At 68.8% G+C, this 56,832-nt stretch carries 55 protein-coding genes and 1 pseudogene (2 of these 56 only partly in view); 35 read left to right on the forward strand and 21 right to left on the reverse strand.

The annotated features are described in order from the left end of the window. Both ACFO60_RS15040 and ACFO60_RS15045 read left to right on the forward strand, forming a co-directional pair. A protein-coding gene (locus tag ACFO60_RS15040) for an RICIN domain-containing protein (RefSeq protein WP_380840809.1) crosses the window boundary here: on the forward strand, positions 1-759 show its 3' portion. It extends 1,245 nt beyond the left edge of the window; 759 of the gene's 2,004 nt are visible here — the last part of the coding sequence; its start codon lies beyond the left edge, outside the window; it ends in the stop codon at positions 757-759. A gap of 233 nt (positions 760-992) precedes the next feature. Further along, on the forward strand, positions 993-3,047 hold the full coding sequence (locus tag ACFO60_RS15045; protein WP_380840810.1) for a cellulose binding domain-containing protein: 2,055 nt from the start codon (positions 993-995) through the stop codon (positions 3,045-3,047). 280 nt (positions 3,048-3,327) lie between these two features. Here ACFO60_RS15045 and ACFO60_RS15050 read toward each other — a convergent pair whose 3' ends face one another. From ACFO60_RS15050 to ACFO60_RS15060, 3 genes are all read right to left on the reverse strand, one after another. Further along, on the reverse strand, positions 3,328-3,678 hold the full coding sequence (locus tag ACFO60_RS15050; RefSeq protein WP_380840811.1) for a hypothetical protein: 351 nt from the start codon (positions 3,676-3,678) through the stop codon (positions 3,328-3,330). A 177-nt stretch (positions 3,679-3,855) separates the two neighbouring features. Next, positions 3,856-4,182 (reverse strand): transposase, encoded by a 327-nt coding sequence (locus ACFO60_RS15055; protein WP_380840913.1) that lies wholly within the window; start codon positions 4,180-4,182, stop codon positions 3,856-3,858. A 187-nt stretch (positions 4,183-4,369) separates the two neighbouring features. Beyond that, complete coding sequence (locus ACFO60_RS15060) at positions 4,370-5,170, reverse strand: helix-turn-helix transcriptional regulator (RefSeq protein WP_380840812.1); 801 nt, start codon at positions 5,168-5,170, stop codon at positions 4,370-4,372. 120 nt (positions 5,171-5,290) lie between these two features. Between ACFO60_RS15060 and ACFO60_RS15065 the strand changes: the two genes are divergently transcribed. The 5 genes from ACFO60_RS15065 to ACFO60_RS15085 all read left to right on the forward strand — a co-directional run bounded on the left by ACFO60_RS15065 (position 5,291) and on the right by ACFO60_RS15085 (position 9,453). After that, positions 5,291-5,740 carry a VOC family protein gene (locus ACFO60_RS15065; protein ID WP_380840813.1) on the forward strand — a complete coding sequence of 150 codons (450 nt, stop codon included), beginning with the start codon at positions 5,291-5,293 and terminating at the stop codon, positions 5,738-5,740. A gap of 33 nt (positions 5,741-5,773) precedes the next feature. Continuing rightward, positions 5,774-6,067, forward strand: coding sequence for a hypothetical protein (locus ACFO60_RS15070; protein ID WP_380840814.1), 294 nt, complete (start codon positions 5,774-5,776; stop codon positions 6,065-6,067). Between the two features lie 202 nt (positions 6,068-6,269). Beyond that, positions 6,270-6,422 carry a hypothetical protein gene (locus tag ACFO60_RS15075; protein WP_380840815.1) on the forward strand — a complete coding sequence of 51 codons (153 nt, stop codon included), beginning with the start codon at positions 6,270-6,272 and terminating at the stop codon, positions 6,420-6,422. Then, positions 6,419-6,757, forward strand: coding sequence for a substrate-binding domain-containing protein (locus tag ACFO60_RS15080; protein ID WP_380840816.1), 339 nt, complete (start codon positions 6,419-6,421; stop codon positions 6,755-6,757). Before ACFO60_RS15075 ends, ACFO60_RS15080 begins: the two co-directional genes overlap by 4 nt. Beyond that, positions 6,757-9,453, forward strand: a complete 2,697-nt coding sequence (locus tag ACFO60_RS15085) for a helix-turn-helix transcriptional regulator (protein WP_380840817.1) — start codon at positions 6,757-6,759, stop codon at positions 9,451-9,453. The genes ACFO60_RS15080 and ACFO60_RS15085 overlap by 1 nt, the downstream gene beginning before the upstream one ends. 60 nt (positions 9,454-9,513) lie before the next feature. Here ACFO60_RS15085 and ACFO60_RS15090 read toward each other — a convergent pair whose 3' ends face one another. From ACFO60_RS15090 to ACFO60_RS15105, 4 genes and pseudogenes are all read right to left on the reverse strand, one after another. Beyond that, entirely contained in the window at positions 9,514-10,149 is a 636-nt protein-coding gene (locus tag ACFO60_RS15090) for an SRPBCC family protein (protein ID WP_380840819.1), read from the reverse strand. Between the two features lie 8 nt (positions 10,150-10,157). Then, positions 10,158-10,631 carry an SRPBCC family protein gene (locus tag ACFO60_RS15095; RefSeq protein ID WP_380840820.1) on the reverse strand — a complete coding sequence of 158 codons (474 nt, stop codon included), beginning with the start codon at positions 10,629-10,631 and terminating at the stop codon, positions 10,158-10,160. A 458-nt stretch (positions 10,632-11,089) separates the two neighbouring features. Then, a pseudogene (locus tag ACFO60_RS15100) lies at positions 11,090-11,293 on the reverse strand (transposase); the annotation flags it as partial. A gap of 319 nt (positions 11,294-11,612) precedes the next feature. Then, positions 11,613-12,542, reverse strand: coding sequence for an SDR family NAD(P)-dependent oxidoreductase (locus ACFO60_RS15105; RefSeq protein ID WP_380840821.1), 930 nt, complete (start codon positions 12,540-12,542; stop codon positions 11,613-11,615). A gap of 74 nt (positions 12,543-12,616) precedes the next feature. Between ACFO60_RS15105 and ACFO60_RS15110 the strand changes: the two genes are divergently transcribed. Continuing rightward, on the forward strand, positions 12,617-13,207 hold the full coding sequence (locus tag ACFO60_RS15110) for a TetR/AcrR family transcriptional regulator (RefSeq protein WP_380840823.1): 591 nt from the start codon (positions 12,617-12,619) through the stop codon (positions 13,205-13,207). A 188-nt stretch (positions 13,208-13,395) separates the two neighbouring features. Here the strand turns inward: ACFO60_RS15110 and asnB are convergent, their stop codons facing one another. The 5 genes from asnB to ACFO60_RS15135 all read right to left on the reverse strand — a co-directional run bounded on the left by asnB (position 13,396) and on the right by ACFO60_RS15135 (position 19,277). Further along, positions 13,396-15,222: an asparagine synthase (glutamine-hydrolyzing) gene (gene asnB / locus ACFO60_RS15115; RefSeq protein ID WP_380840825.1), complete on the reverse strand. Its 1,827-nt coding sequence runs from the start codon at positions 15,220-15,222 to the stop codon at positions 13,396-13,398. 81 nt (positions 15,223-15,303) lie between these two features. Next, positions 15,304-16,509 carry an aminotransferase class I/II-fold pyridoxal phosphate-dependent enzyme gene (locus ACFO60_RS15120; protein ID WP_380840826.1) on the reverse strand — a complete coding sequence of 402 codons (1,206 nt, stop codon included), beginning with the start codon at positions 16,507-16,509 and terminating at the stop codon, positions 15,304-15,306. A gap of 7 nt (positions 16,510-16,516) precedes the next feature. Next, positions 16,517-17,323, reverse strand: coding sequence for a 2,3,4,5-tetrahydropyridine-2,6-dicarboxylate N-succinyltransferase (locus tag ACFO60_RS15125; RefSeq protein WP_380840828.1), 807 nt, complete (start codon positions 17,321-17,323; stop codon positions 16,517-16,519). Between the two features lie 4 nt (positions 17,324-17,327). Further along, positions 17,328-18,464, reverse strand: coding sequence for a diaminopimelate decarboxylase (locus ACFO60_RS15130; protein WP_380840829.1), 1,137 nt, complete (start codon positions 18,462-18,464; stop codon positions 17,328-17,330). A 114-nt stretch (positions 18,465-18,578) separates the two neighbouring features. Then, on the reverse strand, positions 18,579-19,277 hold the full coding sequence (locus ACFO60_RS15135; protein ID WP_380840831.1) for a methyltransferase domain-containing protein: 699 nt from the start codon (positions 19,275-19,277) through the stop codon (positions 18,579-18,581). Positions 19,278-19,639: 362 nt separating this feature from the next. On the opposite strand from ACFO60_RS15135, the gene ACFO60_RS15140 reads away from it, so the two are divergent. From ACFO60_RS15140 to ACFO60_RS15210, 15 genes are all read left to right on the forward strand, one after another. After that, complete coding sequence (locus tag ACFO60_RS15140) at positions 19,640-20,476, forward strand: TauD/TfdA dioxygenase family protein (RefSeq protein WP_380840832.1); 837 nt, start codon at positions 19,640-19,642, stop codon at positions 20,474-20,476. Further along, positions 20,477-22,075 (forward strand): GMC family oxidoreductase, encoded by a 1,599-nt coding sequence (locus ACFO60_RS15145; protein WP_380840833.1) that lies wholly within the window; start codon positions 20,477-20,479, stop codon positions 22,073-22,075. Then, positions 22,072-23,409, forward strand: a complete 1,338-nt coding sequence (locus ACFO60_RS15150; protein ID WP_380840835.1) for a hypothetical protein — start codon at positions 22,072-22,074, stop codon at positions 23,407-23,409. Before ACFO60_RS15145 ends, ACFO60_RS15150 begins: the two co-directional genes overlap by 4 nt. Then, complete coding sequence (locus ACFO60_RS15155) at positions 23,399-24,901, forward strand: AMP-binding protein (protein WP_380840836.1); 1,503 nt, start codon at positions 23,399-23,401, stop codon at positions 24,899-24,901. Before ACFO60_RS15150 ends, ACFO60_RS15155 begins: the two co-directional genes overlap by 11 nt. After that, complete coding sequence (locus ACFO60_RS15160; protein WP_380840837.1) at positions 24,898-25,128, forward strand: acyl carrier protein; 231 nt, start codon at positions 24,898-24,900, stop codon at positions 25,126-25,128. Before ACFO60_RS15155 ends, ACFO60_RS15160 begins: the two co-directional genes overlap by 4 nt. Next, positions 25,125-26,048, forward strand: a complete 924-nt coding sequence (locus tag ACFO60_RS15165) for an amidohydrolase family protein (RefSeq protein ID WP_380840838.1) — start codon at positions 25,125-25,127, stop codon at positions 26,046-26,048. The genes ACFO60_RS15160 and ACFO60_RS15165 overlap by 4 nt, the downstream gene beginning before the upstream one ends. Further along, positions 26,045-26,953: a chlorinating enzyme gene (locus ACFO60_RS15170; RefSeq protein WP_380840839.1), complete on the forward strand. Its 909-nt coding sequence runs from the start codon at positions 26,045-26,047 to the stop codon at positions 26,951-26,953. The genes ACFO60_RS15165 and ACFO60_RS15170 overlap by 4 nt, the downstream gene beginning before the upstream one ends. Next, entirely contained in the window at positions 26,946-27,224 is a 279-nt protein-coding gene (locus tag ACFO60_RS15175) for a hypothetical protein (protein WP_380840840.1), read from the forward strand. The genes ACFO60_RS15170 and ACFO60_RS15175 overlap by 8 nt, the downstream gene beginning before the upstream one ends. Further along, the gene (locus tag ACFO60_RS15180) at positions 27,225-28,130 is read left to right on the forward strand and encodes a beta-ketoacyl-[acyl-carrier-protein] synthase family protein (protein ID WP_380840842.1); all 906 of its coding nucleotides are present in this window, start codon (positions 27,225-27,227) and stop codon (positions 28,128-28,130) included. It abuts the gene before it with no gap. Beyond that, positions 28,127-28,582, forward strand: a complete 456-nt coding sequence (locus tag ACFO60_RS15185) for a GNAT family N-acetyltransferase (protein ID WP_380840844.1) — start codon at positions 28,127-28,129, stop codon at positions 28,580-28,582. The genes ACFO60_RS15180 and ACFO60_RS15185 overlap by 4 nt, the downstream gene beginning before the upstream one ends. A 4-nt stretch (positions 28,583-28,586) precedes the next feature. Then, on the forward strand, positions 28,587-29,525 hold the full coding sequence (locus tag ACFO60_RS15190) for a hypothetical protein (protein WP_380840846.1): 939 nt from the start codon (positions 28,587-28,589) through the stop codon (positions 29,523-29,525). After that, entirely contained in the window at positions 29,525-30,076 is a 552-nt protein-coding gene (locus ACFO60_RS15195) for a cupin domain-containing protein (protein WP_380840848.1), read from the forward strand. The genes ACFO60_RS15190 and ACFO60_RS15195 overlap by 1 nt, the downstream gene beginning before the upstream one ends. After that, a complete protein-coding gene (locus ACFO60_RS15200; RefSeq protein WP_380840850.1) occupies positions 30,073-31,296 on the forward strand; it encodes an ATP-grasp domain-containing protein in 1,224 nt (407 codons plus the stop codon). The genes ACFO60_RS15195 and ACFO60_RS15200 overlap by 4 nt, the downstream gene beginning before the upstream one ends. 83 nt (positions 31,297-31,379) lie before the next feature. Then, a complete protein-coding gene (locus ACFO60_RS15205) occupies positions 31,380-32,639 on the forward strand; it encodes an MFS transporter (RefSeq protein WP_380840851.1) in 1,260 nt (419 codons plus the stop codon). 150 nt (positions 32,640-32,789) lie between these two features. After that, positions 32,790-33,695 carry a S41 family peptidase gene (locus tag ACFO60_RS15210; RefSeq protein ID WP_380840852.1) on the forward strand — a complete coding sequence of 302 codons (906 nt, stop codon included), beginning with the start codon at positions 32,790-32,792 and terminating at the stop codon, positions 33,693-33,695. A gap of 67 nt (positions 33,696-33,762) precedes the next feature. Here the strand turns inward: ACFO60_RS15210 and cobF are convergent, their stop codons facing one another. The 3 genes from cobF to ACFO60_RS15225 form a co-directional block, all read right to left on the reverse strand. Next, positions 33,763-34,590 carry a precorrin-6A synthase (deacetylating) gene (gene cobF, locus ACFO60_RS15215; RefSeq protein WP_380840853.1) on the reverse strand — a complete coding sequence of 276 codons (828 nt, stop codon included), beginning with the start codon at positions 34,588-34,590 and terminating at the stop codon, positions 33,763-33,765. A gap of 141 nt (positions 34,591-34,731) precedes the next feature. Beyond that, positions 34,732-36,207 (reverse strand): RICIN domain-containing protein, encoded by a 1,476-nt coding sequence (locus ACFO60_RS15220; RefSeq protein ID WP_380840854.1) that lies wholly within the window; start codon positions 36,205-36,207, stop codon positions 34,732-34,734. A 298-nt stretch (positions 36,208-36,505) separates the two neighbouring features. After that, the gene (locus ACFO60_RS15225) at positions 36,506-36,637 is read right to left on the reverse strand and encodes a hypothetical protein (protein WP_380840855.1); all 132 of its coding nucleotides are present in this window, start codon (positions 36,635-36,637) and stop codon (positions 36,506-36,508) included. A 1,213-nt stretch (positions 36,638-37,850) separates the two neighbouring features. Here ACFO60_RS15225 and ACFO60_RS15230 point away from each other — a divergent pair. Together ACFO60_RS15230 and ACFO60_RS15235 are read left to right on the forward strand one after the other, a co-directional pair. Continuing rightward, entirely contained in the window at positions 37,851-39,140 is a 1,290-nt protein-coding gene (locus ACFO60_RS15230; protein ID WP_380840856.1) for a poly(ethylene terephthalate) hydrolase family protein, read from the forward strand. A gap of 135 nt (positions 39,141-39,275) precedes the next feature. Then, positions 39,276-39,437: a hypothetical protein gene (locus tag ACFO60_RS15235; RefSeq protein WP_380840857.1), complete on the forward strand. Its 162-nt coding sequence runs from the start codon at positions 39,276-39,278 to the stop codon at positions 39,435-39,437. Positions 39,438-39,442: 5 nt separating this feature from the next. On the opposite strand, the gene ACFO60_RS15240 is transcribed toward ACFO60_RS15235, so the two are convergent. Further along, positions 39,443-39,613, reverse strand: coding sequence for a hypothetical protein (locus ACFO60_RS15240; RefSeq protein WP_380840859.1), 171 nt, complete (start codon positions 39,611-39,613; stop codon positions 39,443-39,445). Positions 39,614-39,804: 191 nt separating this feature from the next. On the opposite strand from ACFO60_RS15240, the gene ACFO60_RS15245 reads away from it, so the two are divergent. The 6 genes from ACFO60_RS15245 to ACFO60_RS15270 all read left to right on the forward strand — a co-directional run bounded on the left by ACFO60_RS15245 (position 39,805) and on the right by ACFO60_RS15270 (position 46,912). Next, positions 39,805-41,460 carry an ABC transporter substrate-binding protein gene (locus ACFO60_RS15245; protein ID WP_380840860.1) on the forward strand — a complete coding sequence of 552 codons (1,656 nt, stop codon included), beginning with the start codon at positions 39,805-39,807 and terminating at the stop codon, positions 41,458-41,460. A 71-nt stretch (positions 41,461-41,531) separates the two neighbouring features. Then, complete coding sequence (locus ACFO60_RS15250; RefSeq protein ID WP_380840861.1) at positions 41,532-42,392, forward strand: ABC transporter permease; 861 nt, start codon at positions 41,532-41,534, stop codon at positions 42,390-42,392. After that, a complete protein-coding gene (locus ACFO60_RS15255; RefSeq protein WP_380840862.1) occupies positions 42,389-43,348 on the forward strand; it encodes a carbohydrate ABC transporter permease in 960 nt (319 codons plus the stop codon). Before ACFO60_RS15250 ends, ACFO60_RS15255 begins: the two co-directional genes overlap by 4 nt. Then, entirely contained in the window at positions 43,345-43,557 is a 213-nt protein-coding gene (locus tag ACFO60_RS15260; protein WP_380840863.1) for a hypothetical protein, read from the forward strand. The genes ACFO60_RS15255 and ACFO60_RS15260 overlap by 4 nt, the downstream gene beginning before the upstream one ends. Next, positions 43,554-45,533 (forward strand): beta-galactosidase, encoded by a 1,980-nt coding sequence (locus ACFO60_RS15265; protein WP_380840864.1) that lies wholly within the window; start codon positions 43,554-43,556, stop codon positions 45,531-45,533. Before ACFO60_RS15260 ends, ACFO60_RS15265 begins: the two co-directional genes overlap by 4 nt. Positions 45,534-45,865: 332 nt before the next feature. Continuing rightward, positions 45,866-46,912, forward strand: coding sequence for a LacI family DNA-binding transcriptional regulator (locus tag ACFO60_RS15270; RefSeq protein WP_380840865.1), 1,047 nt, complete (start codon positions 45,866-45,868; stop codon positions 46,910-46,912). A gap of 58 nt (positions 46,913-46,970) precedes the next feature. Here ACFO60_RS15270 and ACFO60_RS15275 read toward each other — a convergent pair whose 3' ends face one another. Continuing rightward, positions 46,971-47,783: a helix-turn-helix transcriptional regulator gene (locus ACFO60_RS15275; RefSeq protein ID WP_380840866.1), complete on the reverse strand. Its 813-nt coding sequence runs from the start codon at positions 47,781-47,783 to the stop codon at positions 46,971-46,973. Positions 47,784-47,884: 101 nt separating this feature from the next. On the opposite strand from ACFO60_RS15275, the gene ACFO60_RS15280 reads away from it, so the two are divergent. After that, a complete protein-coding gene (locus ACFO60_RS15280) occupies positions 47,885-48,700 on the forward strand; it encodes a phytanoyl-CoA dioxygenase family protein (RefSeq protein ID WP_380840868.1) in 816 nt (271 codons plus the stop codon). Further along, a complete protein-coding gene (locus ACFO60_RS15285; RefSeq protein ID WP_380840869.1) occupies positions 48,697-49,002 on the forward strand; it encodes a hypothetical protein in 306 nt (101 codons plus the stop codon). Before ACFO60_RS15280 ends, ACFO60_RS15285 begins: the two co-directional genes overlap by 4 nt. A 367-nt stretch (positions 49,003-49,369) precedes the next feature. Here ACFO60_RS15285 and ACFO60_RS15290 read toward each other — a convergent pair whose 3' ends face one another. From ACFO60_RS15290 to ACFO60_RS15305, 4 genes are all read right to left on the reverse strand, one after another. Next, positions 49,370-51,007, reverse strand: a complete 1,638-nt coding sequence (locus ACFO60_RS15290) for a GH39 family glycosyl hydrolase (RefSeq protein WP_380840870.1) — start codon at positions 51,005-51,007, stop codon at positions 49,370-49,372. A gap of 141 nt (positions 51,008-51,148) precedes the next feature. After that, positions 51,149-52,090: a carbohydrate ABC transporter permease gene (locus tag ACFO60_RS15295; RefSeq protein WP_380840871.1), complete on the reverse strand. Its 942-nt coding sequence runs from the start codon at positions 52,088-52,090 to the stop codon at positions 51,149-51,151. Then, positions 52,074-53,027: a carbohydrate ABC transporter permease gene (locus ACFO60_RS15300; RefSeq protein WP_380840872.1), complete on the reverse strand. Its 954-nt coding sequence runs from the start codon at positions 53,025-53,027 to the stop codon at positions 52,074-52,076. Before ACFO60_RS15300 ends, ACFO60_RS15295 begins: the two co-directional genes overlap by 17 nt. A gap of 107 nt (positions 53,028-53,134) precedes the next feature. Further along, positions 53,135-54,454 carry an ABC transporter substrate-binding protein gene (locus tag ACFO60_RS15305; RefSeq protein ID WP_380840873.1) on the reverse strand — a complete coding sequence of 440 codons (1,320 nt, stop codon included), beginning with the start codon at positions 54,452-54,454 and terminating at the stop codon, positions 53,135-53,137. Between the two features lie 192 nt (positions 54,455-54,646). On the opposite strand from ACFO60_RS15305, the gene ACFO60_RS15310 reads away from it, so the two are divergent. Together ACFO60_RS15310 and ACFO60_RS15315 are read left to right on the forward strand one after the other, a co-directional pair. Then, positions 54,647-55,690 (forward strand): LacI family DNA-binding transcriptional regulator, encoded by a 1,044-nt coding sequence (locus tag ACFO60_RS15310; protein WP_380840874.1) that lies wholly within the window; start codon positions 54,647-54,649, stop codon positions 55,688-55,690. Between the two features lie 289 nt (positions 55,691-55,979). After that, positions 55,980-56,832 carry the 5' portion of an alpha-N-arabinofuranosidase gene (locus ACFO60_RS15315; RefSeq protein ID WP_380840875.1) on the forward strand. 677 nt of this gene lie beyond the right edge of the window, so the window shows 853 of its 1,530 coding nt (coding positions 1-853); the start codon lies at positions 55,980-55,982; its stop codon lies beyond the right edge, outside the window.

Raw genomic sequence — 56,832 nt, forward strand, 5'->3', positions numbered from 1 at the left:
GACAGCGGCACCTCCAACAGCACCGGCCATACCCCGGACCTGGCGGTGGACGGCAACCTCGACAGCTCCTGGCAGCCGACCGGGACCACCGGCGCGCTGGCGCTGACCCTGCCCTCCTCGCGGACCTTCGATGTCATCTCCGCCCAGGAGGACCTGCGCATCGGCCAGCGCGCGAGGTCGTTCGCCGTCGACTCCTGGAACGGCACCGCCTGGACCCAGATAGCGGCCGATACCACGATCGGCCACAAGAAGCTGATCCGCCTGGCGTCCCCCGTCACCACCAGCCGGGTGCGGCTGCGCATCACCAGCTCCCGGGGCGCCCCGGCCATCGCCGAGTTCGGCCTGCATCTTCGGCCCGCCGGCGGCACATCGCCCAGTTCCACGATCCGGGGCGTGGCCTCGGGCCGATGCCTGGACGTCAACGGCAACTCCCAGACCAACGGCGTCCAGCTGCAGATCTGGGACTGCAACAGCGGCGCCAACCAGCAGTGGGCGGCCACCAACGCGAACGAGTTGCGGGTCTACGGCAACAAGTGCCTGGACGTCAACGGCGCCGGCGCCGCCGATGGCACGCCCGTGATCATCTGGGACTGCAACGGGCAGAACAACCAGAAGTGGCGTCTCAACTCCGACGGCACCATCACCGCCATCGGCGCCGGTAAATGCCTGGACGTCTCCGGCGCCAGTACCGCCAACGGCACCAAGGTACAGATCTGGTCGTGCACCGGCCAGAACAACCAGAAGTGGACACGACCCTGATCAGGTGACCGGCGGCTCTACCCGGTCACCGCGGCCGGGTAGGTTTCGCCGGTCATCGGCGGCACGCAGTCGCCGTCATCAACGTCTCCTGCGACGCGACGCCGGCCACCCACCTCGGGCGATGCCGCGTGTCACCGGACGCCCGGCATCGCCGGCACTCTCCCAACTCCAGGAAGCGAGAACCCGTGAGCCAGTCATCACTCCGCAGACACCGACGAGGGCGCGGAATCGCCGTGGGCGTCGCCGTGGCCCTCGCCGGCGCCGTCCTCGCGGTCCCCGGTACGGCGGCTCAGGCGGAGACCCCGGCCGTCAACGTCACCGTCAACGCCCGTGAAGGGCTCGGCACCGTGCCCGACACCGCGTACGGCCTCAACCAGGCCGTATGGGACGGGAACATGAACACCGAGGCATCAGCGGACCTCCTCGGCGCGGCCGGTGTGCAGATGATGCGCTATCCCGGTGGCTCCTACGGGGACGGCTTCCACTGGAAGACCAGCACCGTCTCGGGTGGCGGATACGTGGCGCCGGGAACCGACTTCGACTCCTTCATGGGCACGGTCAACGCCATCGGCGCGCAGGCGATACTCATCGCGAACTACGGTTCCGGCACGCCGCAGGAGGCCGCCGACTGGGTGAGGTACGCCAACCTCACCAAGGGCTACGGCGTGAAGTACTGGGAGATCGGCAACGAGGTCTTCGGCAACGGCTACTACGGCGCCGAATGGGAGCTCGACTACCACGACAGCAAAGGGCCGGCCGCCTACGCGAACAACCTCGTGCAGTACGCCCAGGCGATGAAGGCGGTCGATCCCACGATCAAGATCGGCGCGGTGGTCACCGACCCGGGCAACTGGCCCGACGGGGTCGTCCAGACCGGGGACAGCGCGGCGTGGAACCAGACGGTGCTGTCGATCGCGGGACCGTACATCGACTTCGCGATCGTGCACTACTACCCGAACCACACCACCGCCGCGGACGTCCTCCAGCAGGTGCGGCTGCTTCCCGGTGAGCTGGACCAGATCCGGCGGCAGATCAACCAGTACGCCGGCCCGAAGGGCCCGGACATCGGGATCGCGCTGACCGAGACCTCCTCCAACTACCAGTCGGACACGCAGGTGGGCGGGCTGTTCACCGCCGACGTCTACTTCACCGCGCTGGAGAACGGCGTCTTCACGGTGGACTACTGGGACACCCGCAACGGCATGGGCGAGATCAGCACCGCGCCCGACGGGACGACGTCGTACGGCGACGGGGGCCTGATATCGAGCGGCAACTGCAACAGCGACAACGTCTGCGAGCCGCCGCTGAACACGCCGTTCGCGCCCTACTACGCGTTGCAGATGCTCAGCAAGGTGGCGCTGCCCGGCGACACGCTGGTCAAGGCCGGCTCGGACAACGGGCTCATCTCCGTGCACGCGGCCCGCAACGCCGACGGCGGCCTCAGCGTCGAGCTGGTCAACCAGGACCCCGGCAACGCCTACACCGTGCACCTCGACTACGACGGCTGGACGCCGAGCGGCGCCACACCCACCGTCCACACCCTGGGCTCCGGGTACACCGCGATCGCCACCTCCAAGCAGGGCACCGCGAACACGCAGCTCATCCCGCCGTACTCGATCGTGACGCTCAAACTCACGCCGTCGTCCACCAACCCGGTCGACACCGCGCTGACGGCGCCCGGCGATCCGACCGCCGGCGACGTCACCGCGAACACCGCGACGATCTCCTGGCAGCGCTCCACCGGCGGCGAGGTCACCCGTTACGCCGTTTACCGGCAGTTCGGCACCAACAGTGTCCTGCTGGGCGAATCGACCTCGACCTCGTTCACCGCGCGGAACCTGGTCCCGGGCACGTCGTACACGCTCAACGTCCTCGCCACCGGCCAGAAGGGCCATCTCTCGATGCCCTCCAAGCCGGTCACCTTCGTGACGGGGACGCCGCGGAACAGCACCTGCGCCGTCACCTACAACGTCGCCACAGGCTGGGGCAGCGGTTTCGTGGCGAACATCAGCGTCACCAACACCGGGCCCGCCCCCATCACGGGATGGACACTGGCCTTCACCTTCCCAGCCACCACCGAGTCCCTCTCCGACAGCACATGGAACGCCGTCTTCGCCAAGAACGGCCAGAACGTGGTCGTCACCCCCGCCGGCTCGAACACCTATCTCGCCCCGAACGGCGGCAACACGGCCAGCTTCGGATTCGTCGGCAACCAGACCGGCGCCAACCCACCGCCCGCCTCGTTCACCCTGAACGGGACCGTCTGCACGACGACCTACTCCTCCTGAGGCGCACCGGGGGCGCGGCCGGACGGCGGCGCCCCCGACCGGACCGTGAGAGGGCGGAGGAAGACTCCGGCCGCGGTCGAGATGCGGCCTTCACCGAACCGGAGATCTTCACGCAGCTCTTTGCCCGTGGGGCTCTTTCGCGGGATTGGTCTGTGCGCGGTTCGTCGGCAGGACGTTATCCGCATTCTGGGTGACAACCGGGTGACAACGGGGGTGGGCGAGCCTGGAAAACGCCCCGCTCCTGATCACAGAAGCGGGGCGAGAGTGACAAACTGAGTGACTAAGGGTTCTCGGGCCTCGGGAAGATGCCATCCATGCCTGTCGCACCCTCCTGAAGGTTGTGTCCAGCTAACAGTGACCGTACAGACCCGATGGTCGCCGGCGTAGATGCCCACGTGTGACGGCGCTTGCCTTCCCTCGTCGGGTGCTCGGTGATGTCGGTGACCCACGGCTGGTTCGGACTGGATCGGGTGAACAGCCGGTCGACCATGTCGGTGGCGGTGGGCACCTGCGGGGTGGGACGACGGCGGCGATGGCCGGATAGCCCCTTGATGCCGGCACGGTGCATCAGCACGGCGACCGCGCCGTGCCCGACTGCGATGCCGCGGCCGAGGGTAAGTTCGGCGTACACCCGAACGACCGCCGTAGACGCCTCGGGAGGCGGCGTGAATCTCGTGGATCACCTCGGTCAGCCATGCATGGCGCACAGCGCGATCCGATAGTGGGCGGCTGCGCCAGGCATGGTAGCCCGACTCTGAGACACCCATCACCCGGCAGCAGACCTGGACAGGGAAGCCTTCGACGGCCATCATCGCGATGGCCTCGAACCGCCTTTTGGGGACACCGCCTCTCGCAGAAGCTCACTGGCCCGCCGGATCACCGCCAGCTCGGTCTCCAACTCGGCGATCCGTCGTCGAGCGGCGACCAACTCGACCTGGTCGGTGGACGTGATGCCCGGCTCCAGGCCTGCATCGATACGGTCTTGTCTGCGCCAGTTGTAGATCGCCTGGTCGCTGATCTGCAAGTCGGCGGCTACCTGCTGCACAGTCCGTCCGGCCTTGAGCAGGTCCAGGACCTTACGACGGAACTCGGGGGGGATAGCTCCTCGGCATGCTGACCTCTTCTGGGAGTCCAGGCATGCAAGTCAACCAAAGTGACTCCACGAAAGCCGGGGAACATCATTCAGAATCCCCGAAATCTCATCAGCTCTCGAAGAAGCCGGAGCGCCAGCCGATAAGCCCAGGTCATGGGGCTACGCAGGCCACAACAGCCCAACGAACTCAAGGGTTATTTCTTATTTGTCCAGTGCTGGCCTGGCCTCGTCAACCCAGGCGGTCCAGCTTTTCACGAGCGCCGGTGCCGGGCCGAGGCGTCAGGACCACGACGCGGAGATCGGCGTTCTGTGTGGTCAAGACGTTGGCGTCCAGGGGGATGGCGCCCACTACCGGATGTACGGCCGTCTTGTGGGCGCTCTCGTGGACGGCCACCGCGCGCAGCGCCCACAGGTGACGGAACCGATCGTTCCCGGCCAAGCGGGAGACCAGCGCCGCCACGTCGGGGTCGTTCGGATAGCGGGCGCTGGTGCTGCGCAGGTCGGCGACCAATGACTGCTCAAAGTACGCACGCTCGGTGTCGGTCTGGCGGACCCGGAGGTTTCGGGATTCGAACTGGATGATCAGGGCGTTGCGATCGTCGACGGTCGCGTCAGCGGGATCGCCGAAGACGGCCGCGAACAGCCGGTTCCAGTGCAGGAGCCGCCAGGCGGCGTCGTAGACGGCCACCGGGATGTCGCCGAGTTCGTCGATGACGCGGTGCAGGCTACCGGGGATCAGGCAGGGAATCCGGTCCGGGGCAGGGGCGAAGCCGGCAAGGCGCATCAGGTGCGCTTCCTCGTCGTCGGAGAGTCGTAACGCGCGAGCCAGGGAGGCGCAGACCTGCGCCGAGGGCGTGGCGGCCCGGCCCTGTTCAAGGCGCGCCACGTATTCGGGGGAGATGCCGGCCAGTGTCGCCAGCTCGCCGCGTCGCAGCCCTGCGACGCGGCGGTGGGATGCGGTCGTCAGACCGACGGCGGCCGGGTCTACGCGGTCCCGCCAGGCCCGCAGCGCGGCACCGAAGTCATTCATTACCACAGGATCCTCTACTGGTCAGCCGAATTGGGTGGTACAGGTCGTACGCGGCAGATCTGTGCCTTCCACCGTGCGGCCCTGCCTTTCATGATGGGGATCATGAGCAGAGTGACCAGAGTGAACCACATCGGGGTGCCGGTCAGCGATCTCGCGCGGTCGGTGAAATGGTACGAGGACGTTCTCGGCATCGCGCCGCACGGCGTGACGATCTCGGCCACGAACCCGGCGATCGGTGCGGTCGTCGAGCTGGAGAATCCGTCGATGCGGGCATCGTTCGCACTGGCCGGTGACAACGTCCTCCTGGAACTCATCCAGTACGACAACCCGCGGCCAAAGCCCTTCACCGGGCGCAACTGCGACGTCGGGGTCATGCACTTGTGTTTCGAGGTCGACGACCTCGACGCGGCGCACCGTGACCTGGTGGAGCGAGGCGTACACGTCAACGCCGATCCGGTCGTGCTACAGGACGGCGATGGCGTCGACGCGGGGACGCTGGCCGGAACGAAGATTCTTTACCTACGGGACCCCGACGGCATCCAGCTGGAACTGTTCGAGCTGCCCGACTAGAAACGTCGGGCGTTGATGAACGGGATCCTCATCGTGAACAGCGTAGCCGACGACCGCGTCATCACCGAGGCCTGGCGGACGCTGGCCTATGTCGTCTTCGCGGGAATCTGGATGATACTCTCCGTCGCGCCGCGCGGGCAGTGGGGCCTGTGGGAGCTGCTGCTCTTCCACAAGGGCGCAATCACCGTCTACTGCTTCGTCATGTGGGACAAGCCCGACGCGATGCGGACCGCGTTCATCGACCTCTTCGTCGTGGTGACGACCGCGGTGGCGTACGTGCTCTGCCGCAGCTGGACCAGCTGGCGGACCGCGGCCTCGGCCGGGTGAGGTGAGCCGATCGCATCACCGGTCGCGGGCTGAGCTTAAACTCCGTTTGTGGTCGAACCAGTCCGAACACCGCCACATGGGAAGGCATGCCGTGGTGACGTACCGATCACGACGATCGCCGAGTTCGCCGGCGTGTCGTCCCCCTGCGGTGTCCGAGGTGCTCGACGGCCGCGGCGGCGTAGGCCCATGGACCCGCCGGCGGGTGGCAGCCCTGCTCCGCGACCTCTCTGCGCGGGCGCGGCTCGACGGCTTCCGTGCTGCCATCGACAACGCCGGCGTTCCGTACGACGACGGTATGGAGCGCCGCTGCGTTCTCACCGTTGAGCAGGGCGTGAAACGGGGACCGACCTGTTGAGCCTGCCTGACCGTCTCACGGCGGCAGTGTGCAGCGACGATCTCCAGTCCCTCGGGGTAGGCGAAGCCGCTCGCCGGGCCGGTCTACGGATTCCGGACGCCCTGAGCGTGGTCGGATTCGACGATGTCGACCGGGCCGCATGGGGCGCGCCACTCCTGATCACGGTGCGACGGCAGTCCTCGGAGGCGGGCGCGACCGCCGCACAGCTCGCGCCTGCACTCGCCGCGGGCCGGCAACCGGCACAAGACCGGCACGAGCTCGAAACCACTCTCGTGGTGCGTGCGAGCACCACCCCGCCTCCGACGACCGTTCGTCCGGACACGCGCGGAAGCTGATGGCCGATATCAGGTCGGGGTGTTTCGTCGCCCGGAAGATGGAGCTGAGCGAGATCGCGGCGGTGACGGTGGCCGCGGCGGAAGGCCGTGGCGGCGCGCTGCTCGTCCTCGGCGAGGCGGGGATCGGCAAGTCGACGCTCATCGACGAGGCCGCTGCGCCGCTCGACGACTGGCAGGTGCTGCGCGCCGGTGGTGTCGAGTTCGAGAGCGAACTGCCCTATTCGGCCCTGCACCATCTGTGTATGCCGATCCTTGAACACCGCGCCTGCCTGCCCGCACCGCAGTGGCGCGCGCTCGACACGGTGTTCGGCCTCTATGCCGGGGTCACGCCGAGCCCGATGCTGGTCGGCCTGGCCGTCCTGGGCCTCCTGGGCGCCGCGGGCCAAGACCGGCCGGTGTTCTGCGCGATCGACGACGTGCAGTGGATCGACGCCGGATCGAGGCAGGTGCTGGCCTTCGTCGCGGCGCGCATCGCGTCGGAGCGGATCGCCATGGTGTTCGCCGCCCGTGACGTCGCTTCGGTCCCCGAGCTTGTCCGCGTGCCCGCACGCACTCTCGCCGGACTCACCGACTCCGAAGCCCTCACACTGCTGCGGTACCTGGCCCCGTTCGGCCATGACGCCTGGATCGTGCAACGGATCCTCGCCGAGGCGGCCGGCAACCCCCTCGCACTGATCGAGTTCGCCCGCGACGCCGGGCCTCTCGGCCTACCAGGGGATACGAAGCACCGTGCTGTGGAACAACGGTTCGCGCATCGATTCCTCCGGCTTCCCGCATCGACGCGCTCGGTGCTGGCGCTGGCCGCGGCGGAGCCGACGGGCGACCTCGCTCTGCTGCGGCGTGCCATGACACTTGAAGGGCTGAGCGGCGCGGATCTGGCCGCGGCCGAGGACAGCGGCCTGTTGCTGACAGGTCCACGGGTGCACTTCCGGCATCCGCTGGCGCGTTCCGCGGTGTACCGATCGACCGGTGCCGAGGCGCGACGGCAGGCGCACGCGGCGCTGGCCGCATGCACCGACGCCGACATCGATCCCGACCGCCGCGCATGGCACCGGGCGAACGCCATCGCCGGTCCTGACGAGAGGACCGCGACGGAACTGGAGCGTTCAGCGGACCGGGCGCAGCGACGCGGCGGGTTCGCGGCCGCGGCCGCGTTCTTCGAGCGCGCCGCACGGCTGACGCCGAGCGGTTCGCGGCAGGCACACCGGTTGTTGTCCGCGGCCCAGGCGCGGTTGAAATCGGGAGCACCCTCCGGCGCGCGGGAACTGGCGGATCGGGCTGAGCGTCATGGGCTGGATCCGGCCGGCCGTTCCGCGGCACGTCTGCTGCGCGCCATGATCGACTATCACGTCGAACGGAGTATTCCAGCGACGATCGCGCTCATCGACGCGGCCGACGGCATGGGGCCCGATGAAGCCGGCGAGACCTACCTGGAGGCGTTCGCGTCGCTGATGTTCAGCATCGACGAGCCTGGCAGACTGCGGCGGCTGGCCCTGCACATCCGCGAACGGGTACACCGGCGCAGGCCGCCACGTCCGGTCGACCTGCTGCTGGAGGCGTTGGTCGACCAAAACCTCCGCGCGGTGGACGAGGCGGTGCCCACGATGCGCCGTGCGGTCGACGCCTTTCAAGATCATGCCCGCATGCCCGATGCGGATCCGTGGTGGATGGAACGCGCCTGCGTGTTGAGCATCGACCTCTGTGACCGCGCCGCCATGGAGCAGATCGCCGATCGTCAGGTCGAACTGGCCCGGACGCAGGGCGCCTACGCGATACTGCCGCACGCACTGCGCTTCCAGGCGGTTGCCCGGACGATCGTGGGCCGCTTCGCCGACGCGCACGTCTGCATCGTCGAGGCGCGTGCGGTCGACGAGGCCGCGGGGACGTCCAATCTCGTCGGCTCCGACCTGATGCTCGCCGCGTTGAGCGGCGACGCCGAACGGTTCCGCGAGATACGAGAGATGCTGCACGGCCGGGTCGGAGTGGAGTTCACCCCGCTGCATTACGCGAGCGGTGTGCTGCACAACGGGAACGGCGACCATGAGGCCGCGCTTGAGGCGTTGCTGGTCGCGCAGGACCAGCACCGGCGCGGTTCTTACGTCGTCACCGCTTTCCACGGCGAACTGGTCGAAGCCGCCGCAGCCACCGGACGTCTCGAAGAAGCCAGAGACTCCGCCGAATGGATCGAGAGTCTCGCACGGGTCAATCCGAACGCCTGGACGACAGGTGCGCATCTGTTGGCCTGTGCGCTGCTCGACCCGGGGCTGGGCGCGCAGGACCTTTACCGTGAAGCGATCAGCCGGTTGGCCGGAAGTGGAATGCGGGTCCACTACGCGCGTGCCCGCCTGCTCCATGGGGAGTGGCTGCGACGGGTCGGCCGCCGTAGCGAAGCGCGGGTGGAACTCCGTGCCGCACACGATCTGCTGTCCACCATCGGCGCGCGTGGGTTCGTCGCCCGCGCCGCCCGCGAACTGGATGCCGTCGGCGAGCAGGTCCTGGCCGGCGACGCGGATTCGCCGGCTGGGCTGACCGCTCGGGAACTACTCGTCGCTCGCAAGGTCGCCTCCGGCGCGGGCACCAAGGAGGTCGCGGCCCTGCTGTTCGTCAGCCCGCGAACGATCGACGCCCATCTGCGCAACATCTACCGCAAGCTGGGCATCACCTCACGCCGCCAGTTGCGTGAGCTTTTCCGATGACGGTGCCGTTCCGATGGGGCCGGAAAGGCCCCGCCGGAGGAGACCGGCGGGGCCGCCGGGTTACATCGGTGCTGGATGACGGGTGCGCTTACCCTCCCGCTCGGCCACGGTCTTCAGCTCTGTCAGCCATGTTTCGAGACCCGCGCCGAGGGCCGTGGTGGAGAGACCGACGTCCTGCTCCACCTGGTCACCGCGCCACGTCTCCTCGGTCCGCACGACGACCCGGCCGCCTACCTCGGTGAAGGTCCACACGTGGACCCCCTTGTCGATTCTCAGCCCGGCACCGATCGCCGGTCCGTCCCACCGAAGACACTTCTGATGCCGCAGCTGCCGGACGGTGGAGGTGACCTCGAGGGTCGTGGCGGGGTTCACCTCGGTCTCGGGTACCGGCGTCGTCCATCGAAACGACGAACCGGGACGTAATGGGCCACGATCGAGTCGCTTGCTGGAGAGGACCGGCTTCTGCCACGACGGCCAGCGTTCCACGTCGGTCTGAAGCCTCCAGACGGTACGCAGCGGAGCGGCGATCACCGTCTCCGTCCGGTAGCGGATCTTCGCCGAGGTGTCGACGGTCTTTCCCGCGCATCGCACCACCGTGCGGTCGAAGCCGCCGACGCGCGTGGCCTCGGCCCGAGCCGGTGCGCCCGTAACGCCCATCAGACCGCCGACGACGACTATCGCCGTGACGGCGCCCACACGGTTCTTCATGAGGCGGTCGCCGCCTCAGCCGTGGTCTTGAGCCGACGCAGCCACATGGCGAGCGTCGTGTCGAGACCTGCCTGGAAGGTTGCGGGGTCGGCATCGACAGGCGGCCCGGCGAAGGACTCCTCGGTGGACACCTCGACGCCGTCGCCGGCCGGGGTGAGAGCCCAGACGTGAACGCCGAGGACGCCGTCCGGCCCGCCACCGTATCCCCGCCACACCAGGCGTTCCTGCGGCCACACCTGTACGAACGTCGACTCGATCTCCATTCCCGCGGCGGACCAGCGGAACACCGAGCCCGACGCAAGCGGACCGGGCGTTTCGATACGCGCGTACGGAATCTCCGGCAGCCACGTCGTCCACGTGTCGATGTCGGTGAGAATGCGCCAGACGGTGTCTGCCGACGCGGCCACCGTGACGCTGTGGCGGCTGACCACCGGGGCCGACTCGTCGATGCCGGCCTCGTCGGCGTCCATAACGTTCTCCATCGTGATGTTCTCTTTTCGGTCAGTGACGATCAGAAACACCGGACATGAGCGAGCCGTTACAACCACACCCGGCAGATGCGATTGTGCCAAGGTGCCAATGTCCGCACATCGGCGAGAATTACCTACTCCGCGGTCGGTGCGGTCGGCGATCGCACTCATGCGGCAGCGGCCGCCGACCGGATGTGCCGGCTCGCCGCGGCCCGCCGTCTCCTGAAAGAAGACCAGGTTCCACTGTCACCTGCCGTCATGCAGTCGCCGGCCGAACTCGTCCGGCCGGACCCCGGCGCCGAGTCGTTTCCCGCCCTGGCTAGGACAGTTTCACTTGGCCCCACTTGACGGCTTAGGTTCTAGAGCTCGTCGCAACACCCGGACCCTGGAATGTCGCAATGACCAGGCCGTCTCGTCGGGGCGGATTCCAGCGATCTTCGCAACAGGGGTCCTTCGACTGTTGCGACGGGCTCAGCGAAGAGTTCGGCAGGGGTCTGCCAGCCGAGGATCTTGCGGGGACGAGTGTTGAGTCCGGCCGCGACGGCGTCGAGTTGTTCGGCGGTGTATGCGGACAGGTCGGTGTACTTCGGGAAGTACTGGCGGAGCAGGCCGTTCGTGTTCTCGTTCGAGCCGCGTTGCCAGAGGCTGGCCGGTTCGCAGAAGGTGGTAAATGCCTCGAACACGCTGATCTCGAACAGCGACAGCGCGCTGTCGGTCCTGTCATCCGACTGGGCGGAGTACAACGTCTCGGCGATCGCGCCGACCAGCGCGGCCACCGCGCAGGTCTCGCTGGTCACTCCGGCCGGCCAGTCCTTTGTGTATGTCTCCGACAGCCTGCAGTTCACCACGTTGGACAACACCCAGACGGCCGACGGATGCCGACTGGTCGGCGGCCTGCCCATCTCCTGACCGCCATGCCCGCCCGCCACAGACGCCTCCCGCGGGCGGGCGAGTCAGCCTGGATCGGATCGCCCCGTTCGGTCAGGCGAAGATGGTGTCGGACTCGCGCAGGCCGGTCATGTCCATGCTGGCCTGCCAGAGTTCCCGGGCGTTGTCGCGGTCGCGCGAGAGGGGAGAGGACGGCGCCTGCGCTCCTCGGTCGATGTAAGTGCCGGTCGTGGTGGTCAGGGCGGGGTCGGTGATGAGCTTGGCGAGCGCGGCGCCGGATGCCGTGGAGGTGCTCTGCTTCCCGATGAGCTTGCCCATGATCGTGCCGATGACGTGCGTCGCGCCGCGCACCAGGGCGTTTCCGGTGGGCGCGGCGAATCCGGTGTCGGGCATGGCGCCGGGGTTGAAGGCGTTGACGGTGATGTGCCGGTCGGTCTGGTCGGCCAGCAGCCTGGCCATCTCGTATGTGCAGTAGAGGTTGCACAGCTTCGACGTGCAGTACGCCTGCATTCCCGGGCCTCGGCCGGCGGCGATCGCTGCCGCGTCGCGGTAGGTCACCTTCACGGGGAAGAAGGCCGGCGGGTCGTGCAGGTCGCTGGTGACGAAGACGATGCGGCCGCTGTCGCCCATCTGGTTCAGCAGGAGGTTGGTCAGCAGGAAGTGCCCCAGGTGGTTGACGGCGAAGATCGTCTCGAAGCCGTCGGCGGTGCGTGGCATGCCGGGCGTGCCGCCTGCGCTGATGCCGGCGTTGCAGACCACACCGTGCAGTGGCGGCAAGGCCGCGTGCGAGTAGGTGACGTGGAAGGCGCGCACCGAGGCCAATGAGGCCAGGTCCAGTTCCATGACCGAGATGTTCGAGTTGTTGGTCTCCACCCGCAGCGCCTTGGCCGCCGCCTCGCCTCGCGCCAGGCTCCGGCAGGCGAGCACCACGTGGTAGCCCGGATCGCTGAGGGCGACGTTCTTCGCGCATTGGTATCCCAGACCGGCGTTGCCGCCGGTGATGATGACGGTCTTGTCGCCCATGACGTCTCCTGACCTACGATGGACGAAACGGATCGCATTCCGTTTCATTCCAGCATAAGAGGAGTGCGTTCCACTTGTCTACTGAGTCCCATCCGGACCGCCGCGAGCGGGCCGACCGCAGGCGCAATCGTGAGCTGATCGTTGCTGCGGCCAGAGAGGCTTTCGCCCGTGCCGACATCGAGGGCGAGACCCTTTCGATGAACCAGGTCGCCCGTGAGGCCGGTGTCGGCGTCGCCACGCTCTACCGGCACTTCCCCACCCGAGACGAGCTTGCGCTGGCCGTCTACCAGAGCAAACTCGACGAGGTCACCGCGCGCGTGCGCTCGCGCACCCAGGACCGGAACGCCCATGCGTCGTTCCGGTTCTGGGTGGCGGAGTTCGCCTCGTTCATGCTCGCCACTCGCGGGATGATGGACACGCTGCGCGCCGCCGGCCAGTCCGCGACCCCGTTCGCCTCGCCGGGCTCCGATGGTGTCGCCGAGGTGGTCGCCGCATTCCTCGCGGCCGGCGCGGCAGACGGCAGCATGCGCGAGGACCTCGACGCCATGGACACGACCGTCGCGATCTGCGCCCTCCTCGCCACCACCGGGGCAGACGACTCCGGAGCACGGGCCAGGAGACTCCTGGACCTGTTCATCGACAGCCTCGCAGCCCGAGCCGAGTGAAACGAGGTCAACCACCCGCCCCGGACCGCTCGCCATGATGGACCGCGCCGCTGTCCTCCAGGCCGGCCCGCCATCCAACCGCCCTCCCACCTCCGGCGTTCATAGGGGGTTGATCTGACGGCTCTGCGGCGTCAGGGGCCTGGTTCGACGTCGCTCGATCGACGCGTCAGGTCTCGCGCGGTAGCGGGTCAGGACAGGGTCACCTGGTGGTCGCGCATCCAGGCGTCGAGTTCGACGAGCTGGACGAGGAGTTGTGCGGCGCTGGCGCCGCCGGGGAGTTGTGCGTTCAGCTGGTCGGTGTCGATCTGGCGGAGGAGGTCGTTGAGGCGGGGGGTGTCGAACATTCCGTGCAGGGGGGAGTCGCCTGCGTTCGTTATGCGCATCGCCTCGTGCACCAGGGCCTTTTCGTGGGACGGGTTCTGGACGTGGGGGTAGGCGCTCTTCTGGCGGTTCAGTGTGGTGGGCGGGAGGATGTCGGCCATCGCCTGCTTGAGGAGGCTTTTCAGGCCGTTGGCGCATTTCATGGACCAGGGGACGTTCCATACGTACTGGACCAGGCGGTGGTCGCAGAACGGCAGGCGCACGTGGAGGCCTTGTGCGGCGCTCATGCGTTCCTTGCGGTCCAGGACCACGGCCAGTGGGCCGGCCATTCCCAGGTACAGGACTTCGCGCATGCGCGCGTCCAGGCCCTGTTCGCCCGGCAGGCTCGGCACTTCGCTGAGGAGCTGTGCGTAGCGGGCCTTCTCGTCGCCGTCCTGGCTGAGGTCCGGGGTCAGGTAGTCGGCGAGTCTGGGGCCGTCGCCGAGCCAGGGGAAGGTGTCGCGGCGGATCAGGTCGGGTTTGAAGAGGTAGGGGTATCCGCCGAAGAACTCGTCGGCGGCCTCACCGGACATGGCCACTGTGGTGTCCTGGCGCATTCGCTGGAACAGCAGGTACATCGACGCGTCGAACTGGCCCCAGCCGGGGAGGTCACGTGCGCGGCGGGTCGCCGGGATCACGTCGAGCAGGTCCCGCATCGTCGCGGTGAGAGTGGTGTGCCTGCTTCCCATGTGTTCCGCGGCGGCGGCGGCGTACGGGCTGTCCACGTCGGGTCGTAGTTCGGTCGGCGCGAAGTGGGCCTTGTCGCTGTCGAAGTCGACGCAGTACGTGTCGAGGGGGTACGGCAGGGAGCGGGCCGCCAGTGCGGCGACCGAGGTCGAGTCGACGCCGCCGGACAGCATCGCGGCGCAGGGGCCGGAGGCGGGGAGCTGCGTCGCCACGGCTTCGTGGAGAAGTTCCCTTACGTGTTCGGCGGTCTCGGCGGGGGTGTGGGGGTGTGGTTCGCTCGTCAGGCGCCAGTAGGCGCGCGAGACCGGGCCGTGGCCGGGGGTGGAGGTGATGACGTGCGCGGGTTTCACCTCGTGTACGCCGGCGAGCGGTGTCTCACCGGCGAGTGTGAGGCGCGGCTGGAGCACGATCGTCATCAGGGAGCGGTCGAGGCGCGGGGTGAAGAGCGGGTTCGCCATGATCGCTTTGGGGAGGGAGGCGAACAGGATCCCGCCGGGGTAGGGGTGGTAGTACAGCGGCTTCAGGCCCATGTGGTCCCGTGCCAGCAGCAGTCGCCGGTCGCGCGCGTCCCAGACGGCGATCGCGAACGCGCCGACGAGGCGGGTGACGAAGTCCGCGCCGTGCGTCAGGTAGGCCCGCAGCAGCACGTCGGTGTCGGTGGCGGCGGGGGACAGGTTCAGGGACCGGCGGACGGCGGCCAGGTTGTAGATCGCGCCGTCGTACACGAGCGCGACGGGCCCCTCGTCCGAGGACGGGCCGCCGCGCGCGGGGAACAGCGCCGGTTGAGGGCCTTCGGTGGTGCCGGGGGTGGTGAGCTTGCGGTGGCCGAGCGCCGCGTGCCGGGTGATGTGGACCGCGCCCGCGTCGGGGCCGCGGTCGCGCATCGTGTCCGTCATGGCGTGCACGATGTGCGCCTGCTCCGTCAGGTCGCGTCCGAAGTCGATCCATCCGATGAGACCGCCGCTCATCTGGTCAGCTCCCCTGTGGTCGTTGGTGGTCAAGGCTTCATGGGAATCCGGCGTACGCGGGTCAGTGCCGGAGACCGCCGTTCATCTGGCCGTCTTCTCTGGAGGCGTGAGGGGTCCGAGCCTGGTGAGCACCCGGCGCACGCGGGTCAGTGCCTCGCGGGTGCGGTCCTGCGGGTGGACGAGCGCGATGCGCAGGTGGCCCGCGCCGGGGTTGGTGCCGCAGTCGGTGGCCGTGCCGAGGTAGCGGCCCGGCATCACCGTCACGGCCTCTTCGCGCCACAGCCGGCGCGCGGCCTCCTCGTCGTCGGGTACGGGGAACCAGAGGAAGAATCCCGCCTCGGCCCGCTGGTAACCGGGCAGATCGCCGAGCAGTTCGTCCGCGGTGTCCCAGTTGGCGCTCACCGCGGACCGCAGGTGTGCGACGTGCGCGTCGTCGGCCCACAGGCGTGTCGCCACCGCGCACACCGGCGCCGCCTGGGAGACGCCGCAGGCGCGGTTGCGGTTCGCGTACGCCGCCACGCTCGCCGGGTCACCGATCACGAAACCGGACCGCAGGCCCGGCATCCCGGACCGTTTGGACAGGGTGTGCAGGACCAGGAAGCGTCCCGTTTCACTGATCGTGCCGGACGTCAGGAACCCGTCGTGCGCGGACGCGGCGTGGACGAGGTCGATGTAGCACTCGTCGACGACGAGCAGCGCGCCGGCCGCGCGCGCCGCCGCGCTGATGGCGCGCACTGTGGCAGGGGTGTGCGTCTCACCGCGGGGGTTTCCCGGTGAGCAGACGACGACCGCGGCGACACCGCGGTGAGCGGCCACGGCGGCGGGGACCTCCGGCGCGTGGCCGTAGAGGATCGCGCGGCCTCCCGCGGCCTCCACCGCCGCGTGGTACGTGGGATAGAAGGGGTTCGGCAGGACGACCGCCGGAGCGCGCGGGTGGACGGCGAGGGTGATGGCGGCCGTGACGGCTTGCTTCGTGCCGGGGGTCGGCTCGATGGCGAGCGATCCTTCGTCAACGGCGGCGCGCAGGTGGGGGCCGAAGCGGCGTTCCAGCCAGCCCGTGTAGGCGGCGCGGAGCTCAGGTGTGCCGCCGAGCGGCGGGTAGCGCGTCCAGCCGTCCACCTCACCGAGGAGACGGCCGTCCACCGGCGGCGTGACGAGGCGGGCCTCGCCGAGCTGGAGGGGGATCGTGGCGACGCCAGGGGGTGCGGGGATTCCCGCCAGGAGCGCGCGCAGCCGGTCGAACGCGCTCGGTGCCGGCGTCGGTCGCGTTGGTCGCGTCGATGGCATCGACGGGTCAGTCGCGAACGAGGTCGTTCAGGGCCGTCTTGCCGCGGGTGCGTTCGTCGGCGTACTTGACGATGATCGCCGCGGAGATCGAGATGTCGGGATTGTTCGCGTCGACACGGGAGCCCGGGACGACGACGGCGTTCTCGGGGACCTCGCCGTAGGCGACCTTTCCTGTGGCGCGGTCGACGATGGGGGTGGACCTGCCGAGGAACACCCCCATGCCGAGCACGGCGCCACGCCTCACGACCACTCCTTCGGCGATCTCCGAGCGCGCGCCGACGAAGACGTCGTCCTCGACGATCACCGGCTGCTCACCGAGGGGTTCCAGGACGCCGCCGATGCCGGCCCCGCCGGAGATGTGGCAGCGCGCACCGACCTGCGCGCAGGAGCCGACGGTGGCCCAGGTGTCGATCATCGTGCCGGGGCCGATGTAGGCGCCGACGTTGACGAAGCACGGCATCAGCACGACTCCGGGCGCCACGTACGCGCCGTGGCGGACGACGCCGCCGGGGACCACACGCAGGCGCGCCTCGCGGAAGGCGGCGTCGTCCCAGTCCTCGAACTTGAGCGCGATCTTGTCGAAGCTCTTCGGCCGTCGCGGGCCGCCGGCGCCGACCTCGTTCCGGCGGGTCAGGAACGACAGCAGGATGACCTTCTTCACGAAGGTGTCGACCACCCACTCCGGCCCCTCCGGCCGCGCCGCGCGCAGCTCTCCGCGGTCGAGGGCCTCAAGGCCGGCGGTGACGTGAGGTGCGAGGGCCGCGAGGTCGTCCTCGGACAACGACTCCCGGCGCTCGAAGGCGGTCTCGACCATGCTCCTATCCAAGATCGAACTCCCAGCGGACGGTCGCCATGTAGTCCTCGTAGGTCTCGGCACGCCGGATCTCCACCACGTCGCCGGCGTCGGTGAGCATCAGCTCGGCGGGTCGCAGGCGGCCGTTGTAGGTGAAGCCCATGGCGTGGCCGTGGGCTCCGGTGTCATGGATGAGCGCGATGTCGCCGTCGCGTGGCTCCGGCAGCTCCCGGTCGACGGCGAACTTGTCCATGTTCTCGCAGAGCGCGCCGACGACGTCGAACCTGCCGACGGGCCGTCCCTCGGCGTAGGGGAGGGAGACGTGGTGGTACGCGCCGTACATGGCGGGCCGCATCAGCGACGACATCGACGCGTCCACGCCGGCGATCTCGTGGCCTTTGCGGCAGCGGTTGATGACGCGTGTGACGAGGACGCCGTGCGGGCCGGTCACGTACCGGCCGATCTCGGTGATGACGCGCGGCCCGTCGACGCCGAAGAACTTCTCCCGCGCCGCGAGGATCTCGTCCGCGTAGGCGGTGATGTCGATGGGTTTGTCGTCCAGGCGGTAAGGGATGCCGAGACCGCCGCCGACGTTCACGTACTCCAGCTCGATCCCGGCCTCCTCGGCGACACGCGCGCCGAGCCGGATGACGTCGGCGGCGGCCTGCGCGGCGCGGCCGGTGTCGAGCTCGTTGGCGCACGTCATGCCGTGGATGCCGAACCGCCGCGCGCCTCGGGCCGCCGCGTCCGCGTACGCGCCGGCGAGCTCGCCGGCGGGGACGCCGAACTTGCTGTGCGCCGCGTCACCCATGAGCGTGGAACCGGCGGCGAGACCGTTGGGGGAGACGCGAAAGGCGACGACCTCGGGAAGCTCGTCGACTTTCTCCGCGAACGACCTGTCGTCGAACGTTATCAGCGCGCCGGCGTCGCGTGCCGCCCGGTATTCGGACAGCGCGGTGTTGTTGGAGGTGAAAACGACGTCGCCGCTCCGCGCGCCGACCGCCTCCGCGAGACGCAGTTCCACCGGAGAAGAACAGTCGAAACCGCTTCCCGCGGCGCGCAGCAACGCGAGGACGGCCGGGTTGGGCAAGGCCTTCACCGCGAAATACTGCCGGTAGGGGATTTCACTGAACGCGCGGGCCAGCGCCTTGTGCGTTGACACGATTCCGCGCGCGTCGTAAATGTGGAACGGTGTGCCGTGATTCGCGACCATCTCGGGAAGCCGCGGCAGCAGTCGCTCCGCGAATTCAGCCGGCATTGGCAAGGCGGGATCCGATCATCCTGGTACGAGCGCGACGCATATCGTGCGGTTGCGCATGCCGCTCACCGGCCGCTGGTAAGGAAAGTAGTAGCTTTCTTCCGGTTCGAACCCGAAAGACGCCAGGCTCTTGTGCAGATAGTCCCTCGCGATGAACCAGAACCCGTCCACGTGCTCGTGCGGCGCGAAGTCGGCCTTGCCGTCGCGCGGAGCGTCGTTGGACAGGATCAGGTGGGTCCCCGGCCGCAGGGCCAGGTCGCGGAGTTTGCCGAGCGCGGGGGCCAGTTCCTCGGTGGCGTCGAAGAGGTGGCCGAGCAGGCCGTCGGCGTAGACGGCCGACACGTCCGCGGCGTCCTCCGGACGCAGCTCGAAGAAGTCGACGGTGCGCGCGTCGACGCCCTTCTTCCTGGTCAGCTCGACGGCTTCGGCGTTGCAGTCGATGGCGCGCATGTCGCGGCCGTGCGAGACCAGGTCGGCTTCGACGAAGCCGTTGCCGCAGCCGAGCGACAGCACCGTCGCCTCAGGCGCGGTCAGCATGCGGATCTTGAGAGTGATGTGCGATCGGTACTCGGGGACGTAGGTCGACGGGGTGACGGAGTCGTTGAAGGCGTCGCCGTTCTCCCAGATGTCGTAGATGCTCTTCGGAGCGGAGCCGACGGAGCGTGGCAGACAATAATAGTCGCGAATGCGAGCGAGCTCCGGTTTGGATCGCGGCACCCTGTCCCTCCCTGGTCTAACCGGTGTCTAAACCATGCCAGTGGGATGGATTTCTCGCCTTTGAGTTTTCCAGCCATCGAACACGCGGCAAGAGCGTAACACGCGGCCCGCGGCCGGCAAAGGGTCGAGTCAATTGCTGGACCGACCGAAATCGCAGTATGGGTCGCTCGTATAGGAGTGAGGAGTTCGTAACATGTAAACCACCTAGTCGGTGCTGGTGTGCGAGTTTCGGTGCGCCACTTATCGCGGTCGGATGTGGGGCCGATTCCGGTTGGTGAAAGTTTCCCGCTGTCTTGCGTGCCGCTGTGACGGTGTCATATGCTCCGGCCGTCGCCGCTACGGGTTCTATGCGAGGTTCAGCCATGCCCGAGTTGATTCCCATTACGGAAACCATTGGCACTGAAGTCCGCGGAATCGATGTCACAGGTCGTATTTCAGATCACGACTTCGAGCGCATCTATCGGGCCTGGATCGACACCACGATTTTGCTGATCAGAGGCCAGAAGATGACCCCTGATCAGCAGGTGGAGTTCACCCGCAGATTCGGTGAGGTGCTCACCTACACGCGATCCCAGTTCAACGCCGACGACCATCCCGAGATACTCGTGCTGTCGAATCTGACCCGCGACGGCAAGCCGATCGGCTCGGCGTACAGCGGCCGCGTGTGGCACAGCGACGGAGCGTACCTGACCGACCCGCCGACGGGATCGATGCTGTACGCGCGCGAGATCCCGCCGGTCGGCGGGGACACGTGGTACGGCAACATGTACGCCGCCTACGACGCGCTCCCGGTCAAGGTCAAGGACCGGATCGCCGACCTCAAGGTCGTCATCAGCCGCGTCCAGTCCCGGCCCTACAACTACCCCGACCGGCCGCCTCCCACCGCCAAGGAACGCGAGGAGTGGGTGGACGTCGCGCACCCCATCGTCAAGGTGCACGACGTGCGCGGACGCAAGGCCCTGTACGTCGGCGGCAACGTGCCGTGGCGCATCGAGGGGATGGACGAGGAAGAGAGCCGGCCGCTCATCACGTTCCTGCAGGAGTTCGCCACGATGCCGCGATTCACCTACCGGCACCGATGGCAGGTCGGCGACATCATCCTGTGGGACAACCGCAGCGCCATGCACATGGCCACCTACTACGACGACGTCAACCACCGGCGCCTGATGCACCGGACCACTCTCGCGGCGGCCCGTTAGATGCGGGCCGACTACATCATCGTGGGGGCCGGCGCGGCGGGGTGCGTGCTGGCGTCGCGGTTGTCGGAGGACCCCGGCACACGGGTGCTCCTGCTTGAGTCGGGGTCGCGGCGGCGCAGCCCGCTGCTGTCGATCCCGGCCGCGGAGACCATCCTCATGGGAAACCCCAGGTACGACTGGTGCTTCGAGACCGACGCCGATCCGACGATCGGCGGCCGGAGCGTGAGCATTCCACGCGGACGCCTGCTCGGGGGGTCCAACCAGATCAACGGCATGATCTTCGTCCGCGGTCAGCGCGAGGACTACGACGAGTGGGAACGCCTCGGCAACCCCGGCTGGTCGTGGGCCGGCGTCCTGCCGTACTTCAAGAGCCTGGAGCGTACGGGGATCGGCGGGCCGAGCCGGGGCGGCGAAGGGCTGATCAGCGTCGGACTGCCGCGTGAGCGCGACGAGCTGTGCGACGCGTTCCTGCTGGCCGCGCAGAAGGCCGGATACCCGGAGAACCCCGACTACAACTCCGGTGACCAGGAAGGATTCGGCTACTACCAGGTCAACCACGACGGCGGCCGCCGCTCGTCGGTCGCCGGGACGTATCTCCGCCGTGCGCTGCGCCGCCCCAACCTGACCGTGCTCACCGACGCGCACGTCACCCGCCTCAGGTTCGAGGGCAAACGCTGCGTCGGCGTCACCTACCGCCACCAGGGCCGCAGCCGGCAGGCCGACTGCGGCCGCGAGGTGATCGTCAGCGCCGGGACCGTCCAGTCGCCGCAGCTGCTCGAACTGTCGGGGGTCGGCTCCGCCGGCGTGCTCGCCGCGGCCGGGGTGCCGGTCGTGCACCACCTGCCAGGGGTGGGCGAGCATTTCCGCGACCACTACGCGACCCGGCTGCGCTGGCGGGTCACCCGTCCCATCACGTTCAACGAGCGCTCGCGCGGCCTGCGCCTGGCCCGCGAGGTCGCGACGTACCTGACGCGCCGCCGCGGCCTGCTCAGTCTTCCCATCGCGCTCGGCCACGGCTTCGTCCGCTCGTCCGACGCCGAGCCGCGGCCCGACGTCCAGTTCCACTTCGCTCCGGCCAGCTACGGCGCGGGAGCGACCCGGCGGCTCGACACCGCTCCCGGCATGACCGTCGGCGTCTATCCGCTGCGGCCGGAGTCCGCCGGGTCCATCCACATCAGGTCCGCCGACGCGACGGCCCCTCCGGCGATCCGGCCGCGTTTCCTCGCCGACGAGGCCGACCGTGCGCGGCTGGTCGCCGGGATGCGCATCGCGCGCCGCGTCGTCGAGGATCCGGCGCTCGACGCGTTCCGCGCGTTCGAGCTGATCCCGGGGAAGGACGTCCAGACCGACGACGAACTGGTCGCCTACGCGCGGGAGAACGGCGACACGTCCTACCACCCGGTGGGGACGTGCCGGATGGGCGCCGACCCGATGTCCGTCGTCGACCACAGGCTGCGCGTCCACGGCCTGTCCGGGCTGCGCGTGATCGACGCGTCGGTGATGCCGGCCATGGTCTCCGGCAACACGAACGCCGCGAGCATGATGATCGGCGAAAAAGGCGCGGCCCTGGTTACCGCCGACTCGAGGGAGAACGCGTGAGGTTCGACTACGTGCGCAACAAGGCCGCCGCCGGGACGTACCGCCACTGGCGTGGCGCCTTCTGGCCGCCGTCCGGGGCCTACCAGGTGGCGTGCCTCGACCTCGCGACCGAGACCCCGGACCTCGGCGGAGGTTTCCTCACCGGGCTGGCCGCGCTGAAGACGGTCGTCGACGCCGACTGGCAGCACGTCAAGGAGACGGCGGGGGAGGACACGCGGCGGTTCCACGCTCCGGCGCTGGCCGCCTCCGCCATGCGTGACATCGCCAAGCACCTGCCGGACGACGCCGGTCGGCGCGCGCTCGCGCTGCGCGCCGACGCCGTCGAGCACGGCTACACGACCGAGGCGTTGTGCGAGCTCGCGGAGCTGCGTGAGGACGTGACGCTCGTCGCCAACCACCTCGGCACCTGGTCGGGGAAGGACCCCGGCGGGTTGCCGACGGCGTTCGCCTGCCGGAGCGACGAGACGGGACAGGGGTTCGTGGACGCCGCGCTCGCCGAGCGCGACCGGGTCGAGCCGTACCTGCGCACGCTCATGGTCGACCTCCGGCTCGGCGACCTGCCGGCGTTCGGCGCGACCCGGTTGTTCTTCATGGCGGGCGAGGGGAACCTGCACCCCAAGCACATCGCGTACTTCCTGCCGGAGGACGAAGGCGTCGGCCGGTCGCCGTACATGAAGACCTACTACTTCCGCAACACCCACCGTGCCATCCTCGACACGGTGTCCGGGCCGCTCTCCGCGCGGTACGTGCGCGGGGGGAACACGTTCGACCCGGCGGACGAGCGGTTCGCCGGCATTCCGACGCTCGGTGTGCTCAGCCACGAGTTCGGCCACTTCGTGCGCCGGCCCGCGACCGACTTCGGCCCGCTGCGGACCGCCGACAAATGGGCCGTCGGGGTGCTCCAGGAGACGGCCGCCGACGTGTTCGGCGTCCTGGTCCTCGCCGAGGTGTGGGCCGGGCCGCTCGGGCTGGACAGGGCCGACGTCATCGCGTACTACCTGGCCGAATGCCTGCGCTACGTGGACCGCGGCCTCGGCACGTTCCCCGACAGCGACGGCATGTTCCTCCAGCTGTCCTACCTGGCACAGGTCGGCGCGCTCGCGCTCGACGGCCCCGTTCTCGTCGTCGATCCGGACGTGGTGATCGCCGGGCTGCGGTCGCTGGCCCGCTGCCTCGCCGAGGTCCTGCTGCTCCCCGGCCCCGGCCCCGCGCTCACCTTCCACGCCACGTACGGCCCGGCGGAGCCCGGCCCGCTGAAGCCACTGGTCGAGGAGTTACGCCTCGGGCCCATGCGGTCCGTCGAGTACGTCCAGGAACACATCCATGTTCGCTGACTCCTTGGTGGACAAGCTCGCCGAGCATCCCGCGCAACGGATGCGGTTCGTGGCGCGCGACAGGACCACGCTGGTCAAGACGTACGGCGAGATCCACGACGACGCCGTCCAGCTCATGTCCGAGCTGCGCGACAGCGGCCTTCGCCCGGGTGACCTCGTCGGCGTGCTCGGCCCGAACTCCTACGAGTGGATCCTCGCCGACCTCGCGCTGCTCGCGCTCGGCTGCGTCCCCGTCGCCATCCCCGCGGAGAACCGTCACGAACCGGCGGAGATCGGCGCGTTCGTCGAGCGCTACCGTCTGGCCGCGCTGCTGGTGACCGAGCCGCTCCCCGGCGAGGCCGGCCTGCCGGCGGCCACCGCGGTCCTGTCCGAACGACCGGTCAAGCTCGACCCGGCGCGGCACGACGACGTCCCGGCGCTGCCGCCTGGAGTGCGCACGATCGCGTTCTCCTCGGGGACCGCCGGGACGCAGAAGGGCCTGATGCTCACCGACGACGGCATCGCCAACACCGTCGAGCTGTCGGCCCGCGCGTGGCGGGTCACGACGGACGACGACATCTTGATCGTGATGCCGTACTCGAACTTCCAGCAGCGCTACCTCACCTACCTGGCGATCTGGACGGGCTGCGCGGCCACCGTCGTCCCGCCGGAGATCATGTTCCACGCGCTCAAGGTCGTGGAACCCACGATCATCCTCGGCCCGCCGTCCTTCTTCGAAGTGCTCTACAACCGTGTCATGGCCGCCGGCCCGGCCGAGCGCATGGACAAGGGCCGCGCATGGCTGTCGATGTACGGGTCGCGGGTGCGGCTCATGTACACCGGGTCCGCGCCGGTGCCGCCGGCCATGGTCACCCTGTTCCAGGAGCTCGGCGCGCCGCTGTACGAGATCTACGGCAGCACCGAGATCGGCTGGATCGCCATGAACGTGCCGGGTGCGGCCAGGGCCGGCACGGCGGGACGGCCCGTGGACGGCGTCACCGTCGAACTCGGCGACGGCGGCGAGGTCGTCGTGCGCGCCGAACGGCCGCAGGTCGCCGGGTACGTGTACGAAGGCGTCGAGACGCAGGACGCCGTCTTCCTCCCCGACGGCAGGATCGTCACCGGCGACCTCGGGGTCCTCGAGGACGGCTTCCTGCGGCTCACCGGCCGCAAGAACAACGTGATCATCACCAGGAGCGGTGTGAAGATCAACCCGGCCGAGCTCGAGGCCGGCATCGAACGCGCCTTTCCCGGCGTCCGCGCCATGGTGGCCCTGCCGGACGGCGCCGCGCTGCTCGCCTGCGTCGTCTGGCTGGACGACCCGGGCAAGGCGGCCGAGGTCGAGGCGCACATCACACGGATGAACGCGGACCACGAGCCGTCGCACCGCATCGCGGCGACTCTCGTCCGCCCGGCGGAGGAGCTCACCGTGGAGAGCGGTCTGCTGACCAGGAACTTCAAGATCGACCGTGGCGCGGTCAGGCGCACCGTCTGGACGAGTGAAGACCGGTGACCGAGGACGAGCTCTGCCAGATCATCGCCGGCGTCCTGCCGGGCAAGGACGTCGCGCCGCACATGAGCCTCAGGAACGACCTCGGCGTCGACTCGATCGGGCTCATGAGCATCGTGTTCGTCCTTGAGGAGCAGACCGGCATCGACACCATGAGCCACGTCATGGAGTTCATCGAGGCCGAATACGTGCACGACATCGTCGGCATCTGCCTGAAGGCGGGCTCATGAAGATCATCGACTTTCACTGCCACGTCGCGGCCGAGATGTGCTTCCCGCCGTCGTTCCGCGACGGGGTCATCGACAACATGGCCGTGTCCATGCACGCGCGCGGCCTGCCGGCGCGCAAGGAACACCTGCGCCGCGTGCACGACGCGACCCTCCAGGATCCGCTGTGCGACCAGCTCGTCAAGGAGATGGACGAGGCGGGGATCGACGAGGCCGTGCTGCTGATGCCGGACTTCACCTACGCGCTGAAGGACGGCACGCACACCATCGAGGAGATCGTCGACCACCACAAGGTGGTGACCGACCGGCACCCCGGCCGCTTCCGCGTCCTGGTCGGCGTCGACCCGCGGTGGGGAGCCGACGGGATCGCGCTGTTCGAACGGGCCATCGTCGAGTACGGCTTCGACGGGATGAAGCTCTACCCGCCGTGCGGCTACCGCCTCGACGACAAGGCGCTCTACCCGTTCTACGAGATCTGCGCGCAGCACCGGCTGCCGGTGCTGTCGCACATCGGCGCGACCTCCCCGGCCCTCGACTTCGAGATCGCGCTGCCGATCTACGTGGACCGGCCCGCGCGGGACTTCCCCGGCGTGGACTTCGTGCTCGCGCACGGCAGCGTCCACTACCCCGACGAGTGCGCGATGCTCTGCAACAACCGGCCGAACGTCTACATCGACGCCAGCGGTTACGAGGCCCCCGACGGGGTGGCCGGGCTCAACCGGTTCTTCCGCCGCAACATCAACCACAAGGTGCTGTTCGGAACCGACTGGCCGATCTTCCGGTTGCAGGGCAGGCAGACCAACTTCGTGGAACGACTCACAGCCGAAGGAGCCTTCCCGGCTGAGATGCCCCAGGCCGACCGCGACCTGTTCATGTGGAAAAACGCACAACGGCTCCTCGACAAGAAGGGTACGGGCAGATGACATCGCTGACCGACGGTCTCACCGCCGAGCAGGTCCAGTTCTTCAAGGACAACGGCTACGTTGGCCCCTTCGATCTGTACGAGCCCGGCGAGGCTCAGAAGATCTGGAGCAAGGCCATGATCGAGATGGCGTTGTCGAAGAACAAGCCGCACAACTCGACGATCATCAACTATGACCGGCACCTGGACTGCGACACGCTCTCCGAGCACATCTCACGGCCCGAGATCGTGAACAAGCTGCGCTCACTCCTCGGCGAGGACATCATCTGCTGGAAGTCCAACATCTTCCAGAAGCAGCCGGGTGACGCCGGCACCGGCTGGCACCAGGTCGAGAAGTACATCGTGGGCGAGACCACGACCGCCGCCACGCCTTCACTGAACTTCGCCTACAGCCGCGACGACGACACGGTCCTCCAGGACGTCAGCGTCTGGACCGCCTTCTCCCCGGCCAGGCGCGAGAACGGCTGCCTGCGCTTCATCCGCGGCAGCCAGAAGCGCTGGTTCTACGACGAGAACCGGCGGCTCCACAAGAGCCCGGAGCGCAAGACCGACTTCTTCGGCTACGACTACTCCGAGCTCCAGATCGACCCGAGCTGGGACCCGGAGAAGGACGACGTCGTCGACATGGAGATGGAACCCGGTCAGTTCGTCCTGTTCGTCGAGAAGTGCGTCCACGGGTCCCTGCCGAACATCAGCGACCAGACCCGCCTCGGTTACGCCTCCAGGTACGTGATCCCGCAGACCAAGGTGTACGAGCACGTGGACAGGCTGGTCGAGTTCGGCGACGAGATCAGCCTCGACTACCACGGCTGCGTCCTGGTCTCCGGCGAGGACAGGTACGGCTACAACCGGATCTACACCGAGAACCTCAACGGCTACGAGTTCAGGCGGGTGGCCAATGCCTGAGATCGACGACCGGCTGAGGCACTTCGTCGACTTCCTCGGCACGCAGCCGATGGCCCCGGACCTCACCTACGACGAGGTCGCGCAGAGCACGTCACGCGCCGAACTCGGCATCAGCTCGCTCAACATCCTCATCCTCGTCAACAACTACATCGAGGAGAAGGCAGGCGGGAAGATCGCGCTGCGTCCCGAGTGGGTGCCGATGCTCGACGAGGTCGAAGGCATCCTGTCGGTGATCGAGGAGATCGACGCCGGCGCGCCGGTCGAGGTCTGAGTGGCGGCCATCGGGTCCTTCGCCTGCGTCGCCGGTCACGCCGAAGGCCGTCCTGAGGACATCCCCGGGTTCGAGGAACTGTGGCGCGCGGTGTCGCCGGACACCGCGTTCGCCGCGATGGGGACGGGCACGTACCGGAAGATGACCGGGCCGGTCACCCCGTACATCGTGGACTGTGTGGCGAAGGTGCTGAGCGAGCACGGCGTCCGCGCGGCCGAGGTGGACCGGCTCGTGCTCGCGACCTCCGACGGCGTGCTCGGCCTGCTCGGCAGGGACGTCGCCGTCGACGTCATGCGCGCCGCCGGGCTCACCGCGTGCGTTCCCGCGATCGTGTCGCTCCAGCAGTGCTGCAGCTCCATCGAGGCTCTGCGGTACGCCTGGGGCCTGGCCGGCGCGGACGCGCGCAACGTCGTACTGGTGGCGCTGGACTTCACACCGGACGACCGCGACCGGGTGAAGTCCTTCGCGGTCTTCGGTGACGCCGTGGCCGGCTGCCTCATCGGCCGTGACCACGCCGGCCTCACGCTCGCGGGGACCGGTGTCGCCGCCGACTTCTCCGGCATGGTCGGCGAGGACACGTTCGCGACCCGGCAGTCGGTGGCGCGGGCCGCGCTCGGCCAGGCGTTCGGCCAGGCCGGACGCACGCCGGAGGACGTCGCGAAGATCTTCACTTCGAGCCTGTTCGCACCCATCGCGACCTTCAACGCGATGGCCGCCGGACAGGCCCGCGGGAAGCTCTACTTCCAGGAGCCGATGACCCGGTACGGTCATTGCGGCAACGCCGACTGGCTGATCAATCTGATGGACTACGACCACAAGGCCGGCCTGGAGCCAGGAGCTCTCTACCTCGCGCAGGCCTCCGCGCCGGGCTTCTTCGCGTGCGCACTACTGGAGGCAAGTACATGAAGATCGTGCTCGACGATCTCCGCGGCCCGGAGATCGCCGCGTTCCTGGAGGACCACCTGCGGGAGATGCACGCCATCACCCCCTCCGAGAGCGTGTACGCACTCGACCTCGACAGGCTGCGGGTCCCGGAGGTCACGTTCTGGTCGGTGTACGACGGCGACCAGCTCGTCGGCTGCGGCGCGATCAAGCGCATCGACGGCACGCACGCCGAGATCAAGTCCATGCGCACCGCCCCCGAGCGCCGGCGTGACGGCATCGCGAGCCTGCTCCTCACCCACATGCTGGAGGAGGCCAAGGCGATGGGCATCGAACGGCTCAGCCTGGAGACCGGCGCGACCGAGCACTTCGAGCAGGCCAGGAAGCTGTACGAGAAGTTCGGCTTCGAAGCCTGCGGCCCGTTCGAAGGCTACGGCCCCGACCCGCACAGCTACTTCATGACCCGGACGATCTGACGACATGAAGGACGTCGTCCACGACTACGACCAGCAGTTATACGACCGGTCGTTCCTCAACTGCTACCAGCGGCAGGCCATGGTCATGCTCGCCGAGCGTGTCCCCGACCTGCCGCTGACCTTCTACAACTGCCTGGTCGCCGGCGACGACATCGCCGACCAGGTCATCCGCCTCGGCCGCCCGAAGTACGACTTCCAGAGCGACCTCCTCGACCCCGCCGCGCTCGCACGCGTCGGGATCACCCGCGAGTACGTGCCGTTCGACACCTACGCGCAGGCACGCGAGCTCATCCTCGACACCGTCGAGCGCACCGGTCACGTGATCCTGTTCATCGACGTCTACTACCTCCCGCACACCCCCGAGTACCGCACCGAGCACATCGTCCACACGATCACCCTCACCTCCCGCGCCGACGGCCTCTGGTCGATCCTCGACGACAACCAGGCCAGTGTGCTGTGCCGGTACGCCTATCCCGAGGACGTCGTCGCCGCGGCGTACGACAACGGCAAACTGCGGCACGTCAGCTGGTTCCCCGCCGGCCCGTACGACGCCGCCGCCGCGGCGGCCGGGTCGGCGGCGGCGTTCACCGAGGTCCTGCGGACCTACGACGACACCTACGCGCTGCTCGACGGGGTCGCGGACCTGCTGGGGACACCGTGGATCACCCCGGCCCGCACCATCGCCCTGCTGTACGACGCCTTCTCGGTGTACGAGGGGTCACGGGCCTGCCTGCGGGAGTTCGCGAAGCGGCAACCGGCGTACGCGGACGCCGATCCGGCGCTCGCCGACCTCGTCGGCCGGTGCAGGGACATCAGGAACCAGCTGATGATCGGCAAGGCGATCGGCCGGGTGGACGCGTCCCGCGTGGCCGCCGCGTGCGCGGAACTCCGCGCGGCCGAGGAGGACACGCTGAAGCGGCTGCGGGGACTGGGGGGACTCTGATGACGATCGATCCACGCCTGGTCGTGACCGGCTACGGCCCGGACGGCAAAGCGGTCATCGCAGGCGACACGCTCGTCCCGCCGATCACGGCACGCGCGCTCCTCGGCCAGGAGATGTACCTGATGTGGGGCAGCCCCGACGGCGGAGCGACCGTCGGCCCGAAGGCCCCCGGCCCGATCACGCTGCCGTTCTTCGCCGGAGTCGGCGGCACGCGGCTCCTGCTCGTACGCTTCCCACCCGCGTCCGCGCTCACCGGACCACCGTCCCCCGATGACCAGGCCGAGATCGACGCGGAGGTCCGGGAACGCCTCCCCGGCCTGATCGACGCCTTCGACCCCGGCGACACCTCAGGGATGCACGCCACCGACACCCTCGACTACGGCATCTGCCTCGAAGGCGAGCTGTGGCTCGAACTCGACTCCGGTGACGAGGTGCGGCTCACCCCCGGCTCCTGCGTCGTCCAGCAGGGGACCCCGCACGCCTGGCACAACCGCTGCGAGACCCCGGCACTGATGGCGTTCGTCGGCATCGGCGCGAAGCGGCCGGCATGACGAGGCTGGTCGTCGTCGGGACAGGGCCCCGCCTGTACCGCGAGTTCATGCTGCGTGGCATCGGTGAGCGCCACGACGTCCACATCGTCATCGGCAGACCGGCCGAATGGGAGACGCCGTACGTCACCGGCGTCAGCGTCGTCCCCGGCATGACGCCGGACGGCATCGCCGCCGCCGTCCAAGAGATCGTCGCACGAGGCGGCGTCGACGGCATCATGACGTGGGCCGAGGACCACGTCGTCGACACCGCGCTGGCCGCGGCCGCCGCGGGCCTGCCAGGCCCCGGTCCCGGCGCCGCGCGCGCCTGCCGCGACAAACACCTCACCCGCTCGGCCCTCGCCGCGCGCGGCGTCCCGCAGCCCCAGTCCGTCCTGGTGGCCGACCTCACCGAGGCGCGCGCCGTGGCCGACAAGTTCGGCTACCCCATCGTCATCAAGCCGAGAGGCGGCGTCGCGAGCCAGGCCGTCGCGCTCATCCACGACGCCGAGGAGCTGGCCGGCCACTTCCCCTCCGCGCACCGCCTCCCGGCCGCCGACCTGCGATCCCCTGACCGCTCCGTCCTGATCGAGGAGTACCTCACCGGCCAGGAGATCGCCGTCGACTCGGTCGTGAGGAACGGCCGGGTCATGCCGATCCTCGTCGCGCACAAGGAGATGGGCTACGCGCCGTACTTCGAGGAGACCGGCCACTGGACACAGGCCGCCGAGCCGCTGCTGGCCGACCCCGCGATCACCAGGTTCCTCACCCAGGTCCACACCGCCATCGGCTACTCGACCGGCGCCACGCACACCGAGCTCAAACTCACCGACACGGGCCCGAAACTCATCGAGATCAACGGCCGGCTGGGCGGCGACCTCATCTCCTACCTGTGCGGCAACGCCTCCGGCGTGGCCCCCGGCCTGGCCCTCGCCGCCGTGTCCTGCGGCGCCGTCCCCGACCTGACCCCGGTACGCACGTCATGCGCCGGAATCAGGTTCGCCTACCCCCCGTGGCCCGAGACCCGCGTAGAGGAGATCGTCTTCGACGAGTCGGCCCTCCCCCCGGAGACAGACCTCGCCGTCCCCCTCGTCAGCCCGGGCGAAGTCGTCCGACTGCCGAACAAGGACCTCATGGAAGCCCGCGTCGCCTTCGCCACCGCCACCGCGTCCACCCGCGAGGAGGTCTCCGCCGCACTGGACCAGTCCCTGGCGGCACTGCGCTGCACGTGGAGCCCCGCATGACCGACCCGCGCACGTGGAGCCCTCCATGATCGACCCGCGCACGTGGAGCCCCCCTTGACCAACCCGCGCACGTGGAGCCCCGCATGACCAACCCGCCGCAGACACCCGCCGCCGAAACCCCCGCGGGGGTGATCCGCACGCTGCGCGAACTGCCGCGGTCGGCCATCGTCCTGCTGCTCGGCATCGCGCTGAACCGCATGGGAAGCTTCGTCGCGCTCTTCCTGATCCTGTACCTCACCGGGCTCGGCTACAGCCCCGCGCAGGCGGGTTTCGTCGTCAGCTTTTTCGGCGTGGGCTCGATCGTGGGAACGTTCGCCGGCGGCAGCGCCACCGGAAAGTACGGCGCACGAACCGTGATCATCTGGTCGATGCTGTTATGCAGCCTCGCCATCGGGGCCCTGACCGTCGTGACAGCGCTCGTCCCGCTGCTGGCCGTGAGCTTCGCCGCGGGCGCCTTCGGCCAGATGTACCGCCCCGCCGCCATGACCATGCTCGCCGACCTGACCCCGCCGCAACGCCTCGTCACGACCTCGGCCGCCGGCCGTTTCGGCCTCAACCTCGGCGCCGCCATCGGCCCCCTGCTAGGCGTGTGGCTGGCCGCCGCGTTCTCCTACCAGGTCGTCTTCCTCGTCAACGCACTGACGGACCTGCTCTTCGCCTTGATCGTCCTGCTGGTCATCCCGGCCGCGACCCCTCACCGCGCGAGCGACCACCCCACCACCGGGAACCGAGCCGCCGAGGCCCCGGCCCCGGCCCCCAAGGACACCGCGCGCTACAAGGACCTGCTGGGGGACCGGCGCTACCTGCTGTTCCTCGCCGGCATGTTCATCACGGCCGTCGCCGAGGCACAGTACCACTCGACGCTGCCGCTCGAAGTGCAGCAACGCGGCTACCCCACCGCTCTCTACGGCGCACTGGTGGCGATCAACGGCGCGCTGGTCATCCTCGTGGAACTCCCGCTGACCCCCTTCATCCAGCGCTTCCCCATGCGAACCACCGTCGCCACCGGCTGCCTCCTCCTGGGCGTGGGCCTGAGCCTGTTCGGCCTCCCCTTCGGCCCATGGATCTTCATCCTGGGAGCCGTCGTCTGGACCCTGGGAGAGATCATCAGCGCTCCCAGCATCGGCGCCTACCCGGCCCTGGCCGCTCCGGCCCCCATCCTCCGCAGCCGCTACATAGGCGCACTGTCCACCTGCCAGGCAGCAGGCTGGGCCCTCGGCCCCACCATCGGCACGGCCCTGTTCGAGTACGTGGGCGGCGCCGTCTGGGTGATGTGCGCGGCCCTCGGCGTCCTCGCCTACCTCGGCATGCGCGCAGGCGTCCGCGAACCCGTCCTGCCTTAACGTCTAGCACGGTGTCACACACGTTCGCCGGGGTGCGACACGCCGTACGGCTTCCGAAGAGGTGGCAGGCGGGGTGGCCCATCACGCATACCGAAGGTTGCTGAATGTCCTCTTTGGCGTTTTCGTCGGAGCAGTGCTCTACTCCCTGCCATGACGACTCTGACGAAGGTTCAGCCCGCCCCTGTCATCGACGAGACGGCCCGGTTGCTGACCGAGCACTACGTTTTCCCCGAGATAGCCGAGCGGCTCGCCGGCGTGCTGCGACGACGCCTCGCCGAGGGCGCCTATGACGTCGACGGCGCCGAGGAGCTCGCCCGTCTGGTCACCGCCGACCTTCAGTCCGTCAACAACGACAAACATCTGAGACTGAAGCACCACGCCGACCAGGTGCCCCCCAAGGAGATGGAGGCCACCCTGGCCTCCATGCGCCGGGACTTCGACACCTCGCTCGGCGGTGCGCCCCGGGTGGAGTCGCTCGACGGAGGGGTCGCCGTGGTGGAACTGGCGCCGATGCTGTTCCCGCTGGAGTGGGCCGCCGAACCGCTGAGCGCCGCGCTCACCCTGGCCTCCCGCGCACAGGCGCTGATCGTGGACCTTCGCGGCAACCGGGGCGGCGACCCCGACACCGTCGCCTTCGTCTGCAGCTACCTGTTGGACGAGCGCACTCACCTCAACACCATGTACTGGCGCGACGGCGAGCGCAGCGAGCAGTCCTGGAGCCTGCCGCACGTTCCCGGCGCGCGGTTCGGCGGCAGCAAACCGCTGTACGTGCTGTCCAGCGACGCCACCTTCTCCGCCGCCGAAGAACTGGCCTACGACCTGCAACAGCTCGGCCGCGCCGTCGTCGTCGGCGAGCCCACCCGCGGCGGCGCGCACCCGTGCAAGGGTTGGACCGTGCACCCCCACCTGGAGGCCACCGTCCCCACCGGCCGCGCCATCAACCCCGTCTCCGGCACGAACTGGGAGGGCACCGGCGTGCGGCCCGACGTCCCTTGCGCCGCCGCGGAATCCCTCGGCCGGGCGCACGCACTGGCCCTCGCCCGGCTCGCGGACTGACGCGGCCCGGCTCATCCAACCGATCACCCGGGGTGGCTACCTCGACCGCCGATGACGCCGTCGGCCTCTAGCCGGCGTCGGGACGAGTGTGGGGTCCGGGGCTGTGATCCTCCGGGTGGTCCGCGCGGCCGTCGACGCCGGAAGGAGAGGGGGGCAGGCGTCGCAGGAGGTAGGTGTCCATGATCCAGCCTTTGCGGCGGCGGGCCTCGTCCCGGACCTGGCGGATGCGGTCGGCGACCTCGGCGACCGGGCCGTCCACCAGGATCTCGTCGGGAGTGCCGAGGTAGGCGCCCCAGTAGATGTGGAAGTCGTCCAGGCCCGCGAAGGCGCTGTGCGCGTCCAGCATGATGACGAGATCGTCGGCCGTCGCTCCGTCCGCGGTCAGGCGGCGGCCGGTGGTGATGTGCACCGGCCGCCCGACCTGGGTCAGGCTCACGCGGTGCCCCGCGGCGAGCGCGGACACGCTGCTGATCCCCGGGATGACCTCGTAGGTGAAGCGGATGTTCCCCCGTTCGAGCATCTCCTCGACGACGGCCAGCGTGCTGTCGTACAGGCCGGGGTCGCCCCAGACCAGGAACGCCCCGGTCTGCCCGTCCGCCAGTTCGTCGCGGACGAGCCGCTCGCAGATACGCGCACGACGCGACCGCCAGTCCTCGACGGCCGCGCCATAGGCGGCGGCGGTCCGGTCGCGCTCGGGATCGTCGGTCTCCACCACGCGATACGGGGCCCTCGCATGCGCGTCTATCAGGTCCCTGCGGAACCCGGCGAGGTCGTGGGTGGTCTCGCCCTTGTCCAGGATGAAGAAGACGTCGGCGCGGGCCATGGCCTTGGCCGCCTGGATGGTGAGGTGATCGGGGTCGCCGGCGCCGATGCCGATGATGAGGATGTGCTTCACCCGCAAGAGTCTGCCCTCCTGCGACCGCTCGCCGACACCAGGCCGGCCGTTCCTCCGCCTGGCGCCTGTGTCGCCGGCGCGTCGATGACGCGCCGGCGACGGACACCGTCTCGCGGTTACGCGGTCACGCCGAGCCGACCGTCAGACGGCCGTGCGCGACCACTGCTGGTTGGCGCCGGTGTTGCACGAATACTGCTTGAGGATCACGCCATCCGCGGTCGACGCGGCCGGCACGTCCACGCATTTGCCGCTGTGCCGTGCCCGGAGCTGGAAGTAGCCGCCGTTGGCGACCATCTGGAACTGCTGGTTGTTGCCGGTGCCGCAGGTGTACTGGACGAGCTCGGCGCCGTCGGCGGTCGAAGCGCTCACCACATCAAGACACTTTCCGCTGAGGCGGCTGATGATGCGCCAGTAGCCGCTGCCGGCGTCCTGGAACCTCCACTGCTGCCACGCGTTGCCGCCGTAGGTGTACTGGCCGACGCGCGCACCGTTGCTGGTGTTCGGTTGCTGGACGTCCATGGCCTTGCCGCTGTGGCGCACGTTGATCTGGTAGAACGTGTCCGGCTCGGGCGTGGGGGTGGGGGTGGGCTCCGGCGTGGGGGTGGAGCCGCCGATGTTGTCGCCCCAGGCGTAACGGATCCGGTTGGCACCGGAGCCGTTGCGGATGGACAGGTTGAGGTTGGTGCCGCTGCCACCCAGAACGTACATCGAGTACCAGTCGTAGCCGATGGTGCCCGGCTTGCCGCCGAGGGCGGGCCAGTAGGTGCCGCCCATCTGGTTGTCCCGCATGACCTGGGCCATGGCGCGGATGTAGCGCACGAAGTTGTCGGTGCTGTTCGCGTCCGCGTAGTTGAGGCCGGTGGACATCGGCGCGCCGAACTCGGTCGCGACCGCGCGGGAGGCGCAGTTGCCGAGACGCGCCTGAATGTGGCTCCGGAAGGCGTCGTAGGTCATCGCGCCGTAGAAGAAGGCGTAGTAGTGGAAGGACAGCAGCGTCGAGTTGAAGCGGCTGTCGTTGCAGATGTCCCGCAGGTCCTGGCTGAAGCCGGTGCCGCCGATGAGCACCCGGCCGGGCACCGCCGTGGGGTGAGAGCTGAGCCAGTTCGCCGCGACGTTGCGCCAGTCCGCCGATGAGTAGCCGTGCGGCTCGTTCATCGGCTCGAAGTAGACGTTGCCGTTCGAGGCGTACGTGTTGACCACGCTGGACCACATCGTGTTCCACGCTGAGAGGTTGGTGATCCTGCCGCCGGAGGCGGCGCCGTCCTCCCAGTAGGCCAGGATGACCTTGAATCCACGCTCGGTGGCGGCGTCGATGGCGCCGCGGTAGGCGTTCCACCAGGTCGTGTTGGCCACAGTGTGAGTGTTGACGGGCAGCCGGACGGTGTTGACGCCCATGAGGTATTCCATGCTGTCGTAGAGGGCGTTGGCCTTGGCCCGCACTGTCGCGTTGCTGTCGGACTGGCTCAGGCCCTGAACGACGAGCGTGCCGGTGCTGAAGTTGTCACCCAGCACGGCCCAGTTCATGCCGCGGAACTGGCTGGTGGCGGCTTTGGCCGGCGACGCGGAGACGACGGCCGCCACCGCGGTGAGCGCGGTCACCACAAGGGCGATTAGCAACCGGCGCAACGATCCGGTGCTCCGCGGAGGTCCCGATGAGTAACCATCGGATGCCGTGATCAGTGCCATGAAATGTCCCATCACTAGATCTGCGTTTCTGGGTCGAACCCTCACTGGTGGACATCGCGTCGCCGACGTACGTACCGGCCGCGTCGTGCCGCTCCGACAGCAGGACCGGCGTAGGGGAGACAGCCACGTGGCGGCGGTGAGGGCGACTTGGGTCGGCGGCTTCGTCGCGCAGGGGGCCGGCAGATGGGAACGCCCTTGCTGTGGGCGTCCCACTGCGCCACGAGGGGTGTCACGAGCCGCCGGAGGGCCTGCGATCGAGGTTCTCCGGCACGCCGCATCGGGACAGGTGGCCGGTGTCGAAGCCGGCGGCCGCACCGGTGGCCTGCGGCGGCCGGCGACGGTTCGGATGGGGGGACTGCATCGGAACTCCAACGAATGTCAGCGCTAATGTTTATACGGCGGGTTACCTCGTGTGGCAGGGCACTCGGGTTCGTATCGCGGGGACGCCGAACGCGCATCATATATCCGGGCGGAAGTGAAGGTTACGTCGGCGTTACAACAGTGTGAGCGATCACAACTGCGCGGTCAATATCCGAAGTAGGCGCCCGGCCTCGGCGGCTTGGCGCGGATGGCCCTGGCTCGCCGATAGCGAGGGTGCGACCGAAACGATGCCCTGCACGGGTCTTGTGCGGGCCCTCTATGCACGTCAACGCTCTGCGAAAGGCATCAGGAACATGGCGGCGAACCGTACGCCCCGCGACCAGGCTGATTCGCAAGCGCTCTATCGTGGTGTCCGTGAAAAGCGTTAGCGCTAACACAATTGGTCGTCCTGGTGCGCCTCGACCAGCGTGGAAGCAAGTGTGCGGTCCTGAATCGCCGTGCGCTCCGCAGGACGATCTTGTGCGGGTGCGGCCAGATCGATCCTGGGGGACGCGGAAGGTTCCGGACGTCGGCCTCTGCCGTCGCCGCAGGTTCGCCGTCGAACGGCAGAGTTGAGGTTCCACTGCTGGTCAAGCTGCCTGTTGCGGTCCCGGATCACTATCCGGGCGCCGCTCGATGGGCCCTGTCGAAGGCGTCCAGGCGCCTGTCGCCGGACACCTGCGGCCACTTGCTCAGGGAAGCAGATGAAAGGCGTTCACCGGTGAAATTTTCAGCGCAGGGACCTCGTCGCCGAGGTGCGGCGATCCCGATATCCCAGATAAGCGTCTTCACCCCCTCGCACTGTCGCTGCCGGCATCCGGCATCCGTTGACAGAGGCTTTCTCCTCGTATTTGCTCTGTCGCACCGCCTCGGTCAGCGGAGGAGAGGGGGCTCGGCGGAGGGACGGCATGTGAGCGCTAACAGCGTATGGCGCGGCAGGTCGGCGTCCGTATTCCCCTGAACGGGACCTCTGCACTTTCTCCTGACGAACCACCTTGGCGATGGCCGGACACTCGACTCCCCCGAGATGCGCGGAACCAGGACCACGACGCAGCCAGGTAACCGGCGCCGGTCATTGACCGCGGATTCCTCGACGCCGAGCACGGCGCCGGAAGTGCATGAGTGGAGGAAAATAAGTGCGACGACGTGTGAGTGAGTCACCGGCACCTGACGCTGCCGGCGGGCCGCGACCGCAGCCCGGCTCTCGAGCGTGGTTGACCAAGCGCGTGGCCGCGGTGGTGGCCATCCTCGGGCTGCTCGCGGTGACCGTCGCGACTCGACCGGCATCGGCCGCCGACAATCCCTACCAGCGGGGCCCCGACCCGACCTTGACCAGCGTGGCGGCCACCAGGGGGACCTTCGCCACCGCGCAGATGAGCGTGCCGGGGAACGGCTTCGGCAGCGGGGTGATCTACTACCCGACGGATACCAGCCAGACCTTCGGCGGGGTCGCGATCGTGCCCGGCTACTCCGCGCTGTTCTCCGTCGAAGAGGCCTGGATGGGCCACTGGCTGGCGTCCTTCGGATTCGTCGTGATCGGAATCGAGACCGTCAGCCGTACCGACAGCGCGGATGCCCGGGCGACCCAGCTCCTCGCCGCGCTCGACTACCTCACGCAGCGGAGTTCGGTGCGCGACCGGGTCGACCCCAGCCGATTGTCGGTGATCGGCCACTCCGCGGGAGGCGCCGGCGTCCTCACCGCGCTGCTCCGGCGGCCCACGCTGAAAGCCGCGGTCGGACTCGCGCCCGGCTCCCCTGTGGGGAACTTCAACATGTCCAACGACCGGGTGCCGACGATGTTCATCTCGGGACAGCGGGATACGACGGTCACGCAGTCATATCTGAACGCGATCTACACCACTATCCCCGCCACGACACCGAGCGCCTGGGTGGAGATAACCGGCGTGGACCATCTGTTCGCGACACGGGCGAACACCACCGAGATGCGGGTGCTGATCCCCTGGTTGAAGATCTTCGTCGACAACGACACGCGGTACACCCAGTTCCTGTGCCCGCTGATGGATTCGGCCGGCATCTCCATGTACCGCAACAAGTGTCCGTACACGCCGTCGCCGTCGCCGTCGCCCAGCCCGTCACCTTCGCCCAGCCCGTCGCCCTCACCCTCACCCTCGCCCAGCCCGTCGCCGTCACCGTCGCCCTCGCCCAGCCCGTCACCCTCGCCGTCCACCAGCCCGTCGCCCCAGCCCCCAGGCGCCTGCGCCGCGACTTACCGCACGGTGAACTCGTGGTCCGGCGGCTACCAGGGTGAGGTCACCGTGAAGGCGGGAGACTCGGCGGTCAACGGGTGGACCGTCAGATGGACGCTGAGCGGCGGTCAGTCGATCTCCCAACTGTGGAACGGCACCCTGAGTGCCAGCGGGTCCGCGGTGACGGTGTCCAACACCTCGTACAACGCCTCGATCCCGGCCTCCGGCACGACCACGTTCGGCTTCCTCGGCAACGGCGCCCCGTCCACCCCGTCCCTGACGTGTACCAGCCCGTGACCACGACATGACGGCCGCCTCCGTCGAAGCGGGACGGCGGAGGCTTGCCGGAGTGGGCCGTGCGTGCCCTGATCGGCGTGGGGTGGCGTGTGGTCCGGTGATGCTCCTCGGCGTTCGTCGCCGCTGGGCCTGTGCGTGTCCGGCGAGCAGGGCGATGAGGCCGTGGGGTGTGTCGTCGCCGAAGCGCGGCTCGAAGTCGCGGGCTGCCTCGGCGGCGGCTTCGGCGCTGCGGGGGAACAGGGCGTGTTCGCATTCGGCGAGCGCGCCCTCGACGTCATGAGGGCGATCGCCGCCTGAGGGGATCATGGGCTGCCGGTGCCGGTGCCGGTGCCGGTGCGGCTGCCGGTGCGCGCGCCGTCGGTGGGCGCGGGGAGAAGACCGGTCACCTGCCGGCCGATGGTTTCCTGGAAAATTTCACGCGATGACCAGCCGGCGGTCGCGGCTTCGGCGGTGCGCGCAGACGTTGAGCGCACGTGTCCAACCTATAAAGGCTCGATGGGGGACTGGCGAAGCGCATCGACGCTGTCACGAGCCCGCCAGGGGATGTCAATGGTCGGCGAAGAGAAACTTTCGCTCTAACTTGCCCTTGTGTGGCCCTGAAACATGTCATTAGTCTCGCGGCAATATTGAAGCGCTTCGACGACTTCGAAGGGTAGATCCCCCCATGCGACCCGAGTTGAATCGCAGAGCCTTCATCGGTGCGGCGGCGATGGCTCCGCTGCTCGCCGCCTGCAGCAATGCCCCGCGGCAGAAGACCGGTACGAACACCGAGACGGGACTGCGGGCGGCGCTTCCGGCCCACGTGCCCAGCACCGCCGTCACGGCGGACATCCCGTCCGTGACGGGGGCCGCCGGAGCGGCGACCGACCCCGGCTTCCTGAAGTACCCGGCCAACCGGATCGCCACCGTCGCGGGGGTTCCCGGCAAGGGCGGCGCCTACACCGCCGTCACCCCGCTCTGGGGAACGGTGCCGCCGGCGGGGAACTCCTTCTACGAGGCCATCAACAAGGCTCTGGGCGTCACGCTCAGCATGAAGCCGGCTGATGGCAACAACTACGCCACCATCATCCCGACGATGACGGCCGCCAAGCGCCTACCCGACTGGATCAACCTGCCGAGCTGGTGGAACGCCAACTTCAACCTCGGGGGACTGGCCGGGACCCAGCTCGCCGACCTGACGCCCTACCTGGCCGGCGACAAGATCAAGAAGTATCCCAACCTCGCGGCCCTTCCCACCGGCGCCTGGCAGGCCGGCGCGTGGGGCGACAAGCTGTACGGCATCCCCGGCTTCTCCACCGGTTTCGCGGTACCCGGCGCCATCTTCTACCGGCGCGACATCTTCGAGGCGAAGGGCATCGCCGCCGACCAGGTCAAGTCCGCCGACGACCTGATGAACCTGGCCAAGGAGCTGACCGACGCCAAGCGCGGCGTGTGGGCCTTCGACGACGTGTGGACCTACCTCTCCATCGCCTGGAACCTCCCCTCGACCTGGGAGGTCCAGGGCGGCAAGCTGGTCCACAAGTACGAGCTGCCGCAGTTCTACGAGGCGCTCGACTGGCACCACCGGCTGGCGAAGGGCGGCTACCTCCACCCGGACGCGATCGCCGGCCGGGAGGACGCCACCCGCTTCTACGCGGGAAAGGTGCTGATGCACGGTGGCGGCCTCGGCACCTGGAACCTGTCCGACCACCAGTCGGGCACCGCCGCCGACAAGGACTACCGCCGCGGCACGTTCGACTACATCGCCGCCGACGGCACGAGCCGGCCCCGCATGTTCATGGGCCCCTCCACGAGCATGCTCAGCTACTTCAACATCAACCTGAAGCCGGCGCAGATCGAGGAGTTGCTGGCGGTCGCCGACTATCTGGCCGCTCCGTTCGGCTCGGCCGAGTACACGCTGGTCAACTACGGCGTCGAGGGCGTTCACCACACGATGAAGGACGGGGTGCCGACCGCGACCGAGGACGGCAAGAAGTTCGTCCAGGCGCAGACCTTCCCCTTCCTGGCCTCGCCGCCCTCCGTGCTCAGCAGCCCCGGCGTCGACTCCATCACCAGGGACTACGCCGCCTGGGAGGCCGCCAACGTCAACGCCCTGTACAAGCCGGTCTTCTGGAACATGAACATCAGCATGCCTCAGCAGGTGGCGTCGGCCAGCGCGGCGCAGGCCGTCGAGGACACCATCAAGGACTGCTACCACGGCAAGAAGAAGGTCTCCGACGTCCAGGCCGCCGTCGCCACCTGGAAGGCGAGCGGCGGCGGGGAGCGGCTCAGGCAGTGGACGACCGACAACGTGCTGAAGAAGTACGGCACGGGTCAGTGAGCACGCCCGGCACGCTGAAAGCGTCTCTGACATGGCGGGAGAAGCTGCGGCGCGACCGGTCAGTTCTGATCATGGTGGTGCCCGCGGTCGTCCTGCTGCTGGTCTTCAACTATGTCCCGATGGTCGGGGTCGTCACCGCCTTCCAGTACTACGACCCGCTGATCGGGATCTGGAGCAGCGACTGGGCGGGCTTCGAGCAGTTCCGCGCGATCTTCGCAGACCCGCTGTTCTGGGGCGCGCTGAACAACACGCTGTACCTCAGCTTCGTCTCTCTCGTCCTGTTCTTCCCCATCCCGATCGCGCTGGCGATGCTGCTCAACTCGGTTCTCAGCGAGCGGGTGCGCAACTTCATCCAGTCCGTCGTCTATCTGCCGCACTTCTTCTCGTGGGTGCTGGTCATCACGGTCTTCCAGCAGATGCTGGGCGGCGCGGGCGCGCTCAACCAGTTCCTGCGCTCCCATGACCTGCGGACCTGGGACGTGATGACCGACCCGGACACCTTCGCGCTGCTGGTCACCTTCCAGGGCGTGTGGAAGGAGGCCGGGTGGGGGATCATCGTCTTCCTGGCCGCGCTGTCCGCCATCGACCCCGGCCTCTACGAGGCGTCGGCCGTGGACGGCGCCGGGCCCTTCCGGCGGATGTGGCACATCACCCTGCCCGGCCTGCGTGGGGTGATCGTGCTGATGCTGGTGCTCAGGCTCGGCGGAGCGCTCTCGGTCGGCTTCGAGCAGTTCCTCATCCAGCGCGTGGCGGTCGGCCATGAGGCCGCGGAGGTGCTCGACACCTACTCCTTCTACTACGGCATCAGCACGGGCAACTACAGCTTCGGCGCGGCGGCCGGCCTCTTCAAGAGCGTGATCTCGCTCCTGCTCATCTGGGGTGCCAACAAGCTGGCGCACTTCTTCGGCGAGGACGGGTTGTACCGGAAATGACCAAGGTGTTCACCATCGGAAGCGGCACGACCGCCGTGGCGGCTCCCCGGGCACGGAGGATCTCGCGCCCGCCCTGGCAGGAACCGCCGACCCTCGCCGGTCGGTCCGCCAAGGGCATCACCCTCGGTGGTGTGCTGGCGATCGTGATGGGCCCCCTGTGGATCATCGTGGTGACCAGCCTGTCCACCCCCGGCGCCATCAACCGGGCCGGCGGCCTGGTGATCTGGCCGGACGGCCTGACCTTCCAGGCCTACCGGGAGATGCTGACCGACCCGACCGTGCGCACCGCGCTGGTGGTGAGCCTCGGCATCACCGTGATCGGCACGGCGTTGTCCATGGTCGTGTCCGTCCTGTGCGCCTACGGCCTGTCGCGGCCACGGTCGCTCGGGCACCGCTTCATCCTGGTGCTGCTGATCGTCACGATGTTCGTCGGCGGGGGCCTGATCCCCACCTTCCTGGTGGTGGTCGGGCTTGGCGGCTACGGCCAGTGGTGGGCGCTGATCCTGCCGGGCGCGGTCTCGGTCTTCAACATCCTGGTGCTCCGCTCCTTCTACGCCGAGACCTCCGGCGACCTGATCGACGCGGCCAGAATGGACGGGGCGGGAGACTGGCGGATCCTCCGGTCCGTCGTCCTGCCCACCTCGCGGGCGGTGACCGCCGTGATCGCGTTGTTCTACGCTGTCGGCTACTGGAACTCCTTCTTCAACGTCATGCTCTACATGCCGACGGAGAGCGAGAAGTGGCCGCTGCAGTATGTGCTGCTGACCTACGTCAACCGCGGCGTCGGCCTGCCCGGCACGGTCAACTCCGGCTTCGGCATGGCACACGCGCAGACCGCTCCGCTGTCGCTGCAGATGGCCGTGGTGGTGCTGACCCTGGTGCCGCTCCTGATCGTCTACCCCTTCATGCAGAAGCATTTCCGCACCGGTGTCCTGACGGGCGCCATCAAGGGATGAACCGTATGGTGACCATCGCCGAGGAGCACCTCCCCATGCCCGCGCATTTCCCTGACCTCGGCGACACCGTGGAATGGCACGCCAAGGGCGAGACCCCGCGCGTCGACACCTGGGGCCCGGACTCGGCCCGGGTCCGCAGCACCCCGGCCGGGCGGCCGCTCGACGGCCTGCCGGGCGCGCCGCTTCCGATCCTTGAGGAGCCGGCGTGACCGCGGAGAGGCTGACGGCCCGGCTCGGCGGCCTGGCCTTCGGCGGCGACTACAACCCCGAGCAGTGGAGTGAGCCCGTCTGGAAGGAGGACGACGATCTGATGCGCGTGGCCAGGGTCAACCTGGCCACGGTGGGGGTCTTCTCATGGGCGCTCCTGGAGCCGGAGGAGGGCCGCCACGATTTCGCCTGGCTCGACGCCCACATCGAGCGCCTGCACGCCAACGGCGTCGCCGTCGACCTGGCCACGCCCACCGCTTCCCCGCCACCGTGGTTCACCCTGGCTCACCCCGATGCCCTCCCGGTGGGACCGGACGGCACCCGCCTCACGCACGGCAGCCGCGACACCTACTGCGTGGCCGCCCCCGCCTACCGGGAGGCCGCCCGCCGCGTCGCCGCCGCGCTCGCGGAGCGTTACGGTGACCACCCGGCGGTCGTCCTGTGGCACGTGCACAACGAGTACACCACGTTGTGCTGGTGCGACCACGCCGCCGCCGGCTTCCGCAGGTGGCTCCACGCCCGGCACGGCTCACTCGAAGCCCTCAACGAGGCCTGGGGCACGGCGTTCTGGAGCCAGCGCTACACCTCCTGGGAGCAGGTGCTGCCGCCGCGGGCCACCCAGTGGCACCGCAATCCCGGCCAGTGCCTGGATTACCGCCGCTTCTGGTCCGACGAGGTCGTGGCGGCCTATCGGGAGCAGCGCGATGCCATCCGCGCGCACAGCGACCGGCCCGTGACGACCAATCTCATGCTCCCCGCCTATCAGAACCTGGACCAGTGGGCCCTCGGTCGTGAGGTCGATCTGGTCGCCGTCGACCACTATCCGAGCGCGCCCGGCATGGGAGCCGCCGCCGACACCGCTTTCGGCGCCGACAGGGCCCGGTCCCTGGCGGGAGGCCGGCCGTGGCTGCTGATGGAACAGGGCACCAGCACCGTGTACGACACCGACCGGGTCCTGCCCAAGGAGCCGGGGGAGATGCTGCGGCACACCCTCGGCCACATCGCCCGGGGCTCGGAGGGCGCCCTGTTCTTCCAGTGGCGCCAGTCCCGCGCGGGAGCCGAGCAGTGGCACTCGGCGATGGTCCCGCACGCGGGAGCCGACAGCCGGATATTCCGCGAGGTGCGGGCACTCGGCGAGACCGTCGCCCGCCTGGGCGAGCTCGCGGGCTCGACCGTCACCGCTCAGGTGGCCGTCCTCCACGACGCCGACGCCTGGTGGGCGATGGACGGCGACGGCCTGCCCTCACCGGAGCTCGACTATCACGGGGCGCTGCGCCGCGCGCACCGGACGCTGTGGGAGAGCGGCGTCACCGCCGACCTCGCCCACCCCGAACACGATCTCGGCCGCTACCGGCTCGTCATCGCCCCGGCCCTGTTCCTGCTCTCCGACGCGGGCGCCGCGAACCTGCGCCGCTACGTCGAGGGCGGCGGGACGCTGCTCGTCCAGCACTTCAGCGGTTCCGTCGACGAGCGCCTGCACGCCCGCCTCGGCGGCTACCCCGCGCGGCCGCTACGCGAGGCGCTGGGCGTCCGCGTCGAGGAGTACCGGCCGCTGCGGCGGGACGAGCGGATAACCCTGTCCGACGGCGCCCGCGCGAGCGTGTGGAGCGAGGCGCTGCGCGCCGAAGGCGCCGAGCCGATCGCGGCCTACACCCACGGCATGCTCATCGGCGCGCCCGCTCTCACCCGGCACCGCTTCGGCGGCGGGCGGGGCTGGTATCTGTCCACCCGCCTCGACGACACCGGCTACGCCGCGCTGATCACCCGGCTCCTCGACGAGGCCGGCGTCGCCCCGGAGGCGCCCGGCCTGCCGCGCGGTGTCGAAGCCGTCACCCGCCACGCCGGCGGCGCCCGCCGCTGGCAGTTCCTGATCAACCACACGGCCGAGGCCGTACCCCTGCCCATGCCCGGTCACGACCTGCTGACGGACGGCCCGGTGGACGAGCTGCCACCGGGCGGCTGCGCCGTGCTGAAGTAGCGGGGGACATGCTTCTCAGAGATCCGTGCGAAAGTTTTTCGCGAAACCGAACTGTCGAACGTCCGTTGCGGAAGCCGATCCGTACCGGCGACGGACAGCCGCGCCGTCCTGCCGGACACGCCGCTTTCGCAGTCCGCGTCGGTGCTCACGGAGAATCTCGGTCCGCGCCGCAGGACGGGCGCAGGGCCGGGAAGTGGGCCGGAAACTTTCTCCGGGGTTGCTCTATAGTTTTTTTTGGGGTACCGGCTCTGGCCTGCCGCCCTTCGTCTGTCAGGGGAACGTTGTCGACGGCACGGTTCTCCCGGGCCCACCGTGGATGAGGAAGGGTGAACGTGGCGGACAACCGATCCGGTGAGCCGGCGGACGACGAGCAGGGCGAGCGAGGGGACGGCCCCCCTTCGGTCACCATCGCGTACATCGCCGAGTCCGCGGGTGTCTCGATCCCCACGGTGTCGAAGGTCCTCAACGGACGCTCGGGAGTCTCGGGGCAGACCCGTGCCCGTGTCGAGGAATTGATCAACCGGTACGGCTACCGCAGACCGTCGGGCAGCCGGAGCAACATCCTGGAACTCGTGTTCCGCGAACTCGAGCACATGTGGGCCGTGGAGATCATCCGCGGCGTCGAGCAGGTGGCCCGCAAGAATCGCGTCGGGGTCATGATCTCGGCGCTCGGCCTCCATGACACGCCCGCGATGTCCCTCGAGGACACGGTCGGCCGCCGCCCTCGTTGCGTCCTGTCGGTGGCGCAGCTGTCGCCGTCCGAACGCGAGAAGCTGACGACGAAAGGCATCCCGTTCGTCGTCTTCGACCCGATCGACGAACTGCCGGACGATGTGCCTTTCGTGGGCGCCACCAACTGGCGAGGCGGCCATTCGGCGACCCGCCATCTGCTCGAACTCGGGCATCGCCGCATCGCGATGATCAGCGGCCCTGATCACTCGTTCTGCCGCGCCAGAACGGCCGGCCACCTTTCCGCGCTGGCCGTGGCCGGCGTCCCCGCCGATCCCGAGCTCCTGGTCCGCACCCTTCTCACCCGCGAGCACGGGTGCGACGCGGCGCGCGTGCTCCTGTCCAGGCCTGACCGGCCGACCGCGATCTTCGCCGCGAACGACATGCAGGCGCTCGGCGTCTACCAGGCGGCACGCGAGCTGGGACTGTCCATCCCCGGGGACCTGAGCGTGGTGGGCTTCGACGACCTCCCGGTCGTGGGATGGGTGGACCCTCCGCTGACCACGGTCCACCAGCCGCTCAGCGAGATGGCGGCCGCGGCCACGGAACTGGCCCTGACTCTCGGCCGCGGGGAGCCGGTTCACCAGGTCGGCCTGGAGATCGCGACCACCCTCACGATCCGCGGGAGCACGGCGCCGCCGAAGGGCTGAGCCGTCGCGCGAGGGCAGGCGTGGCCGAGGCCGGGCCGCCTTCGCGCGCACCGCCGCGTCAGACGTGCTCGACGTTCGTCCCCCCACCTCCGATGACGGGCTGAGCGGCGCGGATGCTGCGCGGAGCGGCCCCGAGCTCGCGGCGGCACGCCTTGTTGAACGCCTGCAGGTCGGGAATGCCGACGGATGCCGCGACCGCGGGAATCGACAGAGTGGTGGCGCGGAGGAAGTGGCGTGCCCGTTCCATCCGCCGGGCGCGGAGGTAGCCGACCACGGTCTCCCCCGTGGTGGCGCGGAACAGCCGGGTCAGGTGGTTGTGCGAGACGCCCGCCGCCTTCGCGATCTCCGCCACCGTCAGCGGCTCCGCCAGCCGGGTCTCGATCAGGGACAGCGCGGTCGCGACGGCGGGGTGAACGGTCTGGGTGCTTCGCGTCTTCGGCGGGGCGAGGTGGGCGACCCGCCACAGGGCGGCCCACACCTCGGCCGCCGCTCGTGCGGGGGTGTGCGGCCAGGCGGCCAGCGCCTGACGCAGCTGCGCCGTGAGAGCGGGGAGCTCGGGCCCCGCGTCCTGGATCACCGGGATGCGGGCCGGTGCGCCGGCCGGCTCCAGGCGGAGATGCACATAGAGGTGCTCGGAGCGGCCGCGGTAGAGATAGCGCACCTGCGTGCCGGGCGGAACGAGGCTGACCCGGCCGGGACGGATCAGGTGCGCGGCGCCGTTCACCGTCAGGTCCGCCTCATAGCTGTAGAGATGGAACTGCCACAGGCCCGGCAGCGAGAACATGTCCACGTGGCCTGCCGGGCCGTGTACGCCGATGCCCACGGCGGCGAGAGCGGGAGGCTCGTCCAGGTGTGCGAGGACGGTGTGCACGGGCATGTTCTACCACGAGCCGCACAAATGGTGAGAATAGACCACTTGACGGTGAACGGGACCCACCTGGTGGGCCGTGGTCCGCGCCTAGAGTGGCGGCCATGGAGAACAGGCAAGCCCTGCTCAGCTCGGTCGAGATGGCGCGCTTCGTGGCGCGCGGATCGCTGCGCCTGGACGCGGTGGTGCCGGCGGAGATGAACGCCGAGGGCCTGGCGGTGCTGGCGGACGGGGTGCCGCAGGTGCCCTTCGGCACCCCCGTGTCCACGGCCTACGCGCAAGGTTCGTTCGTCCGCCGATTGCTGGAGCTTCCGCAGGTGGCGGGGGCGCTGCGCAGCCTGGTGGGTCCCGGGCCGACGGTGGACCACCACTTCGTGCACGTCCGTGAACCCGGCGGCGGGGACGCGCAGCCGCTGCACGGCGACGCCATCATCGACGTCCGGCCGGACGCCTTCGACGTGCAGCTCATGTACTACCCGCAGGCGGTGACGCTGGAGATGGGCGGAACCCTCAGCGTGCCCGGCAGTCATCTGCGCCGGATCAACGAATCCGACACCGGCCGCTACCAGAACCTGCGCGGCCAGGACCGGCTGGTCTGCCCCGCCGGCACGGTGGTGTTTCTGCACCACGGCCTGTGGCACGGAGGCCGCCGCAACACCAGCGACGTCGTCCGCTACATGTTCAAGATCCGCTTCAACCCGACGGTGCGTCAGCGGCGCCTGTGGGACACCTCGGATCTGGACGATCCGCGGGTGGTCGCGGAACTGGACGCGACGTTCCCCTGGTACGAGCCGGCGACGGGCCGGCTGGAGCGGTACAACCGCGTCCTGCTCTGGCGGGCGCTGACCGGCGACGACCGTTTCGACATCGACTACTGGGTGACCAGGGTCTCCAACCGTCCGGAAGAGGTCGCGGTATGACGGACACGCCGACGCGCGCCCCGGTGCTCCGGCAGCGGGTGCTGGTGCTGTACTTGGCCAACTCCGCCCTGGACTCCCATGTCGTCGGCTGGGCGGAGTACGACGGCACCGGCCGTACCTCTCCCACCACCGGCGACAGTGACGAGCCGCCGTACGAGTCGGGGCTCGCGGCCCTGCTGGACGGCTGGCGGCTGATCCAGGCCGCCCAGCTGATCCCGCCCTACCCGGGCCACGAGTATGACGTCTCCTTCCTCAAGCACGAGTTCTTCTTCGAACGGATCGTCGATCAGCTGACCGGCTGAGGGACCTCTGACGGCCACAGCGTGCCGTTCCGCACCTGGCCGGGCATTCCTCACGCTCCCATTCGTGTCGTGCCGGTCGCAGTTCATGGGGCTCGTGGGTCGATTTCGACCTCGACGCGAATGTGATGGGCTTGCTGCCGGATCCCTTGCCTGAGGCCCCGGATCGCCGGCCCGGAGCCCTGGACCGCTCTGCGGGAAGCCCGATGACCTCGCAGGCCGGCCGTGCTCGCCCTTGGGTTCTCCCCGGAGCGTGGTCACCTCGCGAGGAGGATCGTGCGCGCCGCCGGGACGTTCGTCCCGGGCCGAGGCCGCACGATCCTCCCCGCCCCCGATGGCCGCTGACGTCGCGCGACGGGCCGCTGACCGATCACGGCAGCTGCCGCAGTGACATCACCGCCCACGGCTGGAGTTCGACGTCGAGGGTCAGCACGCCGGTGCCGGGCACGGTCAGCGTGAACCTGAGAAGCGAGTCGGCCACTTTGCCCAGGTACTCGGTCTCGGCCCGCGACGGGTTGAGGGGCGACCCCAGCTGATACCAGGCCTCGGCGACGTTCCCGTGCTCCCAGTCGACGATCTCGACGAGGAACCTGGTGCCCGGCTCGAGATCGCCGATCGAGTGGCGGATCCTGCGGACCGGCCCCATCTGGGCCCGCGCGCGGGTCGCCGGATACGAGTTCTCCGAGCCGACGCCCTTCATGTCCATGTCGTCGGGATAGTTGAAGAACACCGCCGACACGGCCGATGTCCGGCTGTCACGGGTCACGACCCCGTCGGACGTCGCGAGGAGCAGGCGGTCGCCGAGCCGTTCGAGCATCGTGAACGCGTGGAACGTGGGCTTGTGAATGCCACTCTCGTTCACCAGGCCGAACCCGCCGTGGAACGGTCCGATCCCGGCGCCGCCCTCTTCGAACACGTCGGTGAAGGTCCAGTAGGCGATGGAGTCGGCCAGGGTGGCGCACTGCAGATACGACCGCGTGATGGAGGTCGCCGCGAACACCGTGTCGTGGATGAAGTCGCGGGACGACGGCGAGGTCGACCACTCGGTGATGTGGATCTCCGCATCGGGATACGGGCTGTTCCGGACGAGCCCGCGAAGCAGGGTCAGGTCGTCGAACGTCGCATCGGCGTACCGAGTGATCGGCACTGCCACACCGTCCGCGCCGAACGCGAAGTCGGTGGGGTACAGATGGGTCGAGATGAAGTCGACCGGGACGTCGCGCTCCGCGCACCAGGCGATGAAGTCCTCGATCCACACCGGGCGCCAGTCGAGCGCGTCCACGTCGGCCGCGGCGGCCGTCTCGCGCATCGCGGCGCGGTCCTCGACTTCGCCCTTGTAGCGGTCGTCGGGCACGAAGACGCTCGTCGCGGGCCCGCCCACCTTCAGCGCGGGGTCGATCTTCTTGATCGCCGTCACGGTCTGCCGGTAGAGCTCGAAGTACTCCGTTTTCGTCCCGGTCCAGAAGTGCGGAACCAGGTTCGGCTCGTTCCACACCTCGAACCGCCACTCCCGCACCTCGGCGAGGCCGTACCGGTCGATCCAGTGCTCGACCGACGTGGTGACCAGCTCGACCCAGCGCGCCATGTCCTTCGGGGGACTGCAGTGAGCGCCCCACCAGAACACCGTCTCGGGTACCGTCGCCAGCTCGCGCGGCATGAAGCCCAGCTCGACGAACGGCCGGACGCCGCGGTCCACGATGAAGTCGAAGACCTTGTCCACATAACTGAACGTGTACATGGGCGAGGCGAGGGGCGTGTTCTCGCCGAAACCGCCGCCGTAGCTTTCCCGGTACACGAACATGTCGTCGTGAAAGACGCCGTGAAAGCGGATGTACTGGACTCCGAACGCGGCGACGGCCTCGGCGAACTGCTGTCGCCAGTCTGCGCGCAGTGCTTCGTTGGCCCGGCCGGCGCCGAGGCACCTGGCCCAGACGTGCGGGAACTCGCTCTCGTCGCACGGCCTGCCGTCGATCCGGTACGAGGGTTCGATGACACCGTCGCTCGTCATGGTCTCACTTCTTCTGCGGAATCGTTCACGGGGAAAGGTGAATCGGCGCCGCCGCAAGCCGGCCTCGAACGCGAGACCGGCACGGGCGGGACGCTGTGCGGTGGTCGTGGAATGCGGATGTCAGGCCGCCGGCATGTCCTCTCAGCCCTTGATGGCCCCCAGCGACAAGCCTGACTGCCAGTACCGCTGCAGGCTGAGAAACGCGGCGATCAGCGGAATGATCGTCAGCAGCGAGGATGTGATCACGAGATTCTGGATGAGGGCGCCGTTCCCGGCCGTCGAGCCCAGCTTGTTCCACTGATTGATCCCGACGGTCAGCGGGTACCAGTCGGGATCCTTGAGCATGATCAACGGCAGGAAGTAGTTGTTCCAGATCGATACGAACGAGAAGAGCAGGACCGTCACGCTCGCCGGCGCGAGCATCGGAAGGGCGATCTGCAGGAAGGTCCTGAACTCCCCGGCCCCGTCGATCTTCGCGGCCTCCAGCAGGCCGCTCGGCACGGCCTCGGCCGTGAACACCCACATCAGGTACAACCCGAACGGGTTGATGAAGGACGGAATCAGGATCGCCCAGGGGGTATTGGTCATCCCCACCTGCGCGAACAGCAGGAACTGCGGAATCGCCAGGGCGATGCCGGGGACCGAGATCGACCCCAGCACGACGAAGAGGAACACCCGCTTGCCCGTGAAGTCGAGCTTCGCCAGGGCGTACCCGCCGAGGGCGGCCAGGAAGGTGGACACGGTCGCACCCACGACGACATAGAGAAGGGTGTTGAGAAGCCACCGCGAGAAGATGCCGTCCTGGAAGGTGAACACCCCGACGATGTTGTCCCACAGGGCGAACTCGTGGCCGGGTGCGAGCCCGAACGACGAGACGAAGTCGGCCTGCGACTTGGTCGCGTTGATGACCAGCCACACGAGCGGCAGCAGGCAGTACAGGGTGAACAGGCCGGTCATCACGGTCAGGACCGTGTTCTTCCTGGGATTGTCGATCGTGTGGAGCCGGCGGCCACGACCGGGATGACGGATCGGCGTGCCCGAGACCTTCCCGGCCTCGGTCGGCCGGCTACTGATCGAACGCATTCCTCAACCCTCTGATCTGGACGGCGTAGGCGACGGCGATCGTGATCGCCGCCATGACGAGCGCGAGTGCTGCCGCGTAACCCTGCTGCGACCCGGTGAACGCGAGGTTGTACGCGTACAGGTTGGGCGTGTAGTAGGTGGTGACGCCGCTGTTGGCCACCATCGAGGGCAGGATCTGCGGTTCGTTGAACATCTGGAACGTGCCGATGATCGAGAAGATGATCGTGACGACCAGGGATCCGCGAAGCGCCGGCAGCTTGATCGCGAGGAAGACCTGGAACTCGTTCGCCCCGTCGATCGCGGCCGCCTCGTACAACTCGCGCGGGACGGCCTTGAGGACGGCGTAGAAGATGAGCATGTTGAAGCCGGTGAACGCCCACGTCACCATCAGCCCGATGGAGGTGAGGGTGGTGCCGGGGGTGAAGGGGTCGATGTCGGTGCCCAGAACGTCGTTGAGGCTGCCGAACAGGCCGTACTTGACGCCCAGCAGGAAGCCCCACATGAGCGTCGACACGATCGCCGGCACCGCGTAGGGGAGGAAGATCGTCACTCGCATGAACTTGGCGCCGTGCACGCGCTTGGAATCCAGCGCCAGGGCCAGCGCCATGGCGAAGATCAGCATGATCGGCACCTGGACGACCGTGAACCGCAGGATGCGTCCCACCCCGTCCCAGAACTGGGGGTCTTGGACCAGCTTGGCGTAGTTGGCGAATCCGACGAATGTGTTGCCCCCTACCAGCTTCTGCCGGAAGAGGCTGAGGTAGGCGGCGTACAGGATGGGCACGATGAACACGAGCGTGAACAGCGCCCCGAAGGGCGCGACGAACGCCAGTCCGATCTGCGATCTCCGGCGCTTGCGAGCCGGCGCCGAATGCCGGGCCGCGTCGGGCGACGCCATGGCCGAAGCGGTGACGTCGAAGCGACGTGCCTGGTCCATGTCGGTGTTCCTTCCGATCCATTGCGTTTCCCGGCTCGCTGCTTCACCGGCCGGTGTGTGGCGAGGGCCGTCGCCGCACGCGCGCCCCCCGTCCCGATGAGGGACCGCTAGTCCACCTCGAAGCCCTGCTCGTTGCCGTACTGGACGCAGCGCTGCTTCCACTGCTGGAGGATCTCGGCGAGCGAGCCCTTGCCTGTGGTGTAGAGCGGCGATGCGATGTCGCCGTAGATCGAGCGCGCCCACTCGAAGAACGGCGGGTACTGCCAGCCGCTCCCGACGGTCTCCGAGGCCTCGGCCAGCACGGCGCCGACCTTCTGGTCGCCGAAGTACTTGTTGGCCTTGCCCTGGAACGCGTCGCTCTCCAGCACCGAGGTGTTCGGCACGAAGGCGCCCGCGTCGACGCGGGCCGAGAGGCCGCCGCCGTGCGTGAAGTACTCGAGGAACTTGAAGGCCGCGTCCTTGTGCTCGGCCGCGGCCGGGATGCCGAAGGAGCTTCCGCCGTTCTCCGCTCCGACCTTGTCCCCCTGCTTCCACTGCGGCATCGGGGCGACTCTGAAGTCACCGGCGCTCTTCGGCGCGCGCTCGGGAAGCGTCGAGGTCAGCCAGCCGCCCATGGTCTGGGTGGCGAGGGTGCCCTCGTTGAGCGCCCGGTTCCAGTCGTCGGACCACCCCGTGATCTTCGTGTTGAGCAGGCCCTCGTCGAGCATCTTCTGCCAGAAGGCCACGGCCTTGGTCGTGCCCGCGTCCGTGAAGTCGATGTGCACCTTGGTGCCGTTCACCGTGAACGGGTGACCGCCGGCCTGCCAGATCAGCGAGAGCAGGAAGAAGAGGTCTCCGGTGTCCTGGGCGATGTAGTGGTCGCCGCCGAGCGCGCGGATCTTCTTGGCATCCTCGTAGTACTCGTCCCACGTGGCCGGCGGCTTGTCCACGCCGGCCTTCTTGAGAGTGGCCGTGTTGTAGAACATCGCCGAGGGCCCATAGTCGGACGGCAGCGCGTAGACCTTGCCGTTGACCGTCACATCGTTCCACGCGGCCTGGACGTAGTCCTTCTTGAAGTTCTCGACGCCGAAGCCCGCGAGGTCGGCGAGCTTGCCGGGAATGGCGAAATAGGGCACCGCGAAGTACTCGAACATCGCGAGGTCAGGCACACCGGATCCGGCCTGGATGGCGTTGTCGAGCGCCTCGTACTCATCCGTGGACGAGCCCGCGTTGACGACCTTGACCTTGATGTTCGGGTTCGCCGCCTGGAAGCCGGGAACAGCCTGCGCGACCGTGCCGTCCCAGCTCCAGACCGTGAGGTTCACCTGTTCGTCACCGGCCGCGCCACCGCCGCTTCCGCCGCCGTTCCCGCCGCCCGAGCAGGCGGCCAGCGCGACCATCGGCACGAGTATCGCGGAGAGCAGCCTGGCCTTCTGGGAGAGCCGCATGAGCCTCTCCTCTCGTCCTGGAGATGGTTACGAAAATATTTCGCAACTTGTTCGTTGCTGCTAGGACAGTAGGTGGACGTCTGTCGGGTGTCAACGGGTGAATGTGAGAAAACGCCAGGCAGCGAAACCCAAGCGAATCGGAAAGGGTGCGTGGTAGGTTCGAAATAATTTCGTAGCCCTGAAGGAGCCCGGATGCCACGGCGAGGTCGTTCCGAGCGCGCCACCTTGGCGGACGTCGCCCGACTGGCCGGCGTCTCGCCGACGACCGCCTCGAAGGTCCTCAACGGGCGCACCGATGTGGGGGCGAAAACGCGCGAGCTCGTCCTCAGCGTCATGGCCGAGATCGGCTACACGCCGACGGCGGCGCGACACGAGCGGCCAAGGGTCCAGGCCCTCATCACCATGCTCGACATCGTGGAGTCCCGTTATGCCGGGACGGTGCTGAAAGGCATTCTCGTGGCCGCGAGCTCCGCTGAGGCCGAGCTCCTGCTTCGCCTGCCGGCCCGGGAGCCGATCAGCACGAGCCCCACGGCGGCCCGTACCTGGCTGGCGGAGCAGAAGGCGTCCGGCGTCGCCGGCATCATCGCGCTCGCCGTCGCCGTGCCCGGCTCGGTGCTCACGGCCGCGGAGGATCTCGAGGTGCCCGTCGTCACGATCGACCCGATCGACACGACCGAATCACGTGTCGTCAGCATCGGCTCCACCAACTGGGCGGGCGGTCGCTCGGCGACCGAGCACGTCATCAGGCTCGGCCACCGCAGGATCGCCTGGATCGGCGGCCCGCTCGGCTCCGCCCCCTCGGTGGAACGCTTCCACGGGTACCAGGCCGCGCTCGACTCGGCCGGCATCACGCCGGACCGCGCACTGGTCCGCCACGAGGCGTTCTCCGTCGAGGCGGGACTGCGGCACGGCCACGACATCCTCGCGCTCGACGAGCGGCCGACCGCGATCGTCGCGGGCAACGACGAGATCGCCGTCGGGATCCTGGCCGCGGCCAAGGAGCTTCACATCACCGTCCCGGGCGAGCTGTCGGTCACCGGGTTCGACGACACGCCGCAGACCCAGTGGATCACTCCCCGCCTCACGTCCGTCCGGCAGCCGCTCGTCGGCATGGGCCGGATGGCCGTGGAGACCGTCCTCGCCATGGCGGACGGCGTCCAGCCCGCCTCCCGGCACCTCCAGCTGGCGACGACCCTCAGCGTCCGCGACTCGACGGGCCCCGTCCCGTCGTCCTGATCCCCGCTGGCCCGCACCCCGGTCTGAGCCGGTGAGGCGGCCGATCCGGCGGAACGGCGCAGGCGCGCGGACCTCGGCGCGTCCGAAAGGAGTCTTGACACGGCGGACCGGATCGATAAAGTGGCCTCACTTTACCGATCCATGGATCGGTAAAGTGAGGTGCGCCTCACCGTCTCGCTTCATCGGTCGCACCGAGGCGCGAGCCGCCATCGAGCCGCGAGGCCGGCGCCGACCGCCCCTCCGGCATCGACCACTTCACCCGACTCCACTGAACGCAAGGTGTTCATAGATGACCGACCAGGTTGTGACCGCCATCCTCAACCTCGACGTCCCGGGCCCGGTGATCAGCCGGCACCTGTACGGGCACTTCGCCGAGCACCTGGGGCGCTGCATCTACGGCGGCTTCTACGTGGGCGAGGACAGCGACATTCCCAACGCGGGCGGGATCCGCCTGGACGTGGTGGAAGCGCTGCGGGCGCTGAACATCCCGAACCTGCGCTGGCCGGGCGGCTGCTTCGCCGACGAGTACCACTGGATGGACGGCATCGGCCCCAAGGACGCGCGTCCGGCGATGGTCAACACCCACTGGGGCAACGTCGAGGAGAACAACCACTTCGGGACGCACGAGTTCATGGCCCTGTGCGAGCTGCTCGGCGCGGAGCCCTACATCAGCGGCAACGTCGGCTCCGGCACGGTCAGGGAGATGAGCGACTGGGTGGAGTACCTCACCCGCGAAGGCGACTCGCCGATGGTGCGCCTCCGCAAGGCCAACGGCCGTGAGGAGCCCTGGCGGGTGCGTTTCTGGGGGCTCGGCAACGAGGCGTGGGGCTGCGGCGGTCACATGTCGGCGGAGCAGTACGCGGCCGAGGCCCGCCGGTTCGGCACCTACTCCCGCGACCACGGCGACAACAAGCTCTACCGCATCGCCGCGGGCGCGAACGCGGGCGACTACTCCTGGACCGAGACGCTGATGAAGCAGCTGGGCGGCCTGGGCTGCGCGTACCGGCCCGCCGCGTTCATGCAGGCGCTGTCGCTGCACTACTACACGATCCCGGGCACCTGGCAGGACAAGGGCGACGCGACGGTGTTCGACACCGGCGACTACTACCGCACCATGGCCGCGGCGGCGCGCGTCGACGAGC

Origin of the sequence: Sphaerisporangium dianthi (assembly GCF_042654065.1) — a bacterium.
GTDB classification, from domain to species: Bacteria; Actinomycetota; Actinomycetes; order Streptosporangiales; family Streptosporangiaceae; genus Sphaerisporangium; species Sphaerisporangium dianthi.

Excerpts from the sequence above, each read along its gene's own strand:
- ACFO60_RS15060 (WP_380840812.1), bottom strand. The coding sequence starts at position 5,170 with ATGAATGACTTCGGTGCCGCGCTGCGGGCCTGGCGGGACCGCGTAGAC.
- ACFO60_RS15085 (WP_380840817.1), top strand. The coding sequence starts at position 6,757 with ATGGCCGATATCAGGTCGGGGTGTTTCGTCGCCCGGAAGATGGAGCTG.
- ACFO60_RS15095 (WP_380840820.1), bottom strand. The coding sequence starts at position 10,631 with ATGGACGCCGACGAGGCCGGCATCGACGAGTCGGCCCCGGTGGTCAGC.
- ACFO60_RS15105 (WP_380840821.1), bottom strand. The coding sequence starts at position 12,542 with ATGGGCGACAAGACCGTCATCATCACCGGCGGCAACGCCGGTCTGGGA.
- asnB (WP_380840825.1), bottom strand. The coding sequence starts at position 15,222 with ATGAGCGGCGGTCTCATCGGATGGATCGACTTCGGACGCGACCTGACG.
- ACFO60_RS15120 (WP_380840826.1), bottom strand. The coding sequence starts at position 16,509 with ATGCCATCGACGCGACCAACGCGACCGACGCCGGCACCGAGCGCGTTC.
- ACFO60_RS15125 (WP_380840828.1), bottom strand. The coding sequence starts at position 17,323 with ATGGTCGAGACCGCCTTCGAGCGCCGGGAGTCGTTGTCCGAGGACGAC.
- ACFO60_RS15140 (WP_380840832.1), top strand. The coding sequence starts at position 19,640 with ATGCCCGAGTTGATTCCCATTACGGAAACCATTGGCACTGAAGTCCGC.
- ACFO60_RS15145 (WP_380840833.1), top strand. The coding sequence starts at position 20,477 with ATGCGGGCCGACTACATCATCGTGGGGGCCGGCGCGGCGGGGTGCGTG.
- ACFO60_RS15155 (WP_380840836.1), top strand. The coding sequence starts at position 23,399 with ATGTTCGCTGACTCCTTGGTGGACAAGCTCGCCGAGCATCCCGCGCAA.
- ACFO60_RS15165 (WP_380840838.1), top strand. The coding sequence starts at position 25,125 with ATGAAGATCATCGACTTTCACTGCCACGTCGCGGCCGAGATGTGCTTC.
- ACFO60_RS15170 (WP_380840839.1), top strand. The coding sequence starts at position 26,045 with ATGACATCGCTGACCGACGGTCTCACCGCCGAGCAGGTCCAGTTCTTC.
- ACFO60_RS15175 (WP_380840840.1), top strand. The coding sequence starts at position 26,946 with ATGCCTGAGATCGACGACCGGCTGAGGCACTTCGTCGACTTCCTCGGC.
- ACFO60_RS15185 (WP_380840844.1), top strand. The coding sequence starts at position 28,127 with ATGAAGATCGTGCTCGACGATCTCCGCGGCCCGGAGATCGCCGCGTTC.
- ACFO60_RS15190 (WP_380840846.1), top strand. The coding sequence starts at position 28,587 with ATGAAGGACGTCGTCCACGACTACGACCAGCAGTTATACGACCGGTCG.
- ACFO60_RS15195 (WP_380840848.1), top strand. The coding sequence starts at position 29,525 with ATGACGATCGATCCACGCCTGGTCGTGACCGGCTACGGCCCGGACGGC.
- ACFO60_RS15200 (WP_380840850.1), top strand. The coding sequence starts at position 30,073 with ATGACGAGGCTGGTCGTCGTCGGGACAGGGCCCCGCCTGTACCGCGAG.
- ACFO60_RS15205 (WP_380840851.1), top strand. The coding sequence starts at position 31,380 with ATGACCAACCCGCCGCAGACACCCGCCGCCGAAACCCCCGCGGGGGTG.
- ACFO60_RS15210 (WP_380840852.1), top strand. The coding sequence starts at position 32,790 with ATGACGACTCTGACGAAGGTTCAGCCCGCCCCTGTCATCGACGAGACG.
- ACFO60_RS15225 (WP_380840855.1), bottom strand. The coding sequence starts at position 36,637 with ATGCAGTCCCCCCATCCGAACCGTCGCCGGCCGCCGCAGGCCACCGGT.
- ACFO60_RS15245 (WP_380840860.1), top strand. The coding sequence starts at position 39,805 with ATGCGACCCGAGTTGAATCGCAGAGCCTTCATCGGTGCGGCGGCGATG.
- ACFO60_RS15250 (WP_380840861.1), top strand. The coding sequence starts at position 41,532 with ATGGTGGTGCCCGCGGTCGTCCTGCTGCTGGTCTTCAACTATGTCCCG.
- ACFO60_RS15255 (WP_380840862.1), top strand. The coding sequence starts at position 42,389 with ATGACCAAGGTGTTCACCATCGGAAGCGGCACGACCGCCGTGGCGGCT.
- ACFO60_RS15260 (WP_380840863.1), top strand. The coding sequence starts at position 43,345 with ATGAACCGTATGGTGACCATCGCCGAGGAGCACCTCCCCATGCCCGCG.
- ACFO60_RS15280 (WP_380840868.1), top strand. The coding sequence starts at position 47,885 with ATGGAGAACAGGCAAGCCCTGCTCAGCTCGGTCGAGATGGCGCGCTTC.
- ACFO60_RS15285 (WP_380840869.1), top strand. The coding sequence starts at position 48,697 with ATGACGGACACGCCGACGCGCGCCCCGGTGCTCCGGCAGCGGGTGCTG.
- ACFO60_RS15290 (WP_380840870.1), bottom strand. The coding sequence starts at position 51,007 with ATGACGAGCGACGGTGTCATCGAACCCTCGTACCGGATCGACGGCAGG.
- ACFO60_RS15295 (WP_380840871.1), bottom strand. The coding sequence starts at position 52,090 with ATGCGTTCGATCAGTAGCCGGCCGACCGAGGCCGGGAAGGTCTCGGGC.
- ACFO60_RS15300 (WP_380840872.1), bottom strand. The coding sequence starts at position 53,027 with ATGGACCAGGCACGTCGCTTCGACGTCACCGCTTCGGCCATGGCGTCG.
- ACFO60_RS15305 (WP_380840873.1), bottom strand. The coding sequence starts at position 54,454 with ATGCGGCTCTCCCAGAAGGCCAGGCTGCTCTCCGCGATACTCGTGCCG.
- ACFO60_RS15310 (WP_380840874.1), top strand. The coding sequence starts at position 54,647 with ATGCCACGGCGAGGTCGTTCCGAGCGCGCCACCTTGGCGGACGTCGCC.